Genomic DNA, 56,834 nt, shown 5'->3' on the forward strand with positions numbered 1-56,834 from the left:
CCGCGCTGCCTGACCTGCTCCAACGCGTCGCCGAGCCGGTCGAGTCCGGTGATGGTGGCGGCGGTGTAGGCCTTCAGGGGCTCGTCGTCGGCGAGGCCGAGGCCGACCGGGTCGTCGGCGAGCAGGACCTTGCCCAACGCGCTGGCGTGCGCGGGCAGCAGCGCGCCGACCTCGAGCACCTGGCGCGAATTGTCCGGTCGGAACACGTGGTGCACGACCAGGACCTGGTTCTCGTGCAGGGTGCCGATGCGGACGCTCTCCATGCTGCGCGAGGCCAGCGAGTCCGACCAGTTCAGCGCGCGGGTGCGCAGCTCGTTGCCGTCGAGGTAGCTGCTGCCGATGTGGAACAGCGCCGCGCCGAGCCGGTACTTGCCCGTGTCCGGCGACTGCTCGACGAACCCGACCAGCTGCAGCGTCCGGAGGATGCCGTGCACGGTCGGTTTGGGCAGCTCCAGGGCCCGGGCCAGCTCCGCCACCCCCATCTGCCGCGCGCCGCTGGCCAGCAGCCGCAACACCGCGGCTGCCCGTTCGATGGACTGGATGGGTCCGGGCACGCGCTCACTTTACCGCGTCCCCGTTCGACCATGTCGAACCCGTGCTGTCGCGTGGCGGTCAGCGGCGTTCCGGGGCCAGGCCGAGCAGCCGGCGGCCCTCGGGTGGCATGTCGACGCCGTCCGCGATCCGCTCGATCGTGTCCAGCGTGGGCAGCCGCCGCCCCCGCATGTACTCGCTGATCCGTCCCTGCGCGATCCCGGTGACGCCGGCCAGGTCGTTCTGGCTGCACCCGGCGTGCCGCCTGATCAACGCCAGCAGGCCCGCGATGTCCCGCGCCCGCAGCGCGGCCACGACCTCGGGGCGCGACCACAGGCTCTCCGGCACGCGCGACACCCACCCTGCTCTTCGTTCCATGCGAATTCCCCCCACTGGGGAATCGCCCCGGGCGGAGGGGGGCGTTACGCGCGGGCACCGGTCCATCACACGGTGATATCTCACCTTGTGCTGCCGAACCCGCGCCCCGCCCTGCGACCGTTCCAGGTCCGCAACCTAGGGGGGAACCGGGATGAAGTACCTGACCAAGCTGCTCGCCGTGGCGGGCCTGCTGCTCACCGCCCTGGCCGTCGCGCCGTCGAGCGCCTCGGCCGCGTCCACCGCGTCCGCCGCGCCGGTCGCGTCGGTCGGCGCGCTGACCGCGAACGGGCCCATCTACAACCAGCACGACTGGCGCTGCCTGGACTCGGACGTCTCGTCGTCGACCCACAACGGCACGAAGGTGCAGATCTGGGACTGCAACGGCTGGACCAACCAGCAGTGGACCTACTACTCCGACAACACCATCCGCAGCACGCACGACGGCCGCTGCCTGGACGCGGACGTCTCGTCGACCACGCACAACGGCACCAAGGTGCAGGTCTGGGACTGCAACGGGTGGAACAACCAGAAGTGGACGATCTACACCAACGGGCAGGTCGTGAGCCGGCACGACGGGCGGTGCCTCGACCTGGACGTCTCGTCGACCACGCACAACGGCAGCAAGGTGCAGCTGTGGGACTGCAACGGCTGGCTCAACCAGGCCTGGTACAAGCCCTGACACCGCTGTTCCCGTGACCACGGGGTCGCCCCGCCGCCGCGCGGGGCGACCCCGTGGTGCGCCCCGGGCGGGCCGTCACAGCTCCAGCGACCAGGTCTGCGCCTCCACGTCGCACCCGAACAGGCGCTCCGGCGTGCTCCGGTCCACCCGGAAACCGGCCTTCTCGTAGAGGTGCCGCGACGCCGCCAGGCCCGCCACGGTCCACAGCTCCATCCGCTCGTACCCGGCGCGGCGCGCGAAGCGGAGGCACTCCTCGACCAGCCGCGCGCCGATGCCCAGGCCCCGCGCGGCCGGTTCGACGAGGAGCAGGCGGAGCTTGGCGGTGCGGTCGTCGACCCTCGTGCAGAAGATCGAGCCGACCGGTTCGCCGTCGACCTCGGCGATCCACGCCGCCTCGCGGTCGGGGCGGTGGCGCTCCCCGTACTCGCCCGCGACCCGCGCCACCAGGGCCTCGAAGGTCTGGTCGAAGCCGCACTCCTCCGCGTACCGGACGCCGTGCCGGTTGACCACCCACCCGAGGTCGCCGGGGCGCAGCGGGCGCAGCAGGTACGCCCGGGGCGTGCCGGTGAGCAGGCGTTCGATCTTCCGCATCGCCGCCGCCAGCTCCGCCCGGTCCGCCGGCGCCACCCGGTCCAGCAGCGCGCCGATCCCGGCGTCGGACCGGGCGTCCAGGTCGGCGAACACCGACTCGCCGCGCGGGGTCAGGGCGACGACGTGGCGGCGCGCGTCGCGTTCCGAGGCCGTGCGGGTGACGAGGCCGGCGCGGTCGAAGGAGGTCAGGATGCGGCTGAGGTAGCCGGCGTCCAGGGCCAGCGCGGCGCGGAGGTCGGCGGCCTCCCGCGCGCCCGAGGCCAGCTCGAACAGCACCCGGACCTCGGTCAGCGAGTACGGCGAGGCCAGGTAGCCGCGGTCGAGCACGCCGATCACGCCGGTGTAGAAGCGGTTGAACGCGCGGACGTCCGCGACCGTCATCGTTGACTCCCTCAACAGTACCGTTGACGGAGTCAACCTTATCCCTGCGGTCGGTAGATGCCCAGGGCCGCCGGCCGCGACCGGAACTCGAAGGTCGACCCGGTGGGGCCGACCTCGCCGTCCGTCGCGATCGCCACCGCGCCGTCGAGCAGCCGCACGTCCAGCCAGCGCGTCTCCAGGTGCACGTAGGTCCGGCTGCGGTGCAGGGAGCCGAGCAACGCGCCGAGGAAGAACCGCGCCCGGGAGAACCGGGTGTCGGCGCGGATGTACCGGACGTCCATCAGGCCCGCGTCCAGGGCGGGCCGCATGGTCGGCGCGAAGCCCTTCGGCCGGTACGGGCCGTTGCCGACGAACAGCATCCACACCAGCCGCCGCTCGCCGTTCAGCTCCACCCGCATCGGCCGCGACGTGCGCAGCACCCGGGCCAGCGCGATGGCCGCCGCCGGCCACTTGCCCCACTTGTCCTGGAGCTTCTCCCTCACCCGCACCATGTCGGGGTAGCCGCCGAGGCTCGCGGTGTTGACGAACCAGCGCGGGGCGGCGCCGTCGACGGCCACCGCCGCGAGGTCCACCAGCACGCCGTCACCGTCCGCGACCGCCCGCGCGGCGTCGTCCAGCCCCTGGACGCCCACGTCGCGCGCGAAGTGGTTCAACGTCCCGGCCGGCACGAGGACCAGCGGCAGCCGGTGCGCCGCCGCCAGCGCGGCGACCGCGGCCACCGACCCGTCACCGCCCGCCACCCCCAGTGCCTGCGGAGCGTGATCGGCGATCACCGTGTCGAGATCCTCGATTCCCACGATCGTGGCTTTGGGCCATTCGTGGGCGATCTGGTCCGTCGGATCGTCCGCGCCCATGCCCGCGCTCGGGTTCACCACGACCACGAGACCCTCGCCGTCGACCAGCGCCGCCAACGACCGGTGTTCGCGCGCCGACGCGGGCTCGGTGCGCCCCAACGGCCACCAACGCCTGGTCAGCAGGGCCGCGCCGACCCCGATCGCGGCGCCCGCGGCCACGTCGGACGGCCAGTGCACGCCCGTGTGCACCCGCGAGTACGCCACCGCCGCCGCGACCGGCGCGACCGCCACCGCCAGCGCGGGCGACTCCATCGCCAGCGCCGTGGTGAACGCCGCCGCGGACGCCGCGTGCCCGGACGGGAACGACGACGACGTGGGACGCCTGGTCAGCCGTCTGGGCGCCGAGAGCAGGTCTGCGGCGGGCCGGCGGCGCGGGAACAGGCGCTTCGCGACCAGGCTCGCGGAGAAGCTCGCGCCACCGAGCGCGGCCACCCCGCGCAGCCCCGCCCGCCGCGTCACCCCTTTGCGCAAGGCCAGCACACCCGCCACCACGAGCCACAACACGCTGTGGTTGGCGGCGCGGGACAACTTCTTCATGCCCACGTCGAACGGAGAGGCGCGCAGACCCCCGGTTCGGGTCATCAGGGCAAGGTCCAGGCGGTTCACTCGTCGGAGCACGACGAGAACGTTATCCGCGAAATCGGCGTGACGCCCGATTGGATCACTGAGGAAAGCGCCGAATGCGCCTACTGTTGAGGGATGCAGCGGCGGATCTTCGGCATTGAGACTGAGTTCGGGGTGACCTGCACCTTCCACGGGCAGCGCAGGCTGTCCCCGGATGAGGTCGCGCGTTATCTGTTCCGCCGGGTCGTCTCGTGGGGACGCTCGTCGAACGTCTTCCTGCGCAACGGCTCTCGGCTCTACCTGGACGTGGGCTCGCACCCCGAGTACGCCACGGCGGAATGCGACGACCTCGCCCAGCTCGTCACGCATGACAAGGCTGGTGAGCGGATCCTCGAAGACCTGCTCGTCGACGCCGAGCGCAGGCTCGCCGACGAGGGCATCGGGGGAGACATCTTCCTGTTCAAGAACAACACCGACTCCGCGGGCAACTCCTACGGTTGCCACGAGAACTACCTGGTCGCGCGGGCGGGGGAGTTCTCCCGCATCGCCGACGTCCTGCTGCCGTTCCTGGTGACCAGGCAGCTCATCTGCGGCGCGGGCAAGGTGCTCCAGACGCCGCGCGGAGCGGTCTACTGCCTGTCGCAGCGGGCCGAGCACATCTGGGAGGGCGTGTCCAGCGCCACCACCCGCTCCCGGCCGATCATCAACACCCGCGACGAGCCGCACGCCGACGCCGAGCGCTACCGCAGGCTCCACGTGATCGTCGGCGACTCGAACATGTCCGAGGTGACCACGCTGCTCAAGGTGGGCAGCGCCAACCTGGTGCTCGAGATGATCGAGCAGGGCGTCCAGTTCCGCGACTTCAGCCTGGACAACCCGATCCGCGCCATCCGCGAGATCAGCCACGACCTGACCGGCAGGCGCACCGTGCGGCTGGCGGGCGGCAAGGAGGCCTCGGCGCTGGACATCCAGCGCGAGTACTACGAGCGCGCGGTGGAGCACGTGGCCAAGCGCGCGCCGGACCCCATGGCCGAACGGGTGCTGGAACTGTGGGGCCGCACGTTGGACGCGGTCGCGTCGGAGGACCTGTCCAAGATCGACCGCGAGATCGACTGGGCCATCAAGTACCGGCTGATGGAGCGCTACCAGGCCAAGCACGACATGGACCTGTCCAACCCGCGCATCGCCCAGCTCGACCTCGCCTACCACGACATCCGGCGCGGTCGGGGCATCTTCGACCTGCTCCAGCGCAAGGACCAGGTGGAGCGGGTGACCGACGACGGCGAGATCGAGGCCGCCAAGGACACCCCGCCGCAGACCACGCGGGCCAAGCTGCGCGGCGACTTCATCGCCGCCGCGCAGGCCGCGGGCCGCGACTTCACCGTCGACTGGGTGCACCTCAAGCTCAACGACCAGGCGCAGCGCACCGTGCTGTGCAAGGACCCGTTCCGCGCGGTGGACGAGCGCGTGGAGCGGCTGATCTCGTCTCTCTAGCGGTATGCCGGCCGGGGGATCTTCGTGAGGCTCACACCTCATGAAGATCCTCCTCCTGGCGGCGGCCACGGCGGCGTCGCTGCTGGCCGTGCCCCCGGCGCAGGCGCACGACGCGACCTGGCAGCCGCGCCCCACCGGTGTCGACGTGAAGCTGCGGGCGGTGTCCGCGGTGAACGCGCACGTCGCGTGGACCAGCGCCGGCAACTCCGTGCTGCGCACCGTCGACGGCGGCCGGTCGTGGCGGTCCGTCGCCCCCGCGGACACGGCCGACCTGGACTTCCGGGACGTCGAGGCGTTCGACGCCTGGCACGCGGTCGTGCTGGCCATCGGCCAGGGCGAGGCCTCCCGCGTCTACCGCACCGCCGACGGCGGCCGGACCTGGTCGTTGAGCTTCAAGAACGACGACCCGGCCGAGTTCTACGACTGCATGGCGTTCTTCGACCGGTTCCGCGGGCTCGCGGTGAGCGACACGGTGGACGGCCGGTTCCGGATGGTCTCCACCTCCGACGGCGGCCGGTCGTGGCAGCGCGTGCCGCAGGAGAACTTCCCGCCCGCGGTCGTCGGGGAGTTCGCCTTCGCCGCGAGCGGCCAGTGCGTGAGCACCGCCGGGCCCCGTGACGCGTGGATGGCCGTCAGCGGCGGCCCGATCGCCCGCGTCCTGCACTCCGGCGACGGCGGCAGGCACTGGACGGTGTCGGACACGCCGTTGCCGAGTTCGGCGACCACCGGCGCCATGGCGGTGGCGTTCCGGTCGCCCCGGCAGGGCGTCGTCGTGGGCGGCGACTACAAGAACCCGACGTCGCGGATCGCCGGCCTCGCGTGGAGCGGTGACGGCGGCGCGACGTGGACCGGGCCCGCCCAGCCGCCGTTCGGCTACCGGCCGGGCGCGGCCTGGTGGGGCGACTCGGTGGTCGTGGTGGGTCCGACCGGCAGCGACCTGAGCCGGGACGGCGGCCGGACCTGGAGGTCCCTCGACACCGGCAGCTTCGAGACCGTCGACTGCGCCGGCGCGGTGTGCTGGGCGGCGGGCGAGCACGGTCGGGTGGGGCTGCTGAGCAGGCGTTAGAAGCGGGAACGACGAGGACGGCGACCCCGGGCCACGCGGCCCGGGGTCTCTCCCGGCCCCATTGACAAAATAGATTTTTACGTACAACATGATTTTCGCGATGAGAGACGTCCTGTACCTGGAGCAGATCGAGCAGGCCGAGGCACTGCTCAAGCCGCAGCGCATCGAGGTGCTGCGGCAACTGGCCGAGCCGCACTCGTGCACCGAGGTGGCCGCGGCGCTCGACCAGACCCCGCAGCGGGTCTACTACCACGTGAAACGCCTGGTCGAGGCCGGTCTCGTGACGCAGGTGACCGAGCGTCGCGTGCGCGGCGTCAACGAAGGCGTGTACCAGGCCAGTGCCCGCTCGTACTGGCTGTCACCGGGGCTGGTCGGCCGCCTCGGGCTGCGCCGCGCGCAGGACGAGCTGAGCCTGGGACACCTGCTGGACCTCGTGGAACAGGTCCAGGCGGACATCGCGGGCCTGGACCGGACCCGGCCCGAGCTGCCGTCGCTCGGCGTGTCGGGCGAGATCCGGGTGCGCCCCGAGCAGCGGCAGCGGTTCTTCGACGACCTGAAGACGACTTTGCAGGACCTGTTCGCCCGCTACGGCGGCGCGGAAGGCGACGCCTTCCGGCTGGCCGTGGCGTGCTACCCGACCGAGGAGCAGACCGATGAGTGAGACCGTGGTCCTTCGCGCCCGCACCACCGCGCCCGTCGACCGGGTGCGCCGCGCCCTGACCGACGCCGGCGAGCTGGGCACGTGGCTGGCCGAGCACGCGACCGTGCGACTGCCCGACCGGTTCGAGTTCTGGGGCCGCCACACCCCCGAGGGCGACGCGCCGCGCCAGACGCTGCGGCACGTCGACGACGACTCGCTGCGGTTCGACTGGGCGATCGGCGGCGAGGACACCACCGTCGAGATCGGCTGGGCCGAAGAAGGCGGCGACACCGTGGTCACCGTGTCGCAGAGCCACTTCCCGGGCTGGGGCGCGGCCGTCGCGGAGACCAGCGTGCTCGGCTACCTCTACACCTACTGGTGCCTGTCGCTGGCCAACCTGGTCGACCACGTCGAAGGCCGCCCGCTGACGCCGAAGGTGGACTTCGCCACGACCGAGATGCGCGGCGAGGTGCTGATCGGCGCGCCGGTCGCCGCGGTGGCCCACTCGCTGGTCGACGCCGAGGAGTACTCCCGGTGGTTCGGCGCGAAGATCGACATCGAGGCGTGGGAGGGCGGCCGGGTCGCCATGGGCGGCCTGGAGCTGAACCCGCAGCCCGCGAAGGTCGTCGACTTCGAGCCCGGCAAGCGGATGGGCGTCGACTGGGGCGGCATGGTGTCGACCTGGGAGCTGGCCGAGTCCGACGGCGGCACGCGGCTCACGTTCGTGCAGAGCGGCTTCGACACCGGGCAGCCGCCGTACGGCGCCTGGGCGGGCTGGCTGTCGGGCGTGGCGGAGCTGCGCCGCTTCCACGAGCTGCCCGTCTGGCGCCCGATCTGGCTCCGGCCCGACGTGCCCGGCCTGCCCGAGGGCATGCTCACCGAGGGCTGAGGCGGATCAGCTTCAGCTCGACGGCGGTCCGCACGGCCGCCGTCCGGGTGTCCACGCCCAGCTTGTCGAAGATCCGCACCAGGTGCGTCTTCACCGTCGCCTCGCTGATGAACAGGGCCTTGGCGATCTCGCGGTTCGACAGGCCGCGGCCGAGGTGGTCGAGGATCTGCACCTCGCGCTTGGTCACCGACGGGGTGGCCGCGGGCCGGAGCAGGCGGCGGGCGATGTCGGGGGACAGCACCGTGCGGCCCGTCGACGCCTGCCGCACCGCGGCGGCCAGCTCCTCCGGCGGGCAGTCCTTGAGCAGGTAGCCGGTCGCACCCGCCTCGACCGCCCGCACCACGTCCGCGTCCGAGTCGTACGTGGTCAGCACCACCACCTGCGGCGGGTCGGGCAGCGCGCGCACGCGCCGGGTGGCCTCCACGCCGTCGACGCCCGCGCCGAGCTGGAGGTCCATCAGCACCACGTCCACACCCCCGCGCGCGACCAGGCGGACCGCCTCCTCGCCCGTGGCGGCCTCGCCGACCACCACGAAGTCACGGGCCAGCAGACCGGCCAGGCCGAACCGGACCACCGGGTGGTCGTCCACCACCAGCACCCGCAACGGCCCGGTCACGGCGTCGGCACCCGCACGGCCAGCACCGTGCCCTCGCCCGGCGCGCTCTCCACCGCCACCGTGCCGCCCAGCTCGGCGACCCGGTCGCGGATCGCGTCCAACCCGTAGCCGCGACCCGGCTCCGGGCGGACCGCGGCCGGGTCGAACCCGCGGCCGTCGTCGCACACGTCGAGCGTCACCGCGTCACCCAGGTACGTCAGCGTGATGACCGCGGCGGTGGCCTCGGCGTGCTCGCGGACGTTGGCCAGCGCGCCCTGCGCCACCCGCAGCAACGCCACCTCCACCGGCACCGGCAGCGGGTACGGCTCACCCTCCACCTCGACCCGGTCGCCCAGGGCGCGCAACGCGTCGGTCAACGTGCGGCCGCGCAACGGCGAGAGGTCGCGGACGAACCGGCGCGCCTCGGCCAGGTTCTCCTTGGCCACCTCGCGGGCGCGGTCGGCGTCCCCGAGCTCGAGCAGCAGCCCGATGCTGGACAGCCCCTGCGCGAGCGTGTCGTGGATCTCCCGGGCCAACCGCTGCCGCTCCCGCAGGACACCGGCCTGCTCCAGCAGGCGACGGCGGTCGAAGAACACGGCGGCGGTGATCACCGCGACCCCGACCGGCCCCAGCACCAGGCTCGGCTCGACCACCTCGGCCAGCCGCACCTGCGCCAGCACCGCGGCGGCGGTCAGCACCGCGGCCAGCGGCACCGCCACGCGCGGGCGCAACTGCCGCAGGCACTGGAAGAACAGCGGGATCGCGCACCAGCCGAAGCTCGGCGCCAACCACACCACCACCAGCCACAACGCCAGCACCGCGGGCAGCGCCCCGGTCCACCGCACCCCGAACGGGTAGGCCGCGCCCAGCACGACCGCGGTGACCAGCACGACGGGCACGACGCCGTGGTACGCGACGTACCGCGCCGCCGACGCCGTCAGCAACGCGTAGAAGCCCGCGTGCATCGCCCGGTGCAGCCACACGACGCCGACCTTAGGCCAGGTTCCTGCCTACCGGGTCAACCGATGGGTTGACCCCGGTGTCGACCGGAACCACCAGGTCGCGACGGTGCGGCCCCGCCAGGCTGGAGCACGACGGGAACCGGACGAGGAGGGTGTGGCGATGCGCAAGACCACGATCGCGGTGCTGGTGGCGTTGTCCGTGGCGGGCTCCGGCGGGTACGCGGTGGCCGACCGGCAGCACGGGCGCAGCGGCGTCGCGGTGCGGACCGCGACGACCATCACCGTCGACGCGGCCGTCGAGGCGGCCCAGGCGGCGCTGGACGCGGCCGAGAAGGAAGGGCAGCGCGTCACGGTCGCCGTCGTCGACCGGGCCGGTGACGTGGTCGTGCTGCTGCACGGCGACGGCGCCGGACCGCAGAGCGAGGAGTCGGCGCGCCGCAAGGCGTTCACGTCGGTGTCGTTCAACGCGCCGACGTCGGTGCTGGCGGGCCGCGTCACCGGCGCCGGCGCGACCCTGCGCGACATCCCCGGCACGCTGTTCCTCGCCGGTGGGGTGCCCGTGGTGGCGGACGGCGCGCCGGTCGCCGGCATCGGCGTCGGCGGCGCGCCCAGCGGCGACCTGGACGAGCGCTTCGCCCGCGCCGGCCTCACCGCGATCGGCGGCTGACCCGACCCGACGCTCTGACCTGCGTCGACGGGGCGTCTCCCGGGTGGAACACGACCCGGGAGACGCCCCGAAGGGCGTCGGCGCGCGGCCCGGCAATCGGCTGAACGGACCATTCACCCGCCTTCCTGGCGGGGATGGCGTCACCGGGTGTTCGTCCGGGGTTAGGGTTCCGGTGTGGCCATCGCACGTGCCGAACGGCTCGTCAACCTGGTGCTGTGCCTGCTGTCGACCCGGCAGTACCTGACCGCCGAGCGCATCCGCGCCATCGTCCCCGGCTATGCCGACGCCGCGACGGACGAGGCGTTCTTCCGCATGTTCGAACGCGACAAGACCGAGCTGCGCGACCTCGGCGTGCCGCTGGAGACCGGCCGCAGCACGGGCTTCGACGCGATCGACGGGTACCGCATCGCCCGCCGGGACTACGAGCTCGGCGACATCGACCTGGAACCGGACGAGGCCGCCGCCGTGGCGCTCGCCGCCCGGCTGTGGGACTCGCCGCAGTTCACCGGCGCCGCGCACGGCGCCCTCATCAAGCTCCGCGCCGCGGGCGTCGACGTCGACCAGGACGTCCACGTGCCGGTCGAGCCGAAGGTCCGCACCAGCGAACCCGCGTTCCCGCCGCTGCTCGCGGCCGTGCAGGAAGGCCGCGTGGTCGAGTTCGACTACCGCCGCCCGGCGCCGGTCGAGGTGCGCGCCCGCACCGTCGAGCCGTGGGGCGTGGTCGCCTGGCGCGGCCGGTGGTACCTCGTCGGGCACGACCGCGACCGCGACGCCCCCCGCTGCTTCCGGCTCTCCCGCATCGTCGGCGACGTCCGCGCGGTCGGCAAGGCCGGCGCGGTGGGCCGGCCCGACCAGTTCGACCTGCTGTCGTTCGTGGTCCGCAACCAGCCCGCCGCCGACCAGCCACCCGCCACCGCCACGCTCTGGGTCGCCCGCGGCCGGGCGCAGGGCGTGCGCCGGCGGGCGAAGGTCGTCGGCTCCCGGGACTTCGACGGCGAGCCCGGCGACGTGCTGGAGATCGAGCTGAGGTTCCCCGACTCGGCCGCCGGGTGGATCGCGGGCTTCGGCCCCGACGTGGTCGTGCTGGAACCGGGAGTGCTGGCCAGGACCGTGCGGGAGAAGCTGCTCGGCGCCCTGCGCGGCGCGGGGGTGCGCGCGTGAACGCCGCCACCGACCGGCTGCCCCGGCTGCTCGCCCTCGTGCCCTACCTGCTGGCCCGCCCCGGCATCCCGATCGACGAGGTCGCCGCCGACTTCGACGTCACGCCCAAGCAGATCCGCAAGGACCTCGAACTGCTGTGGATGTGCGGCCTGCCCGGCTACGGCCCCGGCGACCTGATCGACCTGTCGTTCGAGGGCGAGACGGTCACCGTCACCTTCGACGCGGGCATGAGCCGCCCGCTGCGCCTGACCGCCGCCGAGGCGACGTCGCTGCTGGTGGCGCTGCGCGCGCTGGTCGAGACGCCCGGCGTGGCCGACCAGGACGCCGTGCAGCGCGCGGTGGCGAAGATCGAGGCCGCGGTCGGCCAGGCGCAGCCCGCCGGCGTGGCCGTGGGCCTGGCCCTGCGGGAAGCGCCGGAGACGGCACGCGTGCGGGACGCGGTGTCCGACGGCGTGCGCCGCGGCCGGGCCCTGCACCTGCGCTACTACACGCCGTCACGCGACGAGATCACCGCGCGAGTCGTGGACCCGATGCGGATGCTGCTCGTGGAAGGCCGCGGCTACCTGGAAGCCTGGTGCCGCGCGGCGGACGGCGTCCGCCTGTTCCGCCTCGACCGGATCGACGCCGTGGACGTGCTCGACGAGCCCGCCGCCCCGCCGCCGCACGCCACGCCCACCGACACGTCGGAGGGGTTGTTCCAACCGGACCCGTCGCAGCGCACGGCCGTGCTGGTGCTCGAACCGGACGCCCGCTGGGTGGCCGAGTACTACCCGACCGACGGCCTCGTCGAGCTGCCCGAAGGCCGCGCCAGGGTGCTCATGCGGTACGCCGACACCGCCTGGATGGTGCGGCTGCTGCTCGGCTTGGGCGGCGAAGCGCACGTGGAGCAGCCACCCGACCTGGTGGCCGAGGTCACCCGGCAGGCGGAGGCGGCGTTGCGCCGGGCGGATCACCTCCCGGCAACCTAGGGCAAGTACGGTGGTGCCGTGCCGTACTTGCCGAGCCTGGTGCTGATCGCCCTCGGGGTGGTCGTGCTGGTCCTGACCGCGGTCCGAGTCATCCGATCCTTGCGTCGCTTCCGCGCGGCAAGCACTCTGGTGGGTGACAGGGTCGGCGATGGCGTCGGTCTGCTGCGAGCGCGCTCCGCCGCGCTCGGGGTGGCCCTCGCCGAACGGCGTCCGGATCACGCCCGCGAGGGCAAGCCCCGCGTACCATCGGTGGACCGGGGGAGACAGGAGGACAACCGTGCCTAACCTCGGACCAACCGAGCTGATCATCATCGCCGTGGTGATCATCCTGCTCTTCGGCGCGAAGAAGCTGCCCGACATGGCGCGCTCGATCGGCCGCTCGGCGAAGATCCTCAAGGCCGAGACCAAGGGCCTGCGCAGCGAGGACGACTCCCAGCAGCAGGGCGCCACGACGGCGCAGCAGGTCCCCGCGCCGCAGCAGCTGCCCGCCGCCCAGCCGCAGGTGGCCCCGCAGCCGGTCGCGCCGCCCCAGGTCGCCCAGCCCGTCGTGGCGCAGCCCGTGCAGCCGCAGGTGGCGCAGCCCGTCGTGGCGCAGCCCGTGCAGCCGCAGGTGGCGCAGCCCATCGAGCAGACCGCGCAGAACCTGCAGAACAAGCAGAACACCAACTAACACCGCGTCAACGAGAGCCTAAGGACGGTCCGCACGGTGGGGGCAAGTCCGGTCCGGTGGTGGGCCCAGCGCCGGGAGCGCCGCAAGATCACGAGTCGCCGGGCCAACCCGGACGGCACCATGTCGTTGAAGCACCACCTCTACGACCTGCGGCACCGCCTCGGCCTGGCGCTGCTGTTCATCGCCTGCGGTGCGGTCTTCGGCTTCATCTGGTGGAGCTGGCAGCCCTTCGGCCTGCCCAGCCTCGGCCAGATCGTCATCGACCCGTACTGCGGCATCCCGGAGACCCAGCGGCTCACCCAGGAGGGCAAGGGCTGCCAGCTGCTGCAGACCAAGCCGTTCGAAGTCTTCATGATCCGGCTGAAGGTCGGCGCCGGCGCGGGCATGGCGGTGACCGCGCCGCTGTGGCTGTTCCAGCTGTGGCGGTTCATCTCGCCGGGCCTCTACGCCAAGGAGCGGCGCTTCGCCGTCGTCTTCGTGGCGTGCGCGTCCGTGCTGTTCATCGCGGGCGCCACGCTGGCGTTCTACGTCGTGCCGCAGGGCCTGGCGGTGCTGGTCGGCTTCGGTGACGACCGGTTCATCACCGCCCTCACCGCCGGCGAGTACGTCAGCTTCGTCATGACGCTGCTGCTCATCTTCGGCGTCAGCTTCGAGCTGCCGCTGATCGTGGTGATGCTCAACCAGGTCGGCGTGGTCAGCTACGAGAAGCTGAACAAGTGGCGGCGCGGCATCATCTTCGGCCTGTTCATCTTCGCCGCCATCGCCACCCCGGGCACCGACCCGATCTCCATGGTCGCGCTGGCCGTGGCGCTCGTGCTGCTGTTCGAGGTGGCCATCCAGCTCGCCCGGGTGCACGACCGGCGGGTCGAGCGCCGGCGCAAGGCCGAGGGCCTGGACGACGTCCCGGACGACGAGGCCGCGCCGTTCGACTACACGCCGTCGGAGGTCGAACCTCCGTCACCCGAACCGGTGCCCACGCCGGAACCGGTGCCGACCCCGGAACCGGCGCCGGAACCGCCCGGCCGGGTGCGCTACGACGACGTGACCTGAGCGAGATCACCCGATCCGGTGAAGCCTTTGTAGGCTTCGGCACCATGTCGACGTCAACGCGGGCGGCCCTGCTGGTGTGCCCCGCCTCGGGCAAGGGCAGGGCCGCGCGCATGGCCGGCACCGTCGCGGAACGGCTGCGCGGCGCGGTCGACCGGCTCGACCTGCACGTGGCGCCCACCGCCGAGGGCACCACCGAAGCCGCTCGGCGCGCGGTCGCCGACGGCGTGGACGTGCTCGTCGTCCTCGGCGGCGACGGCGGCGCGCACCTGGCCCTCCAGGCGTGCGCCCAGTCCTCGACCGCACTGGCCGTGGTGCCCGCCGGCACCGGCAACGACCTGGCCACCGCGCTGGGCACCGCCTCGGTGGACGACGTGGTGGTCGCGTTGCGCGAGGGCCGCCGCGCCCGGTTCGACCTCGGGCGCGTGGAGCACGGCCCCTGGTTCGCGACCGTGCTGTGCGCGGGCTTCGACTCGGCGGTCAACGAACGCGCGAACGCGATGCGTTGGCCCGCCGGGCCCCGCCGCTACGACCTGGCGATCCTGGCCGAACTGGCGGCGCTGCGACCCCAACGGCTGGTCGTCGAGACCGAGGACGACGTGCTGGAGCTGGACGCGCTGCTGGTCGCGGTCGGCAACACGACCAGCTACGGCGGCGGCATCCCGGTGTGCCCGGACGCCTCCGCGACCGACGGCCTGTTCGACCTGACCGTGGTGCGGGCCGCGCCCCGCCGCACCCTGCTGCGGATGCTGCCCACGCTGCGCACCGGCCGGCACGTGGAGCACCCCGCCGTGCGCACGCTCCGGGCCCGTTCCGCCCGGCTGTCCGGGCCGACGTGGGTGGCCTACGCCGACGGTGAGCGGCTCAGCCGCGTGCCGTTGACGACCACGTGCGTCCCGGGGGCGCTCACCGTCGTCACCGGCGCCGGCCGAGCGCGCGTCACCGGTGCCGGCTGAGCACGTCGCGCTTGCGCCAGGACGCGTGCGGCTCGGCCCTGCCCCGGTCGAACAGCCAGCCGGCGACGGCCAGCACCCCGTCCGCGGCGTCCAGCGGGCTGTCGTGCGCCGACTCGACGGTCTCGATCTCGTGCCGGCCGCAGTCCCGGATCGCGTCGCAGCGCACCGAGATCTCGCCGTCCACCTGCCACGGCGGAGGCGGCCGGACCACGTTGCGGTGCGGATCGCGCGGCAGCGAGACGTGCACGTGGAAGGACACCTCCTCGAGCTCGGCGAGGGCCGACAGCCCCGCGTAGGGCGCGCCGGGCAGGTGGTCGAACACCAGCCCCGCGCCCGGTCTGCCGAGCAGGCCCGCCAACCGCCCGATCCGCGCCTCGGCCAGCCTCAGCACGGCGAGCACCGGGTCGACCTCGACCAGGGCGGGGAACACCCACCTGAGATCGCCCTCCGACAACGGGATCGCTTCCACGTCTGTCGAGTCTGCCGCACGCTTAGCCCCTATGGTCCCTATAGCTTCAGTGTTGACTAAAAGAGCGGGTCCGGGACGCATCCTCCCGACGATCCGGGGTCCGCTGCGGATCTGAAGCGATTTTGTCGGTCCCGTGTGACAGCCTGGACAGGTGTCAAGCACTCCGCGGTCTCCAGCCGACTCGTACGCGGACTTCCGCCGCCGCTCGTCCCGACCCAAGCTGGCCGACTTCCTGGGGGTCATCTCGTTCGAACTCGACCCGTTCCAGGAACGCGCCTGCGAGGCGTTGGAGGACGGGCACGGCGTGCTGGTCTGCGCCCCGACCGGCGCCGGCAAGACGGTCGTCGGCGAGTTCGCCGTGCACCTGGCCCTCTCCGAGGGCCGCAAGTGCTTCTACACGACGCCGATCAAGGCCCTGTCGAACCAGAAGTACGCCGACCTGGTCGCCCGCTACGGCGCCGCGAAAGTCGGCCTGCTCACCGGTGACACCTCCGTCAACGGCGACGCGCCGATCGTCGTGATGACCACCGAGGTCCTGCGCAACATGCTCTACGCGGGCTCCTCCACGCTGAACACCCTCGCGTACGTCGTCATGGACGAGATCCACTACCTGGCCGACCGGTTCCGCGGCCCGGTGTGGGAGGAAGTGATCCTGCACCTGCCCGAGTCCGTGCGGCTCGTCGGCCTGTCCGCCACCGTCAGCAACGCCGAGGAGTTCGGCGAGTGGCTGGTCGAGGTGCGCGGCGACACGACCGTCGTGGTCGACGAGCACCGGCCCGTGCCGCTGTGGCAGCACATGATGGCCGGCGGCCGGATGATGGACCTGTTCGCCGGCGAAGGCCCCGACGGGCACAACCGCATCAACCCCCAGCTGCTGCGGCACACCGAGGACCTGTCCCGCTTCCACGTGCCGTGGAGCCGCAACCGCAACAACAAGGACCGGGGCCGGCCGCCGCGCGGCTCCGGGTTCAAACCGCCCTCCCGCGTCGACATCGTGCAGCGCCTCGACGGCGCGGGCCTGCTGCCCGCCATCGACTTCGTCTTCAGCCGCGCCGGCTGCGACGCGGCCGTCCTGCAGTGCGTGCGCTCCGGGCTGCGGCTCACCTCCGTCGACGAGGTCGAGCGGATCCGCGCCGTCATCGAGGAGAAGACCAAGGACCTGCCCCAGGGCGACCTGATGGTGCTCGGCTACTGGGAGTGGCGCGAAGCCCTGGAACGCGGCATCGCCAGCCACCACGCCGGCCTGCTGCCCGCGTTCAAGGAAACCGTCGAGGAGCTGTTCGTCAACGGCCTGGTGAAGGTCGTGTTCGCCACCGAGACGCTCGCGCTGGGCATCAACATGCCCGCCCGCACCGTCGTGCTGGAAAAACTGGTCAAGTACAACGGCGAAGCGCACGTCGACCTCACCCCCGGCGAGTACACCCAGCTCACCGGACGCGCGGGCCGGCGCGGCATCGACGTCGAAGGCCACGCCGTGGTGGTGTGGCAGCCCGGCGTCGACCCGAAAGCCGTCGGCGGCCTGGCCTCCACCCGCACCTACCCGCTGCGGTCCTCGTTCCGGCCCGGCTACAACATGGCCGTCAACCTGGTCAACCAGCTGGGCGCGGCAGCGGCCCGGGACATCCTCGAGCAGTCGTTCGCCCAGTTCCAGGCCGACCGGTCGGTCGTCGGACTGGCCCGCCGCATCGAGCGCAACCGCGAAGCCCTCGACGGCTACGCCGAAGCGATGACCTGCCACCTGGGCGACTTCACCGAGTACGCGTCACTGCGCCGCCGGGTCGCCGAGCGGGAGAAGGCGTTGGCGCGGCAGAACACCTCCGCCAAGCGGGCCGAGGCGGCGCAGTCCCTGGAGCGGCTGCGCAAGGGCGACGTGATCGCCGTGCCGTCCGGGCGCCGCTCCGGGCTGGCCGTCGTCATCGACCCCGGCCTCGAACCGCTCGGCGAGGCGCGCCCGTTCGTCGTGACCGAGGACCGGTGGGCGGGCCGGCTGTCGTCCGCGGACTTCCCCCTGCCCGTGGAAGTGCTCGGCAAGATGCGCCTGCCGAAGCAGGTCGACACCCGCTCGCCCAAGTCGCGGCGCGACCTCGCGGCATCGTTGCGCGCCACCGGGATCGTCGCCCCGGCCATGCGGAAACGCCGCTCCACGGCGGACGACGACGCGGAACTGGCCACGCTGCGGCGGGCGTTGCGCGCGCACCCGTGCCACGGCTGCGAGAAGCGCGAGGAGCACGCCCGCTGGGGCGAGCGGTACCACCGGCTGCTGGCCGAGACCGAGCAGGTCGAGCGCAAGGTCGCGGCCACCACCCACTCGCTGGCGCGCGAGTTCGACCGGATCCGCGGCCTGCTGCGCGAACGCGGCTACCTGCACGTCGAGGAGAACGGGCCCGGCGAGGAAGTCACCGCCCACGGCAAACGGCTGACCAGGCTCTACAGCGAGTCCGACCTCCTGGCCGCGGAATGCCTGCGGCACGGCGTGTGGCGCGACCTCGACCCGGCGGAACTCGCCGCCGTCGTGTCGGCGCTCGTGTACGAGGCCCGCCGGGACGGACCGCTCGAAGCCAGGCTGCCACCGGGCAAGGTGGCGGACGCCCTCACCGCGACCGCGCGGCTGTGGGCCGAGCTGGAGGACGACGAGCGCAGGCACCGCCTCGACCGGACCCGCCAGCCCGACCCGGGCTTCGCGTGGGCCGTGTACCGGTGGGCGCGCGGCGAGTCGCTGGAGAAGGTGCTGTCCGCGGCGGAGGAGAACGGCTCCGAGCTGGGCGCGGGCGACTTCGTGCGGTGGTGCCGGCAGGTGATCGACTTCCTGGACCAGATCCGGGACGTCGTCGGCGGCGGTGATCCGGTGGGCGCCGCCGCGCGGAAGGCGGTGGACGCGTTGCGCCGCGGGGTGGTGGCGATGGCCACCGTTTGACAAAGCTTTGCGGGGCGGGTGGGTACTGTCAGCACACCTGTGGTTTGATCGCGCCCGCAAGCCTTGAACAGCTTGTCCAGTTCGTTTTCAGACCGACCTTGTCCAGACCGACCGTCGGAGGCCGAGCATGACCAGTCCGTACGGACCGTCCGGAGGGAACGACCCGCAGCCGCAGTGGGGCCAGCAGCAACAGCCCTACGGTGGTGGGTACCCGGGCACGCCGTCGGGTGGTTTCCCCGCTCAGCAGCCCAATCCCTACGGGCAGCCGGACCCCTCGCAGCAGCAGCAACAGCAGCAGTGGGGGCAGCAGCCGGGTCAGCAGCCGTACACGCAGCAGTACCCCGCCGGGTACGACCCGAACAACCCGCAGTCGAACCCGTACGGGCAGCCGCAGCAGGGCCAGTACGGCCAGCAGCCGGGCCAGTTCGGCCAGCCGGGGCAGCCCGGCCAGTTCGGCCAGCAGCCGGGTCAGTACGGGCAGCCGGGGCAGTACGGCCAGCCGCCCGCGCCGAAGAAGTCCAGCGCCGTGCTCTGGGTCGTGGTCGCACTGGTCGTGCTGGTCGTCGCGGCCGTCGGCATCACCGGATTCGTCGCGCCGGGGTTCTTCAACACCAAGGTCTTCGACCAGGCGGCCGTGCAGAACGGCGTCGTCGGCGTGCTGAAGGACGACTACAAGATCTCCGACGTCGAGGGCGCGACCTGCCCCGCCGAGCAGGAGGTCAAGCCGAACACGACCTTCGAGTGCAAGGTGAAGGTCGGCGGCAAGGACAAGACGGTCAAGATCACCGTGAAGACCGAGGACGGCGAGTACGAGGTCGGCCAGCCCGCCGGCTGACCTCCCGGTCCACCCCCGCCGTCCACGCGGGGGTGGCCTCGTGCTTTCCCTCACCCTCCGGCCCTCACCCTCCGGTGGGACGTGCATTCTCGGGCGATGGAACTCGTTAGCGATGCGAGCGACCTCTGAGGCACCATGCCGGGGTGACCGACCACGACATCCGCGTGCTGGACGACTCCCAGTACCGGACCGCCCACACCCTGTTCCGCGGCACGCTGCACCACACGGCGGCACCCGACGACCAGTGGGCGTTCGCCCGGGAGTCCTACGACGAGGGTCGCGCGTTCGGCGCGTTCGCCGACGGGGAGATGATCGGCACGCTCCAGTCGTTCCCGTCGCGACTGGCCGTGCCGGGCGGCGCCGTGCTGCCGCACGCTGCCGTGAGCCGGGTCGGGGTGCGGGCGGACTGGACGCGCCGCGGCGTGCTGAGCGCCCTGCAACGAGCGCAACTGCGGGCACTGCGGTCGGCCGGCGACGTGATCGCCACCCTGCGCGCCTCCGAGACCGCCATCTACGGCCGGTACGGCTACGGCGTCGCCACCAGGTACCGGGCCCTGCGCATCGACCGGCTCAAAGCCGCGCCGCGCACCCGCCCCGTCGGCCGGGTGCGGCTCGTCGAGGGCGAGGCGGGGGAGCGGATCGCGCGCGGCCTGTTCGACGAGCTGTCACCGGGACGCGCGGGCACCATCGCCCGGTGGCCCGCCTGGTGGAGCCTGAACGTCCGGCGCGTGGCGGCCGAGGAGAACGTCAAGATCGCCGTCCGATCCGGCACGTCCGGCACGTCCGGCGAGGACGACGGCTACGTGGCGTTCAAGGTCGTGCCCGGTTCGCACGACCCGAACGAGGGCAAACCGACCACGCTGATGGTCCTGGACTTGTGGGCGCGCAACGCCGAGGCGTGGGCCGACCTGTGGCTGTTCGTGCTCGGCATCGACCTGGTGGCGGAGATCTCCGCGTTCGGCAGGCCGCTGGACGAGCCCGTGCAGTGGCTCCTGGGCGACCGGCGCGCGTGCCGGATCGTCGACGAGGCCGACGAGACGTGGCTGCGCCTGCTCGACGTCCCCACCGCCCTGGCCGCCCGCACCTACCGCCAGGCCGAGCCGGTCGTCCTCGGCGTGCGTGACGCGTACCTGCCGGAGAACGCGGGCTCGTACCGCATCACGGCGGACGGCGCGACCCGGGTCGACGACGCGCCCGAACTGGTGCTGGACGTGGACGTGCTCGCCTCCGCCTACCTGGGCGACGTGTCGTTCACCAGCCTGGCCACCGCCCGCCGCCTGGACGCCCCGACCCCCACCGCCCCCGCCCGAGCCGACGCGCTGTTCGCGGTCTCCACCCCACCCTGGAGCGGCACCTACTTCTAGCCCGCCCACCACCGCCGACCCGCGTGCCACCTGTCACTGGTGACTACCGGCTGATGCCGGCGCGGCTTTGCGGCTAGCGACGTTCCAGCGCGGACAGCAGCCTGGGCAGCGAGCTGCCCAGGCCCCAACGCCGGGTCAGCTCGGCGACGCGGTCCGGGTCGACGGGAGCGGGCGGCACGGCGTCCGGGCGGTCCATGACGATCTTGGCGTCGGTTGCCACGTCGACCACGGTCGGTGCGACGGCGAGGTAGTCCTGCGCGTTGAGCAGGGCGGTGCGGGCGCGGGTGGTCAGCTTGCGGTCGCGGCCGTCGTGCACGGCGTCCAGGACGGCTTGCAGCGAGCCGAACTCGCTGATCAGCTTCGCGGCCGTCTTCTCGCCGATGCCGGCGACACCGGGCAGGCCGTCGGACGGGTCGCCGCGCAGCACGGCCATCCCGGCGTACGCGCGTCCGGCGTCCTCCACGGGCAGCGCGTACTTGGCGGCCAGCTCCTCCGGTCCGAGCAGCTCGGCCTTGGCCCAGCCGCGGCCGAGGTACAGGACTCGCACCGGGGTCGGCTCCTCGCGCACGACCTGGAACAGGTCGCGGTCGCCGGTGATCACCTCGACCGGGTCGGTGGTCTCGCGGGCGGCGAGGGTGCCGATGACGTCGTCGGCCTCGTAGCCGTCGGCCTCGGCGGTCGCGATGCCCACCGCGTCCAGCACGTCGAGGATGATCGGCACCTGCGGGGTGAGGGTGTCGGGCACTTCCTCCTCGCCGTCGGTGGCTCCCTCGGCGACGCGGTGCGCCTTGTAGGACGGCAGGGCGGCGACGCGGAACTCCGGGCGCCAGTCGGCGTCCAGGCAGGCGACCAGGCGGCTCGCCTTCCGCTCGGTGATGACCTTCGCGATCGTGTCGACGAACCCGCGCACCGCGTTGACCGGTGTGCCGTCCGGTGCGGTCATCGACTCGGGCAGCGCGTAGAACGCCCGGAAGTACAGGCTGGCGGCGTCCATCAGGACCAGCGGGTTGCTCACCCGGGACAGCTTGCCAGAGTCCTCCGACATCGCGGACCGGTCTGCCCGGTCCTGTGGACAACTCCGGGCAACTGTTCCGGCGGGGCCGGTTCAGGTGCGCCTGATGAGGGGAGGGAAGGAGAGAGGGGGAGGGAAGGAGGAATGGGGAGGAGGGGGTAGGGAGGGGAAGGGGTGTGGGAGCGGGGTGGGAGGGGGGTGGGAGGGGGCGGGGGTGAGTGGGGTTGGTGGGCATGGGGGTGGTTGCGGCGGGCCTCGTTGTTTCAACCGACGTTTCACCAGGTCGGAAACGGCGTTATTTTGCGTGGGATTTTCGACGATCACCCGGTCGTGGTTGAGGGGCACGGGAAATGGCAGGTGAGGTGGGGTGCTGACCCGAACGAGGGACGGGGAGGTCGGCGCGGTGGCTTGTGGCGTGGGACGGGGCCGGCACCACTAGGCTGCCCTGCATGTCGACCCAAGTTGGGCCCGTCGACGTGGACGCCCTGCGCGCGCGCCTCGACCGGGCTACCGCTGCCGCTGCCATCGCGGGCGTTGACGCGTTGCTCATCGCGCCCGGTTCGGACCTGCGCTACCTCCTCGGCGCGGGCGGCACGTCGTTCGAGCGGTTGACCTGCTTGGTGGTGCCGGTCGGCGGGTCGCCGGTGCTGGTGGTGCCGAAGTTGGAGCACCCCGGCTACGCCGCCGTCCCCACCGACGAGCTCGGGGTCGAGGTCGCCACCTGGGTCGACGGCGAAGACCCGTACGCCCTGGTCAAGAAGGCTTTGAAGGGGAACCGGACCGCGGTCTCCGACATGATGCCCGCGCTGCACACGTTGCGGTTGCGGGATGTCGTCGGGGGAGAGCAGGTGTTGGCCGGGCCGGTGCTGCGGGAGCTGCGGATGCGCAAGGACGCGGCCGAGGTGGCCGCGTTGCGCAAGGCGGGCGCGGCGATCGACCGGGTGCACGCGCGGATGGCGGAGTGGCTGCGCCCCGGTCGCACGGAGGCCGAGGTGGGGGCCGACATCGCCGCCGCGATCGTCGCCGAGGGCCACGTGCTGGCCGAGTTCGTCATCGTCGGCTCGGGCCCGAACGGCGCGTCGCCGCACCACGACCTGTCCGACCGCGTGATCGAGGCGGGTGACGTGGTGGTGGTCGACATCGGTGGCCCCGTGGCGGAGGGCTACCACTCCGACTCCACCCGCGACTACGTGCTCGGCGAGCCGCGTGACGCGGACGTGTGGGAGACCTACGCGGTCCTGCAGGCCGCGCAGCGGGCCGCCGTCGACGCGGTGCGGCCCGGCGTGACCTGCGCGGCGGTGGACGCCGCCGCGCGCGACATCATCGCCGACGCGGGTTTCGGCGAGTACTTCGTGCACCGCACGGGCCACGGCATCGGGCTGGACGTGCACGAGGACCCCTACATCGTCGGCGGCAACGACCTGCCGATCGAGCCGGGCATGGCGTTCAGCGTCGAACCCGGCATCTACCTGCCCGGGCGGTGGGGCGCGCGGATCGAGGACATCGTGATCGCCACCGCCGACGGCGTGGAGAGCGTCAACAACCGACCGCACGAGCTGGTGGTGTTGCCCACGTGACGAACCTGGAGCCGATCGACCGGGCGATCCTGCGCGAACTGGCCGCGGACGGCCGGTGCAGCTTCACCGACCTCGCGGAACGGGTCGGGCTGAGCGTGTCCGCCGTGCACCAGCGGGTGCGGCGGCTGGAGCAGCGGGGCGTGGTGCGCGGCTACGCGGCGCGGCTGGACGGCGACGAGGTCGGCCTGCCGCTGACCGCGTTCATCTCGCTGACCCCGATCGACCCGGCGGCTCCGGACGACTACCCGAAACGGCTGGAGCACCTGCCGCAGATCGAGGCGTGCTACTCCGTCGCGGGTGACGCGTCGTACGTGCTGCGGGTGCGGGTCGCGTCGCCGACGGCCTTGGAGGAGCTGCTGAGGCAGATCCGCGAGGTCGCGAACGTGTCCACCCGCACCACGGTCGTGCTGTCCACGCCGTACGAGGACCGCCCGCCCGCGGTCTGACCGGGAGCGCGTCGCACCGGCCGCTCAGACGGGGTCGGCGGGGATCGCGTCGTAGGCGCCCTGGACGCGGGCGAGGGCTTCGGCGTCCACGGTGAACTCGACGTCGTCTATACGCGACACCGCGACCACGCCGATCGAGTTGGCCAGGAACGCGCCCCGGTACCGGCCCACGTCGGCGAGCCGCACCGGCTCGCGCCGCGACGGCAGCTCCCGTTCCAGCAGCTGCATGGTGACGCCGTGCAGCCAGTCCGCCCGGGGCCACACCACGCCGTCGCCGTCGAAGAACGCGATGTTCGCGATCGAGCCTTCCACCACCACGCCGTCGCCGGTGAGCAGCGCGTCGTCGTAGCCGGCCCGGACGGCGCGGCGGGCGTGGTGCCGCTGCCCGAAACCGCCGAGGTGCTTCACGTGCGGCAACGGGCGCGTGTAGTCGACGGCCATCAGGCGTCGCGGCGTCGCCGGGGACGTGACCGGCGGGCGCACCACGACCATCACCGACGGTGAGTCGAGGCCGGACACGACGACCCGCACGGCCGCGTCACGCACGTCGTCGGCCAGCGCGTGCGAGATCAGGTCGCGGACCCGGTCGCCGGGCAACGGCGCGTCGTACAGCTCCCGGTTGGCCTGGTCGAGCCGGCGCAGGTGCAGGGGCAGGCCCTTCACCCGGCGGTCGCGGACCTGCATGGCGGTGAAGTGCCCGTAGTTGGCCAGCAGACCGGGCACGACCTGGTCGGCGGTCGGCGGTCGGCCCTCGATCTCGATCCTCGGCAGCACGGGCACGACCGTAGCGTGGCGGGAATCGAGGGTCGCCGGTCGTTGCCGCCGTCCCGGGGGCCGGAGAGGGTGGGCGGTGTGGAACGCGAGGTGCTGGTGGTCGGGTACGACGGTGCGGCGCTGACCGACATCGGCGGCCCGGCGGACGTGTTCGACGGCGCGAACCGGGCGCTGGCGGCCGACCGGGCGAACGGCGGCTACCGGGTGCGGTTGGCGGGGGTCGGCGGCGGGTTCGAGGTGACCGGCGGGTTGCGGATGGCGGCCGAGGACCTGCGGGAGGTGTCCGGAGGGGTGGACACGGTCCTCGTGGTCGGCGGTTTCACGTTCGCCGACGCGGCCCGCGACGCCGAGCTGCTGCACCACCTGCGGCGGGTCGCGGGCGGCGCGCGGCGGGTGGCGAGCGTGTGCACGGGCGCGTTCGTGCTCGCGGCGGCCGGGCTGCTGGACGGCGCGCGGGCCACGACGCACTGGGCGTTCTGCGACCGGCTCGCCGCCGAGCACCCGTCGGTGGACGTGGTGCCGGACGCGATCTACGTGCGGGACGGGCGGCTGGCCACGTCGGCCGGTGTCACCGCGGGCATCGACCTCGCGCTGGCGCTGGTGGAGCGCGACCACGACGCGGCCCTGGCCCGCCTGGTCGCCCGGTGGATGGTGGTGTTCCTGCAACGCCCCGGCGGCCAGTCCCAGTTCAGCGTCCGGTCGCGGGTGCCGCCGGTGCGGGAGCCGGGGCTGCGGGCGGTGCTCGACGCGATCACCGACGACCCGGCGGCGGGGTGGACGGTCGAGGGGATGGCCCGCCGCGCCGCGATGAGCCCCCGGCACTTCGCCCGGGTGTTCCCGCGCCGGGTCGGCGTGTCGCCCGCCCGGTACGTCGAGCGGGTCCGGGTGGAGGCGGCCGCCGGGTTGTTGGAGTCCGGCGACGAGGGGTTGGACGTCGTCGCCAGGCGCACGGGTTTCGGCTCGGCGGAGACGCTGCGCCGGGCCTTCCTGCGGGTGCTCGGCGTGACGCCGGGCGGTTACCGCGACAGGTTCCGCGCCACCGGTGCGGCCTGAGGCAGCGAGACCGAGGATCGAGGGGTGTCGACGTGGACGTGGCTTTCGTGCTCTACCCGAGGATGACCGCGCTGGACCTGGTGGGGCCGTACGAGGTGCTCGGCCACCAACCGGAGGTGACCTCGCACTTCGTCGCCGCCTCACGCGAGCCGGTGACCACCGACGCAGGGTTGGTGGTCGTGCCGACGGCCACGTTCGCCGAGCTGGACCGCGCCGACGTGATCGTGGTGCCCGGTGGCGGCGGCTGGGCGGAGGTGCTGGAGGAGGGGGTGGTCGCGGCGTGGCTGCGCGTGGCGCACCCGACCGCGACCTGGACCGCGTCGGTGTGCAGCGGGTCGACGCTGCTCGCGCAGGCCGGTGTCCTCGACGGCCGCCCGGCGACCACGCACTGGGCGTTGCGCGACGAGCTGGCCGCCCGGGGCGCGGTGGTCGCCACCGACCGGGTGGTGGTCGACGGGTCCGTCGTCACCGGCGCCGGGGTGTCCGCCGGGATCGACCTGGCGCTCACCCTCGTCGGGTTGATCTGGGGCGACGAGCGGGCCCGGTTCACCCAGCTGCTCATCGAGTACGACCCCGAGCCGCCCTACCGGGCCGGTTCCCCCGAGTCGGCGCCCGCCGAACTCGTCGCCCTCGCCCGCGGCGTGTTCGCGGGGCGCTGACCGGGTCACCGCGGCCAGCACGGCGGGCTGCCCGCCGTGCCGGCGCAGGACCCGCAGCGGCAACCCGGCCAACGCCAGCACCGAGCCCTCCCCGAACAGCTCGCCGTCCAGGTCGAGGGTGCCGCTGAGCACGATCACCAGCGCGTCGCGCCACTCGTCGGGGTCGTACGGGTCGGCGCCCGCGACGGTCACCAGCCGGACGTCGAAGCTCACAGCGCCGCGGGGAGGCCGAAGAGCGGGAACCGGTCCGACGGGAACGTGGTGATCTCCGCGATCACGCCGTCCTCGATCCGCAGCACGTCCAGCGCCACGGGCCGGAAGTGCTCCTCGCCGGGCTTGCGGGCGTAGTTGGCGAGGGCGGGCTGGCGGTTGGCCCACGTCTGGACCACCTTCCACTCGCCGAACGCCTGCGGGCCCACCATCACCGACGCGCAGATGTCCATCACGGCGTCCCGGCCGAGGTGCCACTCGGGCTGCGGCGGCATCGTCCAGGTGACGTCCTCGCGCAACGCCGCGGCCATCAGGTCCAGGTCGCAGCGCTCGGTGGCCTCGACGAACCGGCGGATCACCGCCTTCTCCTTCGGGTTCGGCCCGCCCGTCCAGTCGGCACGCCGTTGCGGCAGGTGCTTGCGCATGGTGACGCGGGCGCGTTGCAGCGCGCTGTTCACCGCGGGCACCGTGTCCTCCAGCAGCGCCGCCGTCTCGCTCGCCGGCCAGCCCAGCACGTCCCGCAGCACCAGCACCGCCCGCTGCTTGGCGGGCAGGTGCTGCACCGCGGCCAGGAACGCCAGCTCGATCGTCTCCCGCGCCACCACCTCCACGTGCGGCTCGGCGTCCAGCAGGGCGTCGGGGAACGGCTGCAACCACGGCACGTCGGCCACCGGCACCTCCTCGGTGACGCCCTGCGCGGGCCTGCGGTTGATCACGTCGAAGCACGCGTTCGTGGCGATCCGGTAGAGCCAGGCGCGGAACGACGACCGGCCCTCGAACGTGTCGCGGGCGCGCCACGCCTTGAGGAACGTCTCCTGCACGAGGTCCTCGGCCTCGTCGAACGAGCCGAGCAGCCGGTAGCAGTGCACCCGCAGCTCGTGGCGGTACCGCTCGGCCTCTCGCGTGAAGTCGACCGTCATCTGCTCAACCTCGCTCATGGTCACCCTCCGGGCTTGTACGGTGGCGTGCCGGTCGCACGCCGCACAAGTTGTGACTCGGCGGGCCCGGGAAACTCATCGGTCGCCGTGGGATCGGGGGAGCAGGTGGTCGGGGGCACGGGGTTCCGCGCGGTGTTCGCGGTGCCGGAGTTCCGGGTGTTGTGGTCGGCCGCGGTGCTCTCGACCGTGGGCGACCAGCTGGCCCGGGTGGCGTTGTCGGTGCTGGTGTTCCAGCGCACCGGGTCCGCGGCGTGGACCGCGGCGACCTACGCGTTGACCATGCTGCCCGCGCTGGTGTCGGGGGTGCTGCTGACCGGGCTGGCCGACCGGTACCCGCGGCGGACCGTGATGGTGGTCGCCGACGTGGTGCGGGCCGTGCTGCTGGCCGTGATGGCGGTGCCGGGCGTGCCGTTGCCGCTGGTGGCGGCGCTGCTGGTGCTGTCGCAGCTGGCCGAGCCGCCGTTCGCGGCCGCGCAGGGCGCGCTGCTGCCGTCCGTGCTGGGGGAGAGGTACGAGGCGGGGCAGTCCGTGCACCTGATCACCCACCAGGCGGGGCTGCTGCTGGGGTTCGTCGGCGGCGGGCTGGTGGTGGCGTGGCTGGGCACGTCCGGCGCGCTGCTCGCCGACGGGGTGACGTTCGCGCTGTCGGCGCTGCTGCTGCGGTTCGGCCTGCGGCACCGCCCGGCGCCGGCGTTCGTGCCGGCCGCGCGGGCCCGGATCCGGGCGGGCGCCGCGCTGGTGTGGCGGGACCGCCGGCTGCGGCTGCTGGTCGGCCTCGGGTGGCTGGCGCTGTTCACCGTGGTGCCGGAGGGGCTGGCCGCGCCGTTCTCGGCGGAGGTCGGCGCGGGCGCGGCGGGTGTCGGCCTGCTGCTGGCCGCCGACCCGGCCGGGATGGTGCTGGGCACGGTGCTGCTGCGCTTCCTGCCCGCGTCGACGCGGGTGCGGCTGCTCGGGCTGCTCGCGGTGGCCACCGCGTTGCCGCTGGTCGGGTACCTGTTCGCGCCGGACCTCGTCGGCGCGGTGGCGTTGCTGGCGGTGAGCGGGGTGTTCAGCGCGTACCAGGTGACGGCGGGCGCGACGTTCGTGCGCCTGGTGCCGGACGAGCAGCGCGGCCAGGCGTTGGGCTTCGCCCGCAGCGGCCTGGTCGCCGCGCAGGGCGTCGGCGTGGCCGCGGGCGGCCTGCTGGCGTCCGCGACGGGCTCGGCGGGCGCCGCGATCGCCGTGGCGGGCGTCGCGGGCACCGTCCTGGCCCTCACCGCCACCGCCGCGTGGTCCCGCGTGGCGCCGGCCGCGGTCGCCTGACGGTCAGGGCCGGGGGACGTCGCCCGGCCAGGGCAGCGCCGGCGTGTGGCGGCCCGCCAGCGTGGCCAGGAACGAGCCGGTGTGCGCCGTGGTCGGGTGGTCGGGACCGCGGACGTCCCGGAGCAGCGTCCGCGTGCGGCGCAGCGTGCGCGACGCCCACCGCAGCCGGGTGGCGTCGTCCCGCGCCAGGGCGAGCCGGCCGACGGCGTAGGCGTGCAGCTGCCGGGCGAGCAGGGCGTCGGGGTGGCGGCGACCCAGGTGCCGTGCCCGGCCGGTGGCCAGCAGGTGGAACTCCTCCGCCGCCTCGTCCCACCGGCCCTGCCAGGCCAGCGTCTTGCCCAGGCTCTCCCGCGTGTCGAGGGTGTCGGGGTGGTCGGCGCCGATCAGCGCGGCGCGGTCGGCCAGCACCGCGCGGTAGCCGCGCTCGGCCTCCGGCCAGCGGCCCTGCATGCCCACGCTCCAGCACAACATGCAGCGGGTGTGCAGGATGTCGATGTCGTCGTGGTCCAGGCCCGGCCGGGCGCGGCGCCGGTCCCGGACGGCGCGCAGCTCGTGCTCCGCGTGCGCCCAGTCACCCCGCCGCCCGGTGGTCCACGCGAGGTCGTGGCGGGTGTGCAGGGTGTCGGGCCGGTCGGCGCCGCCGGGCAGCGCGCCCTGCGCCGCCAGCACCTCGCCCAGGACCCGCTCCGCCTCGGCGAACTCGCCCAGCTCCCGCAGCGCCCACCCCCGCACGTGCCGCAGCCGCAGGTAGGCCGGGTCCGCGTGGCAGCCCAGGTCGCGGGCGACGGCCATGGCCCGCACCACGAGGTCCTCGGCCCGCCGCTCGGCGCGGCTCCACAGGTACGCGGTCGCGCACGTGGTCACGCAGTCGAGCAGCCGCACCCGGTCCCGGTGGTCGAGGAGCGGGCCGACCTGCGCGAGCAGGTGGTGCACGTGCGGGGTGAGCAGGTGGAACCTCGGCCAGTGCGCCGCGGTGCCGACCCGCAGCGCGTCGACCGCCGCGCCGATCGCGGCGACCGCGACCCGGCGGGTCCGCGCGGGCCGGGGGTCGCCGGGCGCGAGGGCGTTGAGCACCGCGCCGGTGACCTCGGCGATGAACGGGTGCACCCGCACCGCCGGGACGTCGCCGCCGTCCTCGGGGCGTTGCGCCAGACCGACCGAGGCCAGGCCGCGCAGCCCCGTGAAGATCGTCTCCAGGTCGCCGGCCGGTGACGGCTCGAGGTCCAGCCGGCGGGTGAGCAGCCGCCGTCCCGGCGCCTCCGGGTCCACCGCCGTGAGCAGCTCCTCCGGCACCGGCGCGCCGGGCGCGTAGCAGGCCAGCAGCCACAGCAGCTCCCTGGCGTGAGGCAGGCCGCTCGCGGCCAGGGCGTCCAGCGACAGCTCCCACGTCTGGCCGACCAGGTCGCGGCGGCCCCGGTTCGAGGACAGGTCGAAGACGCCCGCCACGCCGTCGACGTCGACCGCGTGGCGGTACCGGTCGAACGTCGGCCAGGCCACGAAGTCGCCGCCCAGGTACAGCCCCGCCATCCGCAGGGCCAGCGGCAGGCCGCCGAGCCGGTCGGCGAGGGCGTCCGCCGCCCGCTCGTCGCCCGCGCGCGGCGCGAGGTCCAGCAGCACGCGCGCGCTCGCCGCCCGGTCCAGCGGGCCGATCGGGGTCGCCTCCACGTGCCCCGGCCAGCTCGACCGGTCGTGCCGGCGCGACGTCACCAGCACCAGCCCGGTCGCGGACTCGCGGACCCAGCCGGTGCCGTCGGGCGGGCCGAGCAGCTCCGGCACGTCCGCGTTGTCGACGACGAGCAGCCAGCCCGGCTCGATCCGCTCGAGCCGCCGCCAGACCAGGTCGGCGACGTCGCCGAGGCCCGCGACCCGGTGCGCCCGGATCGCCTCCTGGTGGGCGACGCCGAGACCGAGGTCGCGGGCCAGGCCGACCAGCCCGCCGGACAGGTGCTCCTCGGTGACCGCGCTGATCCACCAGACCCGCCGCCCGTGCTCCCGCTGCGCCCGCCGGGCGACGATCCCCGCGACCGTCGACTTGCCCATGCCGCCCGCCCCGACCAGCAGGCGCGGACCGCCGGGCCGCGGGTCGAGCACCCGGTCGAGCAGGTCGGCCAAGACCGCCTCCCGCCCGTGCGCGACCGGCGGGCCGGGTTCGGTCGGCACCGCGGTCGAGATCCCGGTGACGACCCAGTCGTCCCCGGGCCGGGCGGCCGGCCCGTGCACGTGCACCTCGCCGATGGTCCCCGCCTGCACCGCCGCCCCGGTCACCGCGCCGGACAGCGAGTTGGCGGTCGTCGCGACCTCGCCGGGTAACCCGGGTCCGTCCTCCATCGCGCCCCCTTCGCCGTGGCCCACCGGGATCATGATGCCGTGCTGTGGCGCAATCGGTCGTTCCTCTTGTTGTGGGCCGGGCAGTCCGTGTCCCTCGTCGGGTCCCAGGTGACGGTGGTCGCCGTGCCGCTGGTGGCGGCGTGGACGTTGGGCGCGGGCGCCTGGGAGATCGGGGTGGTGACCGCGTGCGGGCGGTTGCCGTACCTGGTGTTCGGGCTGCCCGCCGGGGTGTGGGTCGACCGGTTGCCGCGGCGGGTGGTGGCCGGGGTGTGCGCGGTGGGGCAGGCGCTGAGCCTGGGCGTCGTGCCGGTGGCGGCGGGGCTGGGGCTGCTGTCGGTGGGGTTGCTGGCCGCGGTGGCGGCGGTGGCGGGGACGTTCGCCGTGTTCGGCGACATCGCCGGGCTGGCGCTGGTGCCGATGGTGGTGCCCGCCGGGCAGCTGACGCGCGCCCAGGGCGTCGTGGAGGTGGGGCAGGCGACGGCGCAGGTGGCCGGGCCCGCGGTGGGCGGCTGGCTGGTCGGCGCGGTCACCGCGGCGGGCGCGCTGGTGGTCGACTCGCTCAGCTTCCTGGTCGCGGCGGTGGCGTTGGCGTGGGTCCGGGTCGTCGAACGGCCGCAGCCCGGCGCCGGCATGGGGGCCGGCGTGCGGGCGGTGTTCGGCCACCAGGGGTTGCGGCGGGTCACGTTGTGCACCGCGACGCAGGTCTTCTGGTTCAACGCCTTCACCGTCGTGGTGCTGCTGCACCTGGTGTCGGCGCTGGGCCTGTCGGCGGCCCAGGCGGGGCTGACGCTGTCCGCCGGCGCCGTCGGCGGGCTGCTCGGCGCGCTCGTCGCGGCCCGGGTGGGCGAGTGGTGGGGCAGGCGGCGGACGATGGTCGCCGCGATCCTCGTCACCGGCGCGGGGCAGGCGGCGGTCGCGGCGGACCAGCTGGTGATCGGCGCGGTGGCGGTGATGTGGTTCGCGCTCCAGGTCTACAACGTGCACCAGGTGCCGGTGCGCTACGAGGCGACGCCCGCCGCCCTGCACGGCCGCGTCAACGCGACCATCCGCACCGCGGTCTGGGGCACCGCGCCCGCCGGCGCGCTGGCGGGCGGGCTGCTCGGCGACGCCGTCGGGCCGCGGGCGACGCTCCTGCTCAGCGGCCTGGGCGTCGCCACGGCGTGCCTGTGGCTGGTCCGGGCGCGCGTCGGGTGAGCGCGCCGGCCGCGGGAGTCGGGTGCTCGCCGCGGCCCGCGTGGTGTCGTTCACCGGGGTGGGAACCCGTCTTCACCAGATCTTGTCGCGCATGGCGGCGCACCTCCCCTCGACGTGGCACTCGGCGGGAACACCGGCAGCAGGGGGATCACCAGATCTTGTCGCGCACGACCACACCTCGCCTCCGTCTCGACACGGCCTCCGACCGGCGGTGTCACCAGATCTTGTCGCGCACCGCGATCACCTCCAGTGGGTCGCGTCACCCCGGTAGCGGCTGACATCGCCACAGGTCACCATTACTGTGACCCTCCGTCCGGACGCCATGACGGTCCGGGGTAGACAGTCGTGAGGAACCATGGGCAGAGCGCGTTCGACGTCGTCGGGCGATCGACGCTGGTCACTATGGTCCCTGCCGGGGCAGGCCCTGGTGTACGTGCTGTCGGTGGATCTCCTCGCCGTTCTCGCGCTCGCCGCGGCCACCGCGTGGCCCGTGCCCGCCGGCTCGTGGACCACGTTCGCCGTCCTCGCCGGCTGCGCCGCGCTGCACCTGCACTGCTCGCGCTGGATCGAGCGCATCCGCCGCGACCACAGCCACCTGCCGCACGTCGACCTGTGCAGCATCTGGATCCTGGCCGGCGCCCTGGTGCTGCCGCCCTCGCTCGCCGTCGCGCTCGTCGTGCTGATGTACGCGCACCGCTGGTGGGTCGTCGGCCGCTGGGACGCCTCACGCCCACCGCACCGCAACGTGTTCACCACGTCGATGATGGTGCTGGCCACGCTCGCCGCGAGCGCCGTGGCGGGCCTCACCGGACTGCGCGGGCACCTCCTCGCCGGCCGGCCCGGCGGCGCGCTGGACCTCGTCGGCCTGGTCGGCGCGGGCGCGGCGCAGTGGCTGGTCAACACCGCCCTGGTGGCCGCGGTCATCCTGCTGACCGTGCGGCCCCGCTCGGTGAAGGACGCCATCGGCAGCGGCGCGGACAACCTGCTCGAAGCGGGCCAGCTCGCGATGGGCGGCTTCGTCGCCCTCGCCGTGGCGTGGTGGCCCGGGTTCGCGCTGCCGATGGTCGTCGCGGCCGTCGCCCTGCACCGCACCGTGCTGATCCACCAGCTGGAGCTGGCCGCCCGCACCGACACCAAGACCGGCCTGCTCAACGCCGAGGCCTGGCACCTGCAGGCGACGCTGGAACTGCAGCGCACCCGGCAGCAGCCGCCCGGTGCGCGCGTCGGCCTGTTCATGATCGACGTCGACCACTTCAAGGACATCAACGACACGCACGGCCACCAGACCGGCGACCTCGTGCTGCGGCGCATCGCGGCGGCGTTGGAGAGCGCGGTGCGGCGGGGCGACGCGGTGGGCCGCTTCGGCGGCGAGGAGTTCGCCGTGCTGCTGCCCGGCGTGGACCACGAGGAAGCGACCGCGGTCGCCGACCGGGTGCGCTCCGAGGTCCACCGGGTGCGCGTGGACGTCGGCGACGGCGGCGTGGTGGCGGGGCTCACGGTCAGCATCGGCATCGCGGTGTGGCCGGAGGTCGCCGAGGACACCGTCTCCGGGCTGCTCGCGGCGGCGGACTCGGCGCTGTACGAGGCGAAGCGGCTCGGCCGCGACCAGGCGCAGTCGGCGGGCAGCCGCCGCCGCGCCCGGTGGACGCCGGCGGCCCGGTCCGAACGTCCCGGGGTGTAACAACCGCGACTACCCGGCGGATCCGCTACAGGTCGGGCCTCCGGTGGCGTAGTTTCTGCCCGCCACCTCCGAACACGGTGGACACCCTCCTCGCCTGCAAGGGTCGTGAGCCAGTGGACCTCGGTGCCCCGCACGGCATCCGCTTCCGCTTCGAAGCGGGGCTGCTGCGTGCCGTCCTGCTCGACGCGCACCGCAAACCGCCCGTCGACGCGGGCGAGGAGCTGACCGCCGAGGCCGGCGCCCGCGACCTGCTGGTCGAGGAGACCCGGGACGGGCACGTGCGCGCGGTGCTGAGGCAGCGGTTCGACCTGCCCGCGCCCGCGCGGTGGCGGCTCGTCGTGGACGCGCCCGCCACCGAGACCCCCGACGGCGTGTCGTTCGCCCTGCCGGACTCGGTGACGCTGCTGGTGTCCGGCTCGGCGCCGTGCGAGGTCGTGCCCGGCGGCGTGGGCGTGCGGCTGCCCGCCGGCGAGTCCACCCTGGACGTCACGGTGATCAGCGAGCCCGTGTTCGAGGTCGGCGACACGGTCGTGGTGTGCCGCCCGGACCAGCTGCGGGAGGCCGCGGTCGTGGTGTCGTGCCTGCCCGCGGACCGCGTCACGCCCGTCGTCGCGCTGAGACCCGGCGACCCCTCGTCGCACCGGCACGACCGGCTGGTGGCGCACCTGCTCGGCACGACGGGCGTGCGCCGCGCGGTGTTCCTCGCCGAACCGGACGAGCCGCTGTTCGGCGACCTGCCCGAACACCTGCACCTGCCGTGCGAGGACCCCGTCGGGCTGACCGCCAAGGCGTGGGAGCTGCTGCGCGGCGGCGAGCCCGCCCGCACGCTCGACGTGGCGCCGGACGCCGACTTCGTCGCCGCCCTGTTCACCGCCCTGCGCGCGGGCGCGGCGCTGCGCGTGGACGAGGACGCGCCGCCGGTGCCGTTCGCCGAGCACAACCCCGACCGCGGCGACGAGGCCGTGCTGGTCGAGCGCGCCGGCGAGGCGGACGGCCTGATGGCCGCCGTCTACGCGCACCACCGGGGCGCCCGGCTCGTCGTCGTCCCGGAGCCGGACCTGGCCGTGGTGGGCGCGGTGGTGGCCGAGGAGCAGGAGCGGGTCACCGCGGCGGCGGGCGCGATCGGCGACGCGGTCAAGGGCATCGGGTTCGTCGAGGCGCTGTGGCGGTACCTGTCCAACGGCGGGCACGACCCGTACGCGGCGGTCGAGGCCGCGGTCACCGCGCAGGTGCCCGCCGAGGCGGTCGCGGAGGTGGGCGACCGGCGGCTGACCGCGTTCACCTCCGGCCTGCCCTACTCGTTCGTGCACACCGAGGACGTGAACTGGGCGCGCAAGCCGATCGGGCACGTGGTGGCCGACCCGGCGCTGGTCGTGCTCACCGAGCTGCACCGCGCGGGCGTGGCGCGCGAGCCCGGCGCGTTCAGCCTGGTGTTCGACTCCGGCGCGTTCCAGGAGCACCCCGAGGCGACCGCGTCGCCGGGCCACCACACCCACCCGATCGTGCTGTCCGAGCGGGACGCCTCGCCGGACGCGCTGCGCGACCTGGTCGTGGACCTGCCCGTCGAGCTGGTGTTCTTCAACTGCCACGACGCCGACGGCGCGATCGTGCTGGGCGGGCACGCGCTGCCCGACGACGACCTGCCGGTGACGCTGCGGCACCGGCCGATCGTGTTCAACAACTCGTGCCGGTCGTGGACGCGGCTGGGCCGGGAGTTCGTCCGGGCCGGCGCGCGCGGCTACATCGGCACCCTGTGGACCATCCCGCCGAACCTGGCCGCCGGGTTCGCCCGCACCGTCGTGCGGCGGCTCACCGCCGAGGAGACGCCCGCCGCGCGGGCCATCGTCGACACCGGCACGCCGGGCGGCCTCGAGCGGTCCTACCTCTACGTCGGCACGGCCAACGGCCGGCTGGACGAGTGGCGCGACCGGTCCACCACCGACGCCGAGGCCGCGCTGACCGGGTGCGAGCTGCTGGCCGCCGCCGCCCGCGACCACTCGGACCCCCTGTCGCCCGTGCTGCGCCGGGAGCTGTCCGCGCTGCGCGAGGTCGCCGACACGGGCGAGGCGACCGGCACCGCGGCCTACGCCGACGTGCTGCTGGCCGAGCTGGAGCTGGAGGACGACGACGAGCGGGCCGGCGTCCTGGTCGAGCGGGTCGACGCGCTGCTGGCCGGGCTCGACCTGCCCGAGGACGAGCTGGAAGCCCTCTGGGCGACCAGGTTCGAGCTGACCGGCGCCCGCGCCGAGCGGCGCGGGGAATACGGGGCCGCGCTCGCGGACTTCGAACGGTGTGTGGGCTTGGGCGACGCGTGCCGCGACCGAGCGGACGTCCTGCTGCGGATGGCGAGGCTGCTGATGCGCGAAGGCAGAACCGACGAAGCCGGACAGGCGGCGCGGCTGGCGTACGAGGAGCACCGGGCGCGGGGTGACGGGCCCGGGCAGCTGGAGTCGATCGCCGTGCTCGACGGCCTCGGCGACACCGACCCCGAGACGTCCGTCCGGTACGCCGTCGAGGGCCACGACCTGGCCGAGGAGCTGGGCGACCGCGCCCGGCAGGCCGAGTTCAAGCTCGCCGAGTGCGACCGCCGCCGTGAGCGGGGCGAGCTCGCCGAGGCGATCGAGGCCGGGTCGCGGGCCGTGGAGCTGTTCCGCGACCTGGGCGACGACCGGCGGGAGCTGGCCGCGTTGCGCCGGCTCGGCGCGTGCCACCGCGACCGGGGCGACCTGGAGACCGCGCAGCACTACGCCGCCGTGGGCCTGGCCCGGGCCGAGCAGGTGGGCGCGGCGGCCGAGGTGGCGTCGTTCCACGACGACCTGGGCGGCGTGCTGAGCGCGCGCGGCGAGCACGGCGCGGCGCTGGGGCACTACCGGCACGCCGTGGAGAAGCTGGTCGCGACCGGCGCGTGGGAGCGCGGCGCGGAGCTGCTGCCGCACCTGGCCGTCGGCGCGGTCCGGGCGGGCGACCCGGAGGCGCTGTGGACCGCGGCCCTGAGCGGCGGCCTGATCTGCGAGGTCGCGCCGCGCGAGGTGTGGGCGTCGGTCGTGCCGCTGGTGGTCGACTCGATCAAGCGGGCGATCGAGACCGGCCCGCTGGAGCTGACCGAGCGCGGCATGACCGACTTCGCCAGCGCGGTGACCGCGGGCCGGCGGGAGGACATGCCGTTCCAGGTCGGGCTGCTCGCGGACGTCGTGGTCGTGCTGCTGGCGTGGCTGATGGACCGCGCCGACCACGGCATCGTCGGCTTCGCCCGCGAGCTGGACCGCAGCAGCGGCGGCGTGTTCGACCTCGTCGGCTACGTGGCCGTGCCGTACGCCGACCGCGCCCGCAACCCCGGGGCGGGCCGGTCGCGGCCTACCAGTGGCGGCCCGCGCTGAGGTCGTCCAGCTCGGGGCGCGACAGGTGCAGCACCTGGAAGCGGACCCCGACGTCGGGCGCGGTGCTCCACAGGCTGAAGTGCACCAGCTCCCAGTTCCGGGGGTCGACCGCCAGCGCGGTCGAGTGCAGCGCGGGGTCGCCTCGGAGTCCCGCGAGGTCGTCGAGGGCCCGGTCGACCGCCTCGGCCGGGTCGGCGTCGGCGGCCAGGCGCCACGTGCGCTTGGTGGCGGCGGTGGCGTGGTCGGCGGCTCCGCGTTCGAAGGCGAGACCCGCCCAGTGCTGCACGGTCGGGCGGCCGAAGTCGGCGCTCAGGCCGCGGAACCCCGGCCCCCACAGGAAGCTGTTCATGCCCTCGACGGTGCGCCACAGGTAGAACGGCGCGTACTGGTTGACCGGCGAGCCGTCGACACCGCGTTCCCGCGCGCAGTAGGCCTTGAGCCCCAGGCCGGGGAACGCGTCCAGCGCGGAGCCCCTGGTGGCGACGCGGGTGCGGATGACGTCCATGTCGTAGTCGGCGGGCAGGGTGATCTCGTAGTGCATCGCTTGCATGGTCAGGTCCCCCGGTAGGTGGCGGCGGTGCGCGGGTAGAGCTCGCGGTAGGCCGCGAGGTGTCCCCGGGGTGTGGTGACGGAGTCCGCCCGGAGCAGGCCGTGGACCAGCGCCCGGGCGAACACCCGCCGGGCCGCGTCGAGCACTTCGGCGGGGTCGGCGTCGCGGGTCCCGGTCGAGGCGGCGAAGACCGTGTCGCCGTCGGTCAGGCCGTGCGCCGGGCGGACGGCGGTCGCGAGGCCGTCCTGGGCGGCGTTGGCGAGGGCGAACAGGTGCGGCAGGCGGGCGTTCGTGGCGACCACGCCGATGACCGTGTTGAACGGCTGGGCGTGCGCCTCGCGCCGGGCCGCGCGCAGGTCGTCGCCCTGGTAGGCCGGGAACTCGCCGGGCAGGCCGAGGTGCGCGGCGAACGGCAGGCCCGCGTCTGGGTCGACCGACGGGCCGACCGCGTTGAGCACGGCCACCGCGCCGACGACGACGCCGCCGGGCAGCGTGGCGCTCGCCGTGCCCAAGCCGCCTTTCACCGTCGCGTTGAGCGCGCCCGTGCCCGCGCCCACGTTGCCCTGGGCGAACCCGGCGCCCGCGGCCCGCACGGCCTCCGCGCCCTCGGCCGGCCCGGGACGGGCGTGGAAGTCACCGCCGCGGCCGAGGTCGAACAACGCGGCGGCGGGCACGAACGACCCCAGCTCGCGCGCCGCCCCGTCGGCCGCCGCGAGCCCGTACGCGCTACCGCCCGTCAGCAGGACGCCACGCACCTCCCGGCCGCCGTGGCGCGGGTCGAGCGCGGCCGTGTCCCGGGTCGCCGGCGCACCGCCGCGGACGTCCACAGTGGAGAGCGCGCCGGGCGGGAACAGCACGGCCGTCGTGCCGGTCAACGCCCCGCCGCCGATCCGCGTGGCGTGCCCGACCAGCACGCCCGGCACGTCGGTGATCGCGTTCCGCACACCGCCGATGCTACTTGCCCGCCGACCGTGGACGGGGCGGCCGTCACGCCTCGGCGGTGAGCAGGCGGGCGCCGATCTCGCGGACGACGGAGGCCAGCAGGTCCACGTCCTCGTCCGTGGTCCGCCAGTTGACGATGGCGGGACGCAGGGCGACCTTGCCCCGGTACACGGTGGTGCCCGCGTAGACCCGGCCGTCCTCGAGCAGCTCCTCGCCCAGCCGGCGGTTGAGGTCGTCGAGGGCTTCCTCCGGCACTCCCGGCGGGCGGTAGCGGAAGCAGACGACGAACACGGTGATCGGGGCCAGCAGCTCGAGGTCCGGCGACTCCTCGATGCGCCGCCCCAGGCGCAGCGCCAGGTCCTGGTGCCGCTCGACCATGGCGCGGTGGCCGTCCCGGCCGTAGGCGCGCAGGGTGGCCCAGATCGGGAAGGCACGCGCCCGGCGCGACGATTCCGGGCCCAGGCTGTTGTAGTTGACCCGCACCTCGTCCTGCTCCGGCAGGTACGGGCTGTTCCAGCCGCCGAACGCGCGGCCCAGCAGCGACCGGTCCCGCACGAACGCCATGCCGCTCTCGTACGGCACGTTGAGCCACTTGTGGCCGTCCGCGGCCACCGAGTCGGCCCGCTCCACCCCGCGCACCAGCCCCGCCGTGCGCGGGGACACCGCGGCGAACAGGCCGAACGCGCCGTCCACGTGCAGCCACGCCCCGTGCCGCTCGGCCAGGTCCGCCATCTCGTCGAGCGGGTCGAAGTCGCCGGCGTTGACCTCGCCCGCGTTGCCGATCAGCACCGCCGGCCCCGACGACGCCAGCTCGCGGTCCAGCGCGTCCACGTCGAGCCGGCCCGCGTCGTCACGGGTGAGCGTCCGCACCGAGTCCCGGCCCAACCCCAGCAGCTGCAACGCCTTGCGGCTGCTGGGGTGCACGTAACCGCTGGAGAAGACCGGCAGCCGCGGCAGACCGACCAGGCCGTCCGCGGTCACGTCCACCCCGTGCCGCCGGGCCCACCAGTACCGCGCGCACGTCAACCCGGTCAGGTTCGCGAACGTCGCGCTCGGCGTGAGCACCCCGCCGTAGGAGGCGGGCAGCCCGAACAGCTCCTTCAACCACCGCAGCACCACCGTCTCCGCGTGCGCGGCCAACGGCGAGGCCACCCACAGCCCGCCGGCCTGGTCCAGCAGCGACGTCACCCAGTCCGCCGCCTGCGCCGCCGGCGTCGCGCCGCCGACCACCAGGTGGAAGAACCGGGGACCGGACGAGTGCGTGGCGGCCCGCGTGCCGATCCGCAGCAGGTCCGCGACGGCCGCGATGGTGCCGTCACCGGCCTCGGGCAGCGGCCCGTCGAGGTCGTCGACCAGGTGCGCGTGCGTGGCGTCGCGCACCGGCAGGTGCGGCAGCGCGTCGAGGTACGTCCCGGCGGCCCGCGCCACCATCCCCAGCGCCTCGGCGGCGTCCTCTCGAGCGTTCAGCGGATCACCCATCATGGCAGGGTAGGCGCTGACGACACGACGTGGACAGTTCCGCGGCCCGGCCGTCGACACCGAAGTGGACGCGTTCCCGGGCGTGCGGTAGGCGGAGCCGCCGTTCGGGCCGCGCCGGTTCGCCGCGCCCGTCCCCGCCGACCCCGCGGGCGACTGCCGGGAGTTCGGTCCGGTCCCGCCGCAGTCCGCGCGGCCGCCCGGCGCGCCGGTGTGGCGGCCGGGCGACGAGGACGTGCCGACCCTCGACGTCTGGGCGCCGTCCACTTCGGACGGGCCGGGCTGGTCGTGGCGACCTGCGACCACCGGCTCGGGTTCGAGGGCTTCGGGCACGTCGACGGGCAGCCGGACAACCGGGGCCCGCTCGACCGACCGGCCGCGCCGCGGTGGGTGCGGGACCACATCGGGGTGGTCGGGGGAGATCCGGGCGCGATCACCGTGGCCGGGCAGTCGGCGGGCGCCGGGTCGGCGTTGTTCCTGGCGGCGGGGGAACCGGTGCGGCGGGTCATCACGCACAGCGTGCCCGACCGGGTCTGCACGCCGGGGTTCGCCCGCCGGGTCGCGGAGTGGGTCGACACCCGCACGCCGGAGTCGACGGTCGCGTCGGCCGACGCCCTGGCCGCCGCGCAGCGCACGGGGCCGTTGAGCTACGACCCGGTGCGGTTCGGGCCGGTCGCCGACGCGCTGCCCGCGCTGCCCGCCCGGACCGACGCCCTGCTGTGCCACACGGATGTCGAGTACGCGCTGTTCGACGCCGTGGGCACGTTCCGGCCGCCGCCGGGCGACTTCGTGTCCGCCGAACCCACCACCAGGATCGCCGAGGCGCACGGCCGGGCGTTCCCGGCCCGGTTCACCCGCCCGCCTGGCACACGGCGGATGTGCCGTTCGCGTTCGGCAACCTCGGCGCAGCGGGCCGAGGAGACGGGTTCAGCCTCATCGCTGGCACCGCCGGTGACGACGAGCGCGCGCTCTCCCGACGGATGCTGCGGGCCCGGGTCGACTTCTGCACGACCGGCGACCCCGGCTGGACCGGTGTCCGGCACCGGGGCGACGCCGTCGGGGCCCGGCGCGAACCGTGGCGCGGCGTCGACCTCGCCGTGCCCGTCGACCACCCCGTGCGGCCTCCCGCCTGACCGCCTCGCCGGCGGCCGGTGGTCCGTCCTGCGAACCGCGCGGTTCGCAGGACGGACCGCGCGGACCACGGCCGGGGGTCAGCGCGGGTCGTCGCGCTCCCGCCGCACGGTCACCTTGCGGCCCTTGATGGTCGCGCCCCGCAACGACGCGATGACCTGCTGCGCCGCCGAGTCCGGCACCTCCACCAGCGAGAACCGGTCGGCGATCTCGATCGCGCCGATGTCGCGGCCGTTGAGCCGCGCCTCGCCCGCGATCGCGCCGACCAGGTCCTGCGGCCGGATGCCCGAGCTGCGGCCCGCGCCGACGAACAGCCTGGTCATGCCCGCGGACGGGCGGCGTGGGCGGCGCGGCTCACGGCGCTCGCCGCCGCCCTCGCGTCCCCGGCGCTCGCCGGCCGGCCCGGACCTCGGCACGTACTCCGGGATCTCCTCCTCGTCCGCCGCCGCGCCGGTGGCCTCGTGCGCGAGCTTGACCGCCGCCAGCGCCACCTCCATGACGTCGAACTCGTCGGTCAGCGTCTCCACCACGACCCGGAAGCTCTCCAGGTCGTCCTCCAGCAGGCTCTCGTGCAGCGCGGCGCGGGTCAGCTCCAGCTTGCGCGCCCGCAGGTCCGCGATCGTCGGGACCTTCTCCATGTGGATGCGCTGCTTGGTGACGCGCTCGATGGTCTTGAGCATGCCGTGCTCGCGCGGCTCGGCCAGGGTGATCGCCACGCCCTCGCGGCCCGCGCGCCCGATCCGGCCGATGCGGTGCACGTAGGACTCCGGCGCGGACGGCACGTTGTAGTTCACGACGTGCGTCAGCTGCTCGATGTCCAGGCCGCGGGCCGCCACGTCGGTGGCCACCAGCAGGTCCGCCGTGCCGTTGCGCAGCCGCGTCATCACGCGGTCGCGCTGCTCCTGGCTGATGCCGCCGTGCAGCGACTCGGCCCGGTAGCCGCGCCCGTTCAGCGTCTCGGTGAGCTGGTCGACCTCGTCGCGCGTGCGGCAGAACACGATCGCCGCGGTCGGCGCCTCGACGTCCAGCACCCGGCCCAGCGCGGCCGGCTTGTGCGCGCGGGGCACGACGTACGCGCTCTGCCGCACCCGCGGCGCCTCGCCCGGCTCGGCCTGCTCGCGGCCGATGGTGATGCGCACCGGGTCGGACAGGTGCGTGCGGGCCAGGCGGTCGATGCGGCCGGGCATCGTCGCGGAGAACAGCACGGTCTGCCGGTCCGCCGGCGTCTCGGCCAGGATCGTGTCCAGGTCCTCGGCGAAGCCCATGTCGAGCATCTCGTCGGCCTCGTCGAGCACGACGACTTCCAGGTGCTCCAGCTTCAGCGTGCCCCGGCTGAGGTGGTCGACCGCGCGGCCCGGCGTGGCCACCACGACGTCCACGCCCTGCTCCAGCACCCGCAGCTGCCGCCCGATGGGCTGGCCGCCGTAGATCGGCAGCACCCGCGCGCCCAGCTCCCGGCCGTACCGGTGCACCGCTTCGGAGACCTGCACCGCCAGCTCCCGCGTCGGCACCAGCACGAGCGCGAACGGGGCGCGCCGGTCGCGCTCGCCGCCCGCCATGCGCTCCAGCACGGGCAACGCGAACGCGGCCGTCTTGCCGGTGCCGGTGGCGGCCTGGCCGAGCAGGTCGCGGCCGGCGCTCAGCGGCGGGATGGCTTCACGTTGGATGGGGGTGGGCTCCTCGTAGCCGAGGCCGGACAGCGCCCGGAGCAGTTCGGGGCGCAACCCGAGGTCGGCGAAGCTGGTCCGGTCGTCGGGCTCGTCGTTCATGCCCTCAAGTCTCGCTGATCGCCCCTGAACCGCTCGGTGAGGGGGGTCGCGTGCGGCGGCCGGTCCGGGATTCCGCAGTCACCGCGAATCACGTCCCGCCGGTCCCGATCCGGTTCCGGCCGCGCCGCGCGGCGGTCGTGGAGTTCGCGGCGAACACATCGCCGTCAAGGGTCGAACGCACCACGCGGGTATCGGCGACCGGCTCCGCGCGATTGCCGGGAATTGGCGGTCGACGACCGGTCGCCGGAGGTCGGACCGAAGTGCCGGGAATGCGGGAATCGCGCCGCGCGCGGACGTGGAAGAATGTCGGCCACGTCGCCGGACGAGGCACGGCGGCCGCTCGGGGGAACACCGGTGCGACCGACCGTCACGGCCGGCTCCGGGGGTTTGCCCGAAGGCAACACTCCGGCCGCCCGCTATACCTCTCCTATACTTGGCGATCCACTTCCCCTTCATGGTCAACTCACCGGTAACGTGCCGCGGGATCGATACCGAGCGTGAGTGTCAACCCTGGGGAAGTGGTGCGCGTGGCGGTGGACGACTTGGATGGGCACACCGGGCACGACGTCCGGCCGGTCTCGTTCGGCCTCGACGGCGTGTGGTTCGAGATCCGCCTCGGCGCCGCGAACGCGGCCGCGCTGCGCGCCGTCCTCGACCGGTTCGTGCGCGCCGCCCGGCGGGTGCCCGGCGCCGCGCCGGCACCGCCACGCAGCACCGATGCCCACCTGGCCCAGGTCGTCCGGCAGTGGGCGCGCGCGCACGGCTACCGGATCTCCGACCGCGGCCGGCTGTCCGAGATCGTGCTCGACGCCTACGAGCGCGCCCACCCCGGCCATCGGCACGCGGACAGGTCACACTGAACTCCTTGATCACCCGAAGTGGCTAGACGGCGGTGACGCGCTGTCACCGGGACCGCCGTCGGGCCCAAGTTCGGCGAGCGCGGTACCAGCAGCCGGAGTCCGGCGCTGCACCGATCGGCGGCATACCGCGGCGGCACGTTCCAGGTGGTTCAAATGATATTTCCCCCCATCGTGACGGGCTGGGCACCATGTCAAACGCTTTAGTCGGGAGATTTCGGGGTTCGGCTGCCGGCTACCGCGCGCTCTGCGTCGTCTAGAGACTGGGGGTCGTGACCATGCAGGTGCAGATTCTCGGTGCTGTCGCCCTCGCACGTGAGGATCGTCGGATGGGTGTCGCCGCTCGTCAGGTGCGCACCCTGCTCGCGCTGCTGGCGCTTTCACCGGGCACCCCCGTTCCGTTCGACCAGCTGGTCGAGGAATTGTGGGCGGGTAAACAGATGGGAAACGCCCGCAACGCGCTGCAGGCGAATGTGGTGCGGCTGCGCAAACTGCTGGAGCAGTTCGCCGACGTGCCGGGCGACTGCCTGGTCCGCACGGTGAGCAGCGGCTACGTGCTCGACCTGCCGGCCGCGGCGGTCGACGCGCACCTGTTCCGCGAACTGGCCGACCTCGGCTCCGCCCTCGTCCTGCAACGCCCCGACGAGGCGATCGACCTGCTGGAACGCGCGTTGCGGCTGTGGCACGGACCGGCGCTGTTCGACGTGAGCGACGGCCTGCGGTTCCGCATCGAGGCCGCCCGGCTCGACGAGCGCAGGCTCAGCGCCCGCGAGGACCTCATCGCCGCCAAGCTCGCCAACGGCGAGGACCGCGGCGTCGTGTCCGAGCTCAAGCAGCTCGCGGCCGAGTACCCGGAGCGGGAGCGGTTCAGCGAGCAGCTGATGGTCGCGCTGTACCGCAACGGCAGGCAGACGGAGGCGCTGGACGTCTTCCACCACACGCGCAGGCGCCTGGCGAGCGAGCTCGGGTTGGAGCCCGGCCGCGCCATGCGACGGCTCTACCAGGCGATCCTCGTCCACGACCAGGTACTGCTGTAGGAGGCGAAGTGCTGGAGTTCCGGGTCTTGGGGCCGGTCGAGGTGCACCACGACGGGCAGGAGGTGCCGCTGGACGGGTCGAAACCGCGCACCGTCCTCACCGCGTTGCTGCTCGCCGACAACGGCGCCGTCTCCGACACCCAGATGAGCGATTTCCTGTGGGGTGACCACCCGCCCGCCACGTTCAACGCGCAGATCTACACCTACGTCTCGCGATTGCGCAAAACGCTGCGGCGCGAGGTCGGCATCACCCGCCGTTCCCGCGGTTACGAATTGCGGCTCGCCGAGTGCGCGTTCGACCTGCGGGAGTTCGAGGAGCAGGCGGCGCGGGGCCAGTCCGCGCTCGCCGCCGGCCACTACGAGGACGCGGCCCGGCTGCTGCGCTCGGCGTTGCGGCTGTGGCGCGGCCCCGCGCTGACGGGGGTGTCGGAGCACCTGGCCGACGCCGAGGCGCCGCGGCTGGAGGAGGCGCGGATCGCCGCGCTGGCGAGCCGCATCGAGGCCGACCTCGCGCTGGGCAGGCACGGCCAGCTGCTGCCCGAGCTGACCAGGCTCGTGCACCAGCACCCGTTGCAGGAGCGGTTCCGCGCCCAGCTCATGACCACGTTCTACCGCTGCGACCGGCAGGCCGACGCGCTCGTGCTCTACGAGGAGGGCCGCCGGATGCTCGCCGACGAGCTGGGCATCGACCCCGGCTCGCTGCTGCGCGAGGTGCACCTGGCGATCCTCACCGCGGACCCCGTGCTGGCCTCCCCGCGCCGGGTGGCGGTCTAGCGCGGCGCGGGGCCGTATAGCCCGCCGCATAGGCCGGATATAGCCCCGAAAAGCATTCTGGGAACCGGTAGGCAGAAACCCGTGTTCCCGGAGGTGCCCAGTGACCAGTTCGGTGCGGATCGACGCGGACGGCCAGGCGAAGATCAAGGAGATCGTGTCGGAAATCCTCGAGATCGACGCCGGGGAGATGACCGGCACGAGCCTTTTCAAGGAGGACCACGACGCCGACTCGCTCGGCGCCATCGAGATCCTGTCCGCGCTGGAGCGCACGTTCGGCGTGGAGATCGACCAGGCCGAGCTGACCCGCATGGTCAACCTCGAAGGCGTCATCGCGGTCGTCGCCGAGGCGCAGGCCGCCAAGTAGCCACCCCACCCGTCGAGCGGTCCGGCAGCGGACCTGGAGGACACGATGCACGACGGAGGGCGGCAGCCGCGCCGGGTGGTGATCACGGGTCTTGGCGTGGTCACCAGCATCGGCATCGGCGTCACCGAGTTCCTGGCCGGCCTGCGCGAGGGCCGCAGCGGGATCACGCCCATCACCTCGTTCGACACCACCGGCTTCAGCCACGCCAACGGCGCCGAGGTCACCGACTTCGACCCGGCCGCGTGGCTGGAGCGGGTGGACCCCGACGAGCTCGGCCGCGCCGGGCAGTTCTCCGCCGCCGCCGCGCGGATGGCCGTCGGCGACGCGGGCCTGAGCGTGCGGGAGCTGCGCGGCAAGCGGGCCCTGGTGTCCGTCGGCACGACCGACGCCGAGTCGCGCGACCTGGACAACCTCGTCGCGCAGCAGATCGAGCACGGCCCCGGGTCGTGGAACCCGGTCGTCGCGCGCCGCTCCACCGCGGGCCGGTTGTCGTCCAGCATCGTGCGCGAGCTGGCCCTGACCGACGTGGAGGCGGTGACCATCCCGACCGCGTGCGCGGCGGGCAACTACGCCATCGGCAACGGCTTCGACGCCATCCGCGAGGGCGAGGTGGACGTCGCGCTGGTCGGCGGCGCGGACGCGGTGTGCCGCAAGACGTTCACCGGCTTCTACCGGCTGGGCACGATCGCGCCGCAGGTGTGCGCGCCGTTCGACAAGGACCGCAAGGGCATCCTCACCGGCGAGGGCGGCGGCATCCTCGTGCTGGAGTCGCTGGAGTCCGCGCTGGCCCGCGGCGCCCGGATCTACGCCGAGGTGCTGGGCTACGGCCTCAACTGCGACGCCAACCACCCCGTCGCCCCGGACCGGGACAGCCTGGCCCGGTGCATCGAGCTGGCGCACCGCAACGCGGGCGTCAAGCCCGAGGACGTCGACTTCATCTCCGCGCACGGCACCGGCACCAAGGCCAACGACGTCACCGAGTCCGGCGCGATCCGGCAGGTGTTCGACGCGCCGCCGCCCACCGTGTCGATCAAGTCGATGCTCGGCCACTCGATGGGCGCGGCCTCGGCGCTGGCGTCGGCGGCGTGCGCCCTGGCCATCACGGAGGGCTTCATCCCGCCCACCATCAACCACACCGAGACCGACCCCGAGGTGGGCCTGGACTGCGTGCCGAACCAGGCGCGGCCGGCCACGCTGAACGTGGTGCAGAACAACGCGCTGGCGTTCGCGGGCAACAACTCGGTGCTGATCCTGGGCCGGTACCGGGACGCGGTGTGATGGTCGCCGGCCGGCGGGCCAGGACGCTGTTCCTGCACGGCCTGGCGGGCAAGGCGGCGGTGTGGGACGCGCTCGACCTGCCGGTCGCCGCGGACAAGCCGGAGCTGCCGTGGCACGGCATGGCCGACCCGGCGTGGAGCCACCTGCCGGACCCCGGCCGGATCGTGGTCGACGTGGTCACGCCCGGGCACGACGTCGTGGTGGCCCACTCGCTCGGCGCGAACCTGCTGCTGGAGTGCTACGCCGACGGCCGCGTGCCGCCGCGACCCACGGTGCTGCTGTGCCCGTTCTACCGGCCCGCGCCGGCCGACTTCGACTGGCCCGCGATCTCCTACTACCTCAACGACTTCCACCGCACGTTCACCGAGGCGCTGCGCGTCGGCGAGACCGCCCGCTTCCCCGAGGCCAAGCGCGAGTGGCTGGCCAGGGCGCTGCGCGACCAGGTCGGCCCGTACGGCTGGACGCGGTGGTTCGAGACCTACCTGCGCACCCCGTTCCTGGACCTGTCCCGGGTGGACGCGCCGGTGCTCGTGGTGAGCGGCGTGGACGACGTCGCCGCCCGCCCCGACGACGGCCGCGCCCTGGCCAAGGGCCTGCCCCGCGCCCGGTTCGAGCTGCTGGACGGGTGCGGCCACTTCCCGATGATCGAACAGCCCGACCGCCTCGCGGCCCTGGTCCGCGACTTCCTCGACGAACACTGGAGCTGACGTGACCACCACGACCGTCTCGCTGCGGCCCCGCTACGAGGGCTCGAACATCTGCACCTGGATCGGGTTCAAGCACGTCAACTACATGGTCGAGGAAGCGGTGCTCGACCACCTGCGGCAGAGCGGGTTCCCGGCGGGCGCGCTCTACGAGCGGTTCGGGCTGTGCACGGACATCACCGACCTGGACACCAAGATCCTCACCGCGTTCCACATCGACGACCTCGCGGAGGCGACGGTCCAGCGGGTGGCGGGCGACGGTCCGCTCAAGCTCCTCGTGGAGCTCACCGTGCCGCGCGACGGCAAGGCGGTGAAGGCGGTCAAGTCCAAGGTGTCGGTGTCGTTCCGGCTCGACCCGCACGGGTTCGACGCCGAGCCCGCGCCGGCCGCGCTGCGACCGCACGTGGTCGAGGCGATCGGCGCGCCCGACGCCGCCGCGGCCGCCAAGGTCGGGGCCCCGGAGCCGGTCACGGTCGGCGACGCGGACCCGTTGGACCTGCTCACGGCCGGCAAGAACGCGTTCGCCTGGGCCTGGCGGATCCCCTACTTCTACTGCCACTTCACCGAGCGCGTGCAGATGTCGGGCTACCTCCGCCAGATGGAGGAGATCCTCGACCTGTTCGTCGAGGACCGCGGCGCGTCGATCAAGACGCTGCTCGACGAGCAGAACTGGATCCCGGTCGTGCCGCACTCGCGGATCACGTTCCTCGGCGAGGCGAACATGGAGGAGACGCTGTACACGGTGTTCACCGTGGAAGAGGTCTTCAAGCGGTTCACCTTCACCGCCCGGATGGACTGCTACGTGCTGCGCGACGGCGAGCTGGTGCCGACCGCGACCGGCCGCATCACCCACGGCTGGGCCGTGATCGAGAACCGCAAGGACTGGAGCCTCGTCGACTTCGACGACCGCCTCGTCGGCGCCATCACCGGCAAGGCCGGCTCGCTCAGCGGGCGCGGTGCGTCGTGACGGCCCCCTCGGTGGACGGCCTGGTCATCTCGGCGTGGTCGGCCGTGTCGCCGTTCGGGATGGGCTCGGCGGCGTTCGCGGACGGCGTGCGGGCGGGCGTCCCGGCGCTCGCCCCCGCGCCCGGCGGCCCGTTCGAGCGGGCGGCGCTCGTGCCGGACTTCAGCGCGGCCGGCGCGCTGGGCAAGAAGGGCACCCGAACCATGGACCGGGTCACCGCGCTGGCCGTCAGCACGGTCGGCCGGCTGCTGCAGGAGTGCGGTCCGGCGCTGCTGGAGCAGCCCGAACGCGTGGGCGTGGTGCTGGGCACGGGCTCCGGCAGCGTCCAGTCCATCATGGACTTCACGCGGGACGGCCTCACCGGCGACAAGCCCTACCACGTCGACCCGGCGTTGTTCCCCAACACGGTGATGAACCGCGCGGCCGGGCAGAGCGCCATCTGGCACAAGATCAAAGGGCCGAACACCACCATCGCGGGCGGCGCGCTGACCGGGCTGCTCGCGTTGAGCTACGCGGCGCGGCTGCTGCGCGGCGGGCACGCGGACCGGGTGCTGGTCGGCGCGGCCGAGGAGTACTCCGAGCAGCGCGCGTGGCTGGAGTGGCGCGGCAGCGAGGGCGCGGCCGGCCCGCTCGGCGAGGGCGGCGCGGTGTTCCTGCTGGAACGCGAGTCGACCCGGGAGGGGCGGCCGGTGCTGGCCCGCGTCGTGAGCACCCGGTTCCGGGGCTTCTTCGAACCCGGCGGCGCGGCGGAGGCGCTGCGCGAGTGCGTGCGCGCCGCGGTGGCCGAGGCGGCGGTCGACCCGGCGGACGTGGTGCTCGTGTCCACCGACGGGGCCGAGGAGCAGGCCGTGGTCGAGGCGTTGGGCCGCACGCCCGAGTGGCTGCGGTGCGTGCCCCTGGTCGGCGACACGTCGGCGGCGGTGGCGAGCTTCCAGCTCGCGGCGGCGGTCGCGTCGGGCCGGTCGGGCGCCGCGCTGGTGACCGGCGTCGAACCCGACGGCACGGTCGGCTGCGTCGTGCTGGACCTGCCGTGAGCACCGTGCGCGTCGACCCGGCGGACCCCGTGTTCGCCGGGCACTACCCGGGCTTCCCGATCCTGCCGGGGCTGTTCGTGCTCGACCACGTGCTGGCGGCGCTGCCCGGGCACCGGGTGATCGCGCTGGACCGGGCGAAGTTCCTGCGGCCGGTGTTCCCCGGCGACACGCTCACCGTCTCGACCGAGCTGACCGCCGAGGAGGACCACGTGCGGTGCGCGGCGGAGGTGTCCACCGGCGCGGGCGCGGTGGCCGAGTTCAAGCTGCGGCTGGTGGCGTCGTGACCGGCCTCGCCGGGATCCGGCGGATCATCCCGCACCGGCACCCCGTGCTGCTCGTGGACCGGGTGTCCGAAGTGGACCCGGGCAGCAGCATCGTGACGCTGAAGGCGGTCAGCGGCCGTGAGCCGTGCTACGCCGGGGCCGACGTCGACGACGCGTACCCGTTGGGGCTGCTGATGGAGTCGTGGGCGCAGTCCGCGGTGCTGCTGACCCGCTGGGACCAGCCGAACCCGGACGTGCGGGCGGACAAGGTCGAGCTGATCAGCGGCATCCGCGACGTCGTCGTGCACGGCGACGTGCTGCCCGGCGACGTGGTGGAGCACCACGTCCGGCTCGTCCGGCAGGTGGCCGACGCGGCGATCCTCGCCGGCCACAGCCTGGTCGACGGGCGCAAGGTGCTGGAGATCGGCTCGTTCACGATGGCACGGCGCAGGGCGGAGGAACTGGCATGAGGCGCGTGGCGCTGGTGACCGGCGGGTCGCGGGGCATCGGGCACCGGGTGGTGACCCGGCTCGCCCGCGACGGGTTCGACGTGGCGTTCTGCTACCAGTCGAACCGCGACGCGGCCGAGGTGGTGGAGAAGGAAGCCGCCGCCGCGGGCGCGGCCGTGTACACCGCGCAGGTGGACGTGGCCGAGAAAGCCGAGGTGGACCGGTTCGTCAAGGACGCCGAACGCGCGCTGGGACCGGTGCACGCGGTCGTGTCGTGCGCGGGGATCGTGCGCGACAACCCGCTGGTGCTGCTGAAGGAAGACGACTGGCAGCGGGTGCTGCGGGTCAACCTCGACGGCACGTACCACCTGGCGAAGGCCGCGGTGTTCGCGATGATGAAGCGCAAAGCGGGCTCGGTGGTGACGCTGTCGTCGGTGGCGGGCGTGCACGGCAACGCGACGCAGACCAACTACTCGGCGTCCAAGGCGGGGATCATCGGGTTCAGCAAGGCGCTGGCCAAGGAGGTCGGCAAGTACGGCATCCGGGTCAACGCGGTGGCGCCCGGGTTCATCGAGACCGACATGGTGGCCGGGCTGGGCGAGGACTTCGCGGCCCGGATGGCGGCGCAGATCCCGCTCGGGCGGTTCGGCCGGCCGGAAGAGGTGGCCGACCTGGTGTCGTTCCTGGTGTCGGACCAGGCGTCCTACGTCACCGGCCAGGTGTTCGGCGTCGACGGCGGGCTGGTGATCTGAGGTGGCGCGGCAGCCCCGGTTCTACTTCTCGCTGCGCAGCCCGTACTCGTGGCTGGCCTACCACGACCTGCTGCGGTCCTACCCGGACGTGGCGGGGGCGGTCGAGTGGGCGCCGTTCTGGGAGCCCGACGAGCGCAACGAGCGCGCGTTGGCCGAGCGCGGCGAGCAGTTCCCGTACGCGGCGATGTCCCGCGCGAAGCACCTGTACATCCTGCAGGACGTGGCCAGGTTGGCCGCGGCGCGCGGGTTGGCGGTGAAGTGGCCGGTGGACCGCGAGCCGGTGTGGGAGGTCCCGCACCTGGGCTACCTGGTGGCGTTGCGCGCGGGACTGGGGCAGGAGTACATCGCGGCGGCGTACCGGGCGCGGTGGGAGCAGGGGCGTGACATCTGCTCGCGGGAGACGGTCGCCTCGATCGCCGCGGAGCTGGGGTTGGACCCCGACGAGGTGTCCGGCGCGAGCGAAGACCCGGAGCTGCGGGCGCGCGGGGTCGAGCTGCTCGTGCGGGTGTGCGAGGACGGCGCGTTCGGCGTGCCGTTCTTCGTGCACCGGTTCACCCGGTTCTGGGGCGTCGACCGGCTGCCGGACTTCGTCGCCCACGTGCGGTCGAAGCTCGCGCCGGCGGCGGCGTTGCCCGCGTCGTCCGGCGCGGTCGGTCTGGGGCGTTCGTCCGACGAGGGGCACGCGGGCGGCTGCGGCTGACCCGGGGGGCGGTGGGCGGTGCGCTGAGCGTTGAACTCGGCTGTCCTGAACGTAGGACTCTCGCGACGTGAGCGTAGGACTCTCGCGACGGGAAGGTAGGACACGCGCGTTCTGGGTGTAGGACACGCGGTGAAGCGGTTAAGGTGGCGAGGGTGAAGCCGCTGCGCTGGGGTGTCCTCGGGGCCACCGCCCACATCGCGAGCCGGGTGCTGCCCGCGATCCACCGGACGGCGGGCAACGCGGTGGTCGCCGTGGCGAGCCGGGCCGGGAGGCGCGCGAAGGCGGAAGAGGTGGCGCGGCCGTTCGGGGCACGCGTGCACGACGGGTACGACGAGCTGCTGGCCGACCCGGACGTCGAGGCCGTGTACATCGCGCTGCCCAACACCCAGCACGTCCCGTGGACGTTGCGCGCGCTCGACGCGGGCAAGCACGTGCTGGTGGAGAAGCCGATGGCGCTGTCCGAAGAGGACTGCGTGCGCGTCGAGCGGGCCGCCGCCGACCTCGTGGTGATGGAGGCGTACATGTACCGCTTCCACCCGCAGCAGCGGCGTGCGGCCGACCTGCTGGCCTCCGGCGAGATCGGCGAGCTGCGGGTGGTGCGGTCGGCGTTCGCGTACCCGACCGCGGTCGAGGGGAACATCCGGTTCGACCCGGCTCTGGGCGGCGGCGCGACCTGGGACGTCGGCTGCTACGCGTTCGACGTCCCGCTGTGGGCGTTCGACGCCGAGCCGCGCGCGGCGCGGGCCCGGTTCCACTCGCGGGAGGTCGACCTGAGCGCGGTGGCCACCCTCGACTTCGGCGACGGCCGGTGGGCCGTGCTGGACTACAGCCTCGAGTACGGCCCGCGGGCGACCTACGAGTTCCAGGGCACGCGCGGCTCGATCTCCGTGCGCAACGCGTGGACCCGACCCGACGAGGAAGGGCTGATCACGGTCGTCACGCTGGACGGCGTGCGCGACGAGGCGGTGCCCGCGGCCGACGCCTACGAGCACCAGGCCGCCGCGTTCGCCGAGGCGGTCCGGGAGCGGGTCACGCCGCTGGTGACGCCGGCGCACTCGGCGCGCACCGCCCGGGTGGGCCAGGCGCTCGCGCGGTCGGCCGCGACCGGCGCCGAAGTGGACCTCCGACGCCGGCCGTGACCCGTCAGGCCGGCGCCGCCGCGGCTTCCACCGGCGGGGTGCGCAGCACGTACGCGGTGGACAGCACGGTCGACAGCAGCGTCAGCCCCGTCGCCGAGCCGACCACGACCAGGTAGATCCCGATCGGGCCCTGCGGCCAGAACGTGCCGTTCAACGCGATGGCGAACGGGACCAGCGTCACCAGCGACACGATCGCGCCCAGGATGATCCCGCCCAGCGAGATCACCACCGACTCGACGCCGACCATCCGCAGGATCTGCCCGTGCGTCGCGCCGATCAGCCGTTGCAGCGCGAATTCGCGCCGCCGCTCACCGGTCGCGATCACCAGGGTGTTCACCAGCGAGATCACCGTGTACGCCAGGATCATGCCGACCAGCAGGTAGTTCACCCACGCGCCGGTCTGCTCGCCGCCGCCGCCCGCCGCGAGCGCCTCCTCGCGGCCGGCGACCTCCAGGTCCGGGTGACGCCCGGTCAACGGCGCCAACGCCGACTCCGGGCCCTTCACCAGGACCTGCGTGGCCCGGCCGCCCGTGGTGTGCGCGGCGACCAGTTCGGCGGGCAGCAACGCCGCGTCGAACGAGCCCGTGTGCACGGCCACGACCTCCAGGTCGACGACCGCCCCGTCACCCAGCTTCATCCTGATCGGGTCGCCGACGGCGGCTCCCAGGTCCTCCGCCCAGCCGGTCGGCAGCGCGACCGAGTCGCCGCGCAGGTCGTCCAGCGACCCGGCGGTGACGTCCACGTCCATGGTCCGCGTGACCCCGCTCGGCGTCACCCCGAGCACGGTGATCTCGTCGTCGCCGTCCTCGTGGTCGGGGAAGTACGCCTCGCTGTCGACCACCGCCGACGCCGCCTCGACACCCGGCAGGGCGCGCACCTCGTCCACCACTTCCAGCGGCACCCCGCCGGCGGCACCGGTGACCACGGCGTCCGCGCGCAGGCTCTCCGCGAACGCGTCGGTGGCGGCACTCGCCTGGGTGGTCTGCAGGTAGAGCAACGCGGTGGCCAGGCCGGTGGCGAGCATGACGGGCGTGATGGCGCTCGCCACGCGCACCCGCCGCGCGCCGGTGTTCAGCACGGCGAGGTAACCGGACAGGCCGGACAGGGCGCGCACCGGCCAGCGCAGGACCGCGATCAGCACCCTCGCGGCGGCGGGGGAGAGCAGCGCGATGCCCGCCGCCCACAGCATCGCCGTGGGCCCGGCCGTGCTCGCCGCCACCGGCCCGGACATGACCACCGCGGTGATGACGCTCAACGCCGTGCCGCCGCCCAGGCACAGCAGCGCGAACACCAGCCGGGGCACGCTGAACCAGCGCGTCTGCAGTCCCGCGGCCATCAACGCCTCGGTCGGCCGGGTCACCGCCGCGCCCCGACCGGCGACGAACGCCGCGACCAGGGCGCTGAGCAGCGAGATGCCGACACCGGCCACCACGGGCACCCAGCCCTGCCGGTACGCCATGGCCTGCGGCGCGACGCCCGCGTCCGACAGCCGCGTCAACAGCCACGCGCCGAGGCGCCCGCTCAACGGCCAGCCCAGCGCGGTCGCGAGCACCGCCACGAACGCCGTCTCGCCGAGCACCAGCCTGCGCAGCTGGCCCGGCGTGGTGCCGATCGCCCGCAGCAGCGCCATCTCGCGGTGCCGCTGCTGCACGGACAGGCCGAGCGTGCCCGCCACGACGAACAACGCGACCATGATCGCCAACCCGCCGAAGACCGCCGACAGGGTGATGACCGCCTCGCCGCCGCCCCCGGTGTCGGAGAACTCGGCGAGCCCGCGCTCGTCGCCCGCGAGCACGGCCACGTCCCGACCGGACACCGCGGCCGTCAGGCCCGCGCGCACGCCGTCCGCCGTCGCGCCCGGTTCGAGCAGCACGCCGATCAGGTCGACCTTGCCGGGTTTCGCGTACAGCCGCCGTGCCTCGTCGTCGGCGAAGAACACGACCTGGGCCTCGACCGGCGCCCCGGCGACGCCGACCACCCGGTAGTCGACGTCCCGCGAGTCGATCCGCAGCGCGACCGTGCCGCCGGGGCCGATGCCGGAGTTCGCGCCCACCACGACCTCGCCCGGCCCCTGCGGCGCGCGGCCCTGCTCCACCGCGTACGGCGCGAGGCGTGCGCCGGACCACGTGTGGCCGGTCGCCTCCGCGCCGCCGGGCAGGAGCACCGGGAACGCCACGTCGGGCACGACCTCGGCGACCCCGGCGACGGCCGCGGCCTTGGCGGCCAGCGCGGCGTCGACCGGGGCGCGCTCCAGGTTCGCCGGGTCGCCGGCGACGACCAGCGGTGCCGCCGCGAGCCGTTGCGGCGGCACGTCGTCGCGGATGCCGGTCTCCATCAGGCCGCCGCACGCCATCACGATCGCCGCGCCCATGAACAGCGCGATGAACGACGCGGTGAACCCGCCGATGCGGTAGCGCAGGGTGCGCAACGCGAGGCGCAGCATCAGCGCACCCCGTCGGCCAGGTCGCCGGTGGGCGCGTCGGCCCAGGCGCCCAGCTGGGTCATGCGTTCGCTGACGGCGTGCGCGGTCGGCGACTCCAGCTCGCCCGCGATCCGGCCGTCGGCGAGGAAGACGACGCGGTCGGCGTGCGCGGCGGCCACCGGGTCGTGCGTCACGATCACCACGGTCTGGCCGACGTCGCGCACGGCCTGGCGCAGCAGGGCGAGGACTTCGAGCGTGGTGCGGGTGTCGAGCGCGCCGGTCGGCTCGTCGCCGAAGATCACCGCGGGTTCGGTGACGAGCGCGCGGGCGATGGCCACCCGCTGCTGCTGGCCGCCGGACAGCTCGGCGGGGCGGTGCTTGCGGCGTTCGGAGAGCCCGACGCGGGCGATGACGTCGTCCACCTGGGCGCGCTTCGGGCGGCGGCCGGCCAGGCGCAGCGGCAGCTGGACGTTCTCCACCACGGTGAGCGCGGGCAGCAGGTTGAACGACTGGAAGACGAAGCCGACGCGTTCGCGGCGTAACCGGGTCAGCTCGCGCTCGCTCAGGCCGGTGATCTCGCGACCGTCGAGCAGCACGGAGCCGGAGGTGGGTCTGTCCAGGCCCGCGGCGCAGTGCAGCGCGGTGCTCTTGCCGGATCCGGACGGGCCCATCACCGCGGTGAAGGTGCCGCGCGCGATGCCGAGCGTGACTCCGTCAAGGGCCACTACGCCGTTCCGCTCATTGCCGTAAACCTTGCGGACGGAATGCAGTCGGACGACGTCATCCACGCCTTGAATCGGAGATTGATTCACGTTCTTGCTCCCCATGTGGGACCTATCGGTGTGTGCACGCGCCGCAGACCATACGGACGGGATCAAGCCGGTGGCACTGGTGCCGTCCCCCGAACCGCCGGTCGGGCACGCCGGTGGAGCACGTCTCCGCATCGCTGCGGGGACCACGCGCGACCGACCTTTGAGTAGGTACGTGCCGGAGATCGTAGACAC

At 73.9% G+C, this 56,834-nt stretch carries 55 protein-coding genes and 1 pseudogene (1 of these 56 only partly in view); 38 read left to right on the plus strand and 18 right to left on the minus strand.

Translation table 11 applies throughout. From position 1 onward, the window contains the following. Together IOD16_RS11670 and IOD16_RS11675 are read right to left on the minus strand one after the other, a co-directional pair. Positions 1-554: the 5' portion of an IclR family transcriptional regulator gene (locus IOD16_RS11670; protein WP_201440048.1), read on the minus strand. Its footprint begins 214 nt before the window's first position; the window shows 554 of its 768 coding nt (coding positions 1-554); the start codon lies at positions 552-554; the stop codon falls past the left edge of the window. 58 nt (positions 555-612) lie between these two features. Further along, positions 613-909 carry a helix-turn-helix domain-containing protein gene (locus tag IOD16_RS11675; protein ID WP_201440049.1) on the minus strand — a complete coding sequence of 99 codons (297 nt, stop codon included), beginning with the start codon at positions 907-909 and terminating at the stop codon, positions 613-615. A 151-nt stretch (positions 910-1,060) separates the two neighbouring features. Between IOD16_RS11675 and IOD16_RS11680 the strand changes: the two genes are divergently transcribed. Beyond that, positions 1,061-1,588, plus strand: a complete 528-nt coding sequence (locus IOD16_RS11680; protein WP_201440050.1) for an RICIN domain-containing protein — start codon at positions 1,061-1,063, stop codon at positions 1,586-1,588. A gap of 75 nt (positions 1,589-1,663) precedes the next feature. Here the strand turns inward: IOD16_RS11680 and IOD16_RS11685 are convergent, their stop codons facing one another. Together IOD16_RS11685 and IOD16_RS11690 are read right to left on the minus strand one after the other, a co-directional pair. Beyond that, positions 1,664-2,560: a bifunctional helix-turn-helix transcriptional regulator/GNAT family N-acetyltransferase gene (locus IOD16_RS11685; protein ID WP_201440051.1), complete on the minus strand. Its 897-nt coding sequence runs from the start codon at positions 2,558-2,560 to the stop codon at positions 1,664-1,666. A 38-nt stretch (positions 2,561-2,598) separates the two neighbouring features. Then, on the minus strand, positions 2,599-3,996 hold the full coding sequence (locus IOD16_RS11690) for a bifunctional phosphatase PAP2/diacylglycerol kinase family protein (RefSeq protein ID WP_201440052.1): 1,398 nt from the start codon (positions 3,994-3,996) through the stop codon (positions 2,599-2,601). Between the two features lie 117 nt (positions 3,997-4,113). Here IOD16_RS11690 and pafA point away from each other — a divergent pair, with 117 nt between their 5' ends. The 4 genes from pafA to IOD16_RS11710 all read left to right on the plus strand — a co-directional run bounded on the left by pafA (position 4,114) and on the right by IOD16_RS11710 (position 8,067). After that, positions 4,114-5,472 (plus strand): Pup--protein ligase, encoded by a 1,359-nt coding sequence (gene pafA / locus IOD16_RS11695; RefSeq protein WP_053716655.1) that lies wholly within the window; start codon positions 4,114-4,116, stop codon positions 5,470-5,472. Between the two features lie 40 nt (positions 5,473-5,512). Next, a complete protein-coding gene (locus IOD16_RS11700; RefSeq protein WP_123742224.1) occupies positions 5,513-6,538 on the plus strand; it encodes a WD40/YVTN/BNR-like repeat-containing protein in 1,026 nt (341 codons plus the stop codon). A 100-nt stretch (positions 6,539-6,638) separates the two neighbouring features. Further along, the gene (locus IOD16_RS11705; protein ID WP_201440053.1) at positions 6,639-7,199 is read left to right on the plus strand and encodes an ArsR/SmtB family transcription factor; all 561 of its coding nucleotides are present in this window, start codon (positions 6,639-6,641) and stop codon (positions 7,197-7,199) included. After that, positions 7,192-8,067: an SRPBCC family protein gene (locus IOD16_RS11710; protein WP_201440054.1), complete on the plus strand. Its 876-nt coding sequence runs from the start codon at positions 7,192-7,194 to the stop codon at positions 8,065-8,067. The genes IOD16_RS11705 and IOD16_RS11710 overlap by 8 nt, the downstream gene beginning before the upstream one ends. On the opposite strand, the gene IOD16_RS11715 is transcribed toward IOD16_RS11710, so the two are convergent. Both IOD16_RS11715 and IOD16_RS11720 read right to left on the minus strand, forming a co-directional pair. Next, positions 8,054-8,683 (minus strand): response regulator, encoded by a 630-nt coding sequence (locus tag IOD16_RS11715; protein ID WP_201440055.1) that lies wholly within the window; start codon positions 8,681-8,683, stop codon positions 8,054-8,056. The genes IOD16_RS11710 and IOD16_RS11715 overlap by 14 nt on opposite strands. Beyond that, positions 8,680-9,645, minus strand: coding sequence for a sensor histidine kinase (locus IOD16_RS11720; protein WP_236594914.1), 966 nt, complete (start codon positions 9,643-9,645; stop codon positions 8,680-8,682). The genes IOD16_RS11715 and IOD16_RS11720 overlap by 4 nt, the downstream gene beginning before the upstream one ends. 139 nt (positions 9,646-9,784) lie before the next feature. On the opposite strand from IOD16_RS11720, the gene IOD16_RS11725 reads away from it, so the two are divergent. From IOD16_RS11725 to IOD16_RS11755, 7 genes are all read left to right on the plus strand, one after another. Next, a complete protein-coding gene (locus tag IOD16_RS11725) occupies positions 9,785-10,291 on the plus strand; it encodes a GlcG/HbpS family heme-binding protein (protein ID WP_201440056.1) in 507 nt (168 codons plus the stop codon). A gap of 174 nt (positions 10,292-10,465) precedes the next feature. Beyond that, positions 10,466-11,452: a helix-turn-helix transcriptional regulator gene (locus tag IOD16_RS11730; protein ID WP_201440057.1), complete on the plus strand. Its 987-nt coding sequence runs from the start codon at positions 10,466-10,468 to the stop codon at positions 11,450-11,452. Continuing rightward, positions 11,449-12,420 carry a helix-turn-helix transcriptional regulator gene (locus IOD16_RS11735; protein ID WP_201440058.1) on the plus strand — a complete coding sequence of 324 codons (972 nt, stop codon included), beginning with the start codon at positions 11,449-11,451 and terminating at the stop codon, positions 12,418-12,420. Before IOD16_RS11730 ends, IOD16_RS11735 begins: the two co-directional genes overlap by 4 nt. 18 nt (positions 12,421-12,438) lie before the next feature. Continuing rightward, the gene (locus IOD16_RS11740; protein WP_123742218.1) at positions 12,439-12,705 is read left to right on the plus strand and encodes a bacteriophage holin; all 267 of its coding nucleotides are present in this window, start codon (positions 12,439-12,441) and stop codon (positions 12,703-12,705) included. Further along, complete coding sequence (tatA, locus tag IOD16_RS11745) at positions 12,698-13,090, plus strand: Sec-independent protein translocase subunit TatA (protein WP_201440059.1); 393 nt, start codon at positions 12,698-12,700, stop codon at positions 13,088-13,090. Before IOD16_RS11740 ends, tatA begins: the two co-directional genes overlap by 8 nt. 120 nt (positions 13,091-13,210) lie before the next feature. Next, complete coding sequence (tatC, locus tag IOD16_RS11750) at positions 13,211-14,140, plus strand: twin-arginine translocase subunit TatC (protein WP_123742216.1); 930 nt, start codon at positions 13,211-13,213, stop codon at positions 14,138-14,140. 44 nt (positions 14,141-14,184) lie between these two features. After that, positions 14,185-15,093, plus strand: a complete 909-nt coding sequence (locus IOD16_RS11755) for a diacylglycerol/lipid kinase family protein (protein ID WP_201440060.1) — start codon at positions 14,185-14,187, stop codon at positions 15,091-15,093. On the opposite strand, the gene IOD16_RS11760 is transcribed toward IOD16_RS11755, so the two are convergent. Continuing rightward, positions 15,077-15,562: a hypothetical protein gene (locus IOD16_RS11760; RefSeq protein WP_201440061.1), complete on the minus strand. Its 486-nt coding sequence runs from the start codon at positions 15,560-15,562 to the stop codon at positions 15,077-15,079. The two genes, IOD16_RS11755 and IOD16_RS11760, sit on opposite strands and share 17 nt — an antisense overlap. 151 nt (positions 15,563-15,713) lie before the next feature. Between IOD16_RS11760 and IOD16_RS11765 the strand changes: the two genes are divergently transcribed. From IOD16_RS11765 to IOD16_RS11775, 3 genes are all read left to right on the plus strand, one after another. Continuing rightward, positions 15,714-18,476 (plus strand): DEAD/DEAH box helicase, encoded by a 2,763-nt coding sequence (locus tag IOD16_RS11765; RefSeq protein WP_123742213.1) that lies wholly within the window; start codon positions 15,714-15,716, stop codon positions 18,474-18,476. A 127-nt stretch (positions 18,477-18,603) separates the two neighbouring features. Continuing rightward, a complete protein-coding gene (locus IOD16_RS11770; protein ID WP_201440062.1) occupies positions 18,604-19,311 on the plus strand; it encodes a DUF4333 domain-containing protein in 708 nt (235 codons plus the stop codon). 143 nt (positions 19,312-19,454) lie between these two features. Further along, positions 19,455-20,675: a GNAT family N-acetyltransferase gene (locus tag IOD16_RS11775; protein ID WP_236594915.1), complete on the plus strand. Its 1,221-nt coding sequence runs from the start codon at positions 19,455-19,457 to the stop codon at positions 20,673-20,675. A gap of 73 nt (positions 20,676-20,748) precedes the next feature. On the opposite strand, the gene IOD16_RS11780 is transcribed toward IOD16_RS11775, so the two are convergent. Next, positions 20,749-21,720: a 5'-3' exonuclease gene (locus IOD16_RS11780; RefSeq protein WP_201440063.1), complete on the minus strand. Its 972-nt coding sequence runs from the start codon at positions 21,718-21,720 to the stop codon at positions 20,749-20,751. Positions 21,721-22,136: 416 nt separating this feature from the next. On the opposite strand from IOD16_RS11780, the gene IOD16_RS11785 reads away from it, so the two are divergent. Beyond that, on the plus strand, positions 22,137-23,264 hold the full coding sequence (locus IOD16_RS11785) for a M24 family metallopeptidase (protein ID WP_201440064.1): 1,128 nt from the start codon (positions 22,137-22,139) through the stop codon (positions 23,262-23,264). After that, positions 23,261-23,710: an Lrp/AsnC family transcriptional regulator gene (locus IOD16_RS11790; RefSeq protein ID WP_184688005.1), complete on the plus strand. Its 450-nt coding sequence runs from the start codon at positions 23,261-23,263 to the stop codon at positions 23,708-23,710. The genes IOD16_RS11785 and IOD16_RS11790 overlap by 4 nt, the downstream gene beginning before the upstream one ends. Positions 23,711-23,734: 24 nt before the next feature. On the opposite strand, the gene IOD16_RS11795 is transcribed toward IOD16_RS11790, so the two are convergent. Then, a complete protein-coding gene (locus IOD16_RS11795) occupies positions 23,735-24,484 on the minus strand; it encodes an aminotransferase class IV (RefSeq protein ID WP_236594916.1) in 750 nt (249 codons plus the stop codon). A gap of 78 nt (positions 24,485-24,562) precedes the next feature. Here IOD16_RS11795 and IOD16_RS11800 point away from each other — a divergent pair, with 78 nt between their 5' ends. Continuing rightward, the gene (locus IOD16_RS11800; RefSeq protein ID WP_201440065.1) at positions 24,563-25,537 is read left to right on the plus strand and encodes a GlxA family transcriptional regulator; all 975 of its coding nucleotides are present in this window, start codon (positions 24,563-24,565) and stop codon (positions 25,535-25,537) included. Positions 25,538-25,569: 32 nt separating this feature from the next. Further along, on the plus strand, positions 25,570-26,196 hold the full coding sequence (locus IOD16_RS11805) for a DJ-1/PfpI family protein (RefSeq protein WP_201440066.1): 627 nt from the start codon (positions 25,570-25,572) through the stop codon (positions 26,194-26,196). Between the two features lie 209 nt (positions 26,197-26,405). Here IOD16_RS11805 and IOD16_RS11810 read toward each other — a convergent pair whose 3' ends face one another. Further along, complete coding sequence (locus IOD16_RS11810; RefSeq protein ID WP_268957704.1) at positions 26,406-27,350, minus strand: RNA polymerase subunit sigma-70; 945 nt, start codon at positions 27,348-27,350, stop codon at positions 26,406-26,408. 99 nt (positions 27,351-27,449) lie between these two features. On the opposite strand from IOD16_RS11810, the gene IOD16_RS11815 reads away from it, so the two are divergent. Next, positions 27,450-28,646: an MFS transporter gene (locus IOD16_RS11815; RefSeq protein ID WP_201440068.1), complete on the plus strand. Its 1,197-nt coding sequence runs from the start codon at positions 27,450-27,452 to the stop codon at positions 28,644-28,646. A gap of 3 nt (positions 28,647-28,649) precedes the next feature. On the opposite strand, the gene IOD16_RS11820 is transcribed toward IOD16_RS11815, so the two are convergent. Further along, entirely contained in the window at positions 28,650-30,974 is a 2,325-nt protein-coding gene (locus IOD16_RS11820; protein ID WP_201440069.1) for a tetratricopeptide repeat protein, read from the minus strand. 39 nt (positions 30,975-31,013) lie between these two features. Here IOD16_RS11820 and IOD16_RS11825 point away from each other — a divergent pair, with 39 nt between their 5' ends. From IOD16_RS11825 to IOD16_RS11835, 3 genes are all read left to right on the plus strand, one after another. Then, positions 31,014-32,168, plus strand: coding sequence for an MFS transporter (locus IOD16_RS11825; protein WP_201440070.1), 1,155 nt, complete (start codon positions 31,014-31,016; stop codon positions 32,166-32,168). 355 nt (positions 32,169-32,523) lie between these two features. Further along, entirely contained in the window at positions 32,524-33,849 is a 1,326-nt protein-coding gene (locus tag IOD16_RS11830; RefSeq protein ID WP_201440071.1) for a GGDEF domain-containing protein, read from the plus strand. 113 nt (positions 33,850-33,962) lie between these two features. After that, positions 33,963-37,226 carry a tetratricopeptide repeat protein gene (locus IOD16_RS11835; RefSeq protein WP_201440072.1) on the plus strand — a complete coding sequence of 1,088 codons (3,264 nt, stop codon included), beginning with the start codon at positions 33,963-33,965 and terminating at the stop codon, positions 37,224-37,226. Here the strand turns inward: IOD16_RS11835 and IOD16_RS11840 are convergent. The 3 genes from IOD16_RS11840 to IOD16_RS11850 are packed head-to-tail and all read right to left on the minus strand — an operon-like array spanning position 37,204 to position 40,197. Beyond that, complete coding sequence (locus IOD16_RS11840; protein ID WP_236594917.1) at positions 37,204-37,767, minus strand: DUF4865 family protein; 564 nt, start codon at positions 37,765-37,767, stop codon at positions 37,204-37,206. The two genes, IOD16_RS11835 and IOD16_RS11840, sit on opposite strands and share 23 nt — an antisense overlap. A gap of 11 nt (positions 37,768-37,778) precedes the next feature. Further along, on the minus strand, positions 37,779-38,720 hold the full coding sequence (locus IOD16_RS11845) for a P1 family peptidase (protein WP_201440074.1): 942 nt from the start codon (positions 38,718-38,720) through the stop codon (positions 37,779-37,781). Positions 38,721-38,763: 43 nt separating this feature from the next. Beyond that, positions 38,764-40,197 carry a pyridoxal phosphate-dependent decarboxylase family protein gene (locus IOD16_RS11850; RefSeq protein ID WP_201440075.1) on the minus strand — a complete coding sequence of 478 codons (1,434 nt, stop codon included), beginning with the start codon at positions 40,195-40,197 and terminating at the stop codon, positions 38,764-38,766. A 285-nt stretch (positions 40,198-40,482) separates the two neighbouring features. Here IOD16_RS11850 and IOD16_RS41430 point away from each other — a divergent pair. Further along, positions 40,483-40,677: pseudogene (locus IOD16_RS41430) on the plus strand (carboxylesterase family protein); the annotation flags it as partial. Between the two features lie 164 nt (positions 40,678-40,841). Here IOD16_RS41430 and IOD16_RS11860 read toward each other — a convergent pair. Next, positions 40,842-41,048 carry a hypothetical protein gene (locus IOD16_RS11860; protein WP_201440076.1) on the minus strand — a complete coding sequence of 69 codons (207 nt, stop codon included), beginning with the start codon at positions 41,046-41,048 and terminating at the stop codon, positions 40,842-40,844. Between the two features lie 24 nt (positions 41,049-41,072). Between IOD16_RS11860 and IOD16_RS11865 the strand changes: the two genes are divergently transcribed. Next, positions 41,073-41,327 (plus strand): hypothetical protein, encoded by a 255-nt coding sequence (locus IOD16_RS11865; protein WP_201440077.1) that lies wholly within the window; start codon positions 41,073-41,075, stop codon positions 41,325-41,327. 78 nt (positions 41,328-41,405) lie between these two features. Here the strand turns inward: IOD16_RS11865 and IOD16_RS11870 are convergent, their stop codons facing one another. Beyond that, complete coding sequence (locus IOD16_RS11870; protein ID WP_123742199.1) at positions 41,406-43,094, minus strand: DEAD/DEAH box helicase; 1,689 nt, start codon at positions 43,092-43,094, stop codon at positions 41,406-41,408. Positions 43,095-43,627: 533 nt separating this feature from the next. On the opposite strand from IOD16_RS11870, the gene IOD16_RS11875 reads away from it, so the two are divergent. From IOD16_RS11875 to IOD16_RS11935, 13 genes are all read left to right on the plus strand, one after another. Continuing rightward, a complete protein-coding gene (locus tag IOD16_RS11875) occupies positions 43,628-43,954 on the plus strand; it encodes an Lsr2 dimerization domain-containing protein (RefSeq protein ID WP_236594918.1) in 327 nt (108 codons plus the stop codon). A gap of 326 nt (positions 43,955-44,280) precedes the next feature. After that, positions 44,281-44,988 carry an AfsR/SARP family transcriptional regulator gene (locus tag IOD16_RS11880; protein WP_236594919.1) on the plus strand — a complete coding sequence of 236 codons (708 nt, stop codon included), beginning with the start codon at positions 44,281-44,283 and terminating at the stop codon, positions 44,986-44,988. A gap of 8 nt (positions 44,989-44,996) precedes the next feature. Further along, on the plus strand, positions 44,997-45,761 hold the full coding sequence (locus IOD16_RS11885) for an AfsR/SARP family transcriptional regulator (protein ID WP_123742197.1): 765 nt from the start codon (positions 44,997-44,999) through the stop codon (positions 45,759-45,761). Positions 45,762-45,861: 100 nt separating this feature from the next. Continuing rightward, complete coding sequence (locus IOD16_RS11890) at positions 45,862-46,125, plus strand: acyl carrier protein (RefSeq protein ID WP_123742196.1); 264 nt, start codon at positions 45,862-45,864, stop codon at positions 46,123-46,125. Positions 46,126-46,170: 45 nt separating this feature from the next. Then, positions 46,171-47,403, plus strand: a complete 1,233-nt coding sequence (locus IOD16_RS11895; protein ID WP_201440079.1) for a beta-ketoacyl-[acyl-carrier-protein] synthase family protein — start codon at positions 46,171-46,173, stop codon at positions 47,401-47,403. Next, entirely contained in the window at positions 47,403-48,110 is a 708-nt protein-coding gene (locus tag IOD16_RS11900) for an alpha/beta fold hydrolase (protein WP_201440080.1), read from the plus strand. The genes IOD16_RS11895 and IOD16_RS11900 overlap by 1 nt, the downstream gene beginning before the upstream one ends. Position 48,111: 1 nt before the next feature. Further along, positions 48,112-49,074: a thioesterase family protein gene (locus IOD16_RS11905; RefSeq protein WP_201440081.1), complete on the plus strand. Its 963-nt coding sequence runs from the start codon at positions 48,112-48,114 to the stop codon at positions 49,072-49,074. Further along, entirely contained in the window at positions 49,071-50,105 is a 1,035-nt protein-coding gene (locus tag IOD16_RS11910) for a beta-ketoacyl synthase N-terminal-like domain-containing protein (RefSeq protein WP_236594920.1), read from the plus strand. Before IOD16_RS11905 ends, IOD16_RS11910 begins: the two co-directional genes overlap by 4 nt. After that, entirely contained in the window at positions 50,102-50,389 is a 288-nt protein-coding gene (locus IOD16_RS11915; RefSeq protein ID WP_201440082.1) for a hypothetical protein, read from the plus strand. The genes IOD16_RS11910 and IOD16_RS11915 overlap by 4 nt, the downstream gene beginning before the upstream one ends. Further along, the gene (locus IOD16_RS11920; protein ID WP_123742191.1) at positions 50,386-50,838 is read left to right on the plus strand and encodes a 3-hydroxyacyl-ACP dehydratase FabZ family protein; all 453 of its coding nucleotides are present in this window, start codon (positions 50,386-50,388) and stop codon (positions 50,836-50,838) included. The genes IOD16_RS11915 and IOD16_RS11920 overlap by 4 nt, the downstream gene beginning before the upstream one ends. Further along, a complete protein-coding gene (gene fabG / locus IOD16_RS11925; protein WP_201440083.1) occupies positions 50,835-51,569 on the plus strand; it encodes a 3-oxoacyl-[acyl-carrier-protein] reductase in 735 nt (244 codons plus the stop codon). The genes IOD16_RS11920 and fabG overlap by 4 nt, the downstream gene beginning before the upstream one ends. Position 51,570: 1 nt before the next feature. Next, entirely contained in the window at positions 51,571-52,269 is a 699-nt protein-coding gene (locus IOD16_RS11930) for a 2-hydroxychromene-2-carboxylate isomerase (RefSeq protein ID WP_201440084.1), read from the plus strand. Positions 52,270-52,421: 152 nt separating this feature from the next. Continuing rightward, on the plus strand, positions 52,422-53,408 hold the full coding sequence (locus IOD16_RS11935; RefSeq protein WP_201440085.1) for a Gfo/Idh/MocA family protein: 987 nt from the start codon (positions 52,422-52,424) through the stop codon (positions 53,406-53,408). 4 nt (positions 53,409-53,412) lie between these two features. Here IOD16_RS11935 and IOD16_RS11940 read toward each other — a convergent pair whose 3' ends face one another. Both IOD16_RS11940 and IOD16_RS11945 read right to left on the minus strand, forming a co-directional pair. Continuing rightward, on the minus strand, positions 53,413-55,851 hold the full coding sequence (locus IOD16_RS11940; RefSeq protein ID WP_201440086.1) for an ABC transporter permease: 2,439 nt from the start codon (positions 55,849-55,851) through the stop codon (positions 53,413-53,415). Beyond that, positions 55,851-56,657 (minus strand): ABC transporter ATP-binding protein, encoded by an 807-nt coding sequence (locus IOD16_RS11945; RefSeq protein WP_201440087.1) that lies wholly within the window; start codon positions 56,655-56,657, stop codon positions 55,851-55,853. The genes IOD16_RS11940 and IOD16_RS11945 overlap by 1 nt, the downstream gene beginning before the upstream one ends. Between the last annotated feature and the right edge of the window lie 177 nt (positions 56,658-56,834).

The organism is Saccharothrix sp. 6-C (assembly GCF_016695385.1).
GTDB classification, from domain to species: domain Bacteria; phylum Actinomycetota; class Actinomycetes; order Mycobacteriales; family Pseudonocardiaceae; genus Actinosynnema; species Actinosynnema texasense.

Excerpts from the sequence above, each read along its gene's own strand:
- IOD16_RS11870 (WP_123742199.1), bottom strand. The coding sequence starts at position 43,094 with ATGAACGACGAGCCCGACGACCGGACCAGCTTCGCCGACCTCGGGTTG.
- IOD16_RS11820 (WP_201440069.1), bottom strand. The coding sequence starts at position 30,974 with ATGGAGGACGGACCCGGGTTACCCGGCGAGGTCGCGACGACCGCCAAC.
- pafA (WP_053716655.1), top strand. The coding sequence starts at position 4,114 with ATGCAGCGGCGGATCTTCGGCATTGAGACTGAGTTCGGGGTGACCTGC.
- IOD16_RS11770 (WP_201440062.1), top strand. The coding sequence starts at position 18,604 with ATGACCAGTCCGTACGGACCGTCCGGAGGGAACGACCCGCAGCCGCAG.
- IOD16_RS11840 (WP_236594917.1), bottom strand. The coding sequence starts at position 37,767 with ATGCACTACGAGATCACCCTGCCCGCCGACTACGACATGGACGTCATC.
- IOD16_RS11705 (WP_201440053.1), top strand. The coding sequence starts at position 6,639 with ATGAGAGACGTCCTGTACCTGGAGCAGATCGAGCAGGCCGAGGCACTG.
- IOD16_RS11895 (WP_201440079.1), top strand. The coding sequence starts at position 46,171 with ATGCACGACGGAGGGCGGCAGCCGCGCCGGGTGGTGATCACGGGTCTT.
- IOD16_RS11850 (WP_201440075.1), bottom strand. The coding sequence starts at position 40,197 with ATGGGTGATCCGCTGAACGCTCGAGAGGACGCCGCCGAGGCGCTGGGG.
- tatC (WP_123742216.1), top strand. The coding sequence starts at position 13,211 with ATGTCGTTGAAGCACCACCTCTACGACCTGCGGCACCGCCTCGGCCTG.
- IOD16_RS11785 (WP_201440064.1), top strand. The coding sequence starts at position 22,137 with ATGTCGACCCAAGTTGGGCCCGTCGACGTGGACGCCCTGCGCGCGCGC.
- IOD16_RS11690 (WP_201440052.1), bottom strand. The coding sequence starts at position 3,996 with ATGACCCGAACCGGGGGTCTGCGCGCCTCTCCGTTCGACGTGGGCATG.
- IOD16_RS11780 (WP_201440063.1), bottom strand. The coding sequence starts at position 21,720 with ATGTCGGAGGACTCTGGCAAGCTGTCCCGGGTGAGCAACCCGCTGGTC.
- IOD16_RS11755 (WP_201440060.1), top strand. The coding sequence starts at position 14,185 with ATGTCGACGTCAACGCGGGCGGCCCTGCTGGTGTGCCCCGCCTCGGGC.
- IOD16_RS11685 (WP_201440051.1), bottom strand. The coding sequence starts at position 2,560 with ATGACGGTCGCGGACGTCCGCGCGTTCAACCGCTTCTACACCGGCGTG.
- IOD16_RS11680 (WP_201440050.1), top strand. The coding sequence starts at position 1,061 with ATGAAGTACCTGACCAAGCTGCTCGCCGTGGCGGGCCTGCTGCTCACC.
- IOD16_RS11675 (WP_201440049.1), bottom strand. The coding sequence starts at position 909 with ATGGAACGAAGAGCAGGGTGGGTGTCGCGCGTGCCGGAGAGCCTGTGG.
- IOD16_RS11710 (WP_201440054.1), top strand. The coding sequence starts at position 7,192 with ATGAGTGAGACCGTGGTCCTTCGCGCCCGCACCACCGCGCCCGTCGAC.
- IOD16_RS11725 (WP_201440056.1), top strand. The coding sequence starts at position 9,785 with ATGCGCAAGACCACGATCGCGGTGCTGGTGGCGTTGTCCGTGGCGGGC.
- IOD16_RS11900 (WP_201440080.1), top strand. The coding sequence starts at position 47,403 with ATGGTCGCCGGCCGGCGGGCCAGGACGCTGTTCCTGCACGGCCTGGCG.
- IOD16_RS11945 (WP_201440087.1), bottom strand. The coding sequence starts at position 56,657 with ATGGGGAGCAAGAACGTGAATCAATCTCCGATTCAAGGCGTGGATGAC.
- IOD16_RS11700 (WP_123742224.1), top strand. The coding sequence starts at position 5,513 with ATGAAGATCCTCCTCCTGGCGGCGGCCACGGCGGCGTCGCTGCTGGCC.
- fabG (WP_201440083.1), top strand. The coding sequence starts at position 50,835 with ATGAGGCGCGTGGCGCTGGTGACCGGCGGGTCGCGGGGCATCGGGCAC.
- IOD16_RS11940 (WP_201440086.1), bottom strand. The coding sequence starts at position 55,851 with ATGCTGCGCCTCGCGTTGCGCACCCTGCGCTACCGCATCGGCGGGTTC.
- IOD16_RS11830 (WP_201440071.1), top strand. The coding sequence starts at position 32,524 with ATGGGCAGAGCGCGTTCGACGTCGTCGGGCGATCGACGCTGGTCACTA.
- IOD16_RS11880 (WP_236594919.1), top strand. The coding sequence starts at position 44,281 with ATGGGTGTCGCCGCTCGTCAGGTGCGCACCCTGCTCGCGCTGCTGGCG.